The 54,370-nt window shown below is 58.9% G+C and carries 60 protein-coding genes (1 of these 60 running past the window's edge); 27 read left to right on the top strand and 33 right to left on the bottom strand.

Features of this window, described 5'->3' with window-relative positions:
* Positions 1-27: 27 nt before the first annotated feature.
* The gene (locus ACR0C3_RS12135; RefSeq protein WP_425085163.1) at positions 28-213 is read right to left on the bottom strand and encodes a hypothetical protein; all 186 of its coding nucleotides are present in this window, start codon (positions 211-213) and stop codon (positions 28-30) included.
* Between the two features lie 229 nt (positions 214-442).
* Between ACR0C3_RS12135 and ACR0C3_RS12130 the strand changes: the two genes are divergently transcribed.
* Positions 443-685 (top strand): CDGSH iron-sulfur domain-containing protein, encoded by a 243-nt coding sequence (locus ACR0C3_RS12130; protein WP_480537777.1) that lies wholly within the window; start codon positions 443-445, stop codon positions 683-685.
* 23 nt (positions 686-708) lie between these two features.
* Here ACR0C3_RS12130 and ACR0C3_RS12125 read toward each other — a convergent pair whose 3' ends face one another.
* From ACR0C3_RS12125 to ACR0C3_RS12110, 4 genes are all read right to left on the bottom strand, one after another.
* Positions 709-978, bottom strand: coding sequence for a DUF6455 family protein (locus ACR0C3_RS12125; RefSeq protein WP_480758649.1), 270 nt, complete (start codon positions 976-978; stop codon positions 709-711).
* 14 nt (positions 979-992) lie between these two features.
* Positions 993-1,244 (bottom strand): DUF6455 family protein, encoded by a 252-nt coding sequence (locus ACR0C3_RS12120; protein WP_170468242.1) that lies wholly within the window; start codon positions 1,242-1,244, stop codon positions 993-995.
* 68 nt (positions 1,245-1,312) lie between these two features.
* The gene (locus tag ACR0C3_RS12115) at positions 1,313-1,681 is read right to left on the bottom strand and encodes a YigZ family protein (protein ID WP_480758648.1); all 369 of its coding nucleotides are present in this window, start codon (positions 1,679-1,681) and stop codon (positions 1,313-1,315) included.
* Complete coding sequence (locus tag ACR0C3_RS12110) at positions 1,678-2,379, bottom strand: M48 family metallopeptidase (protein ID WP_480758646.1); 702 nt, start codon at positions 2,377-2,379, stop codon at positions 1,678-1,680. Before ACR0C3_RS12110 ends, ACR0C3_RS12115 begins: the two co-directional genes overlap by 4 nt.
* A gap of 120 nt (positions 2,380-2,499) precedes the next feature.
* Between ACR0C3_RS12110 and ACR0C3_RS12105 the strand changes: the two genes are divergently transcribed.
* The 3 genes from ACR0C3_RS12105 to ACR0C3_RS12095 all read left to right on the top strand — a co-directional run bounded on the left by ACR0C3_RS12105 (position 2,500) and on the right by ACR0C3_RS12095 (position 4,194).
* A complete protein-coding gene (locus tag ACR0C3_RS12105; protein ID WP_170460576.1) occupies positions 2,500-2,739 on the top strand; it encodes a hypothetical protein in 240 nt (79 codons plus the stop codon).
* A gap of 187 nt (positions 2,740-2,926) precedes the next feature.
* Positions 2,927-3,505 (top strand): nitroreductase family protein, encoded by a 579-nt coding sequence (locus ACR0C3_RS12100; protein ID WP_480758645.1) that lies wholly within the window; start codon positions 2,927-2,929, stop codon positions 3,503-3,505.
* On the top strand, positions 3,502-4,194 hold the full coding sequence (locus ACR0C3_RS12095; protein WP_480758644.1) for an EI24 domain-containing protein: 693 nt from the start codon (positions 3,502-3,504) through the stop codon (positions 4,192-4,194). The genes ACR0C3_RS12100 and ACR0C3_RS12095 overlap by 4 nt, the downstream gene beginning before the upstream one ends.
* A gap of 2 nt (positions 4,195-4,196) precedes the next feature.
* On the opposite strand, the gene ACR0C3_RS12090 is transcribed toward ACR0C3_RS12095, so the two are convergent.
* Both ACR0C3_RS12090 and mce read right to left on the bottom strand, forming a co-directional pair.
* Entirely contained in the window at positions 4,197-4,469 is a 273-nt protein-coding gene (locus ACR0C3_RS12090; RefSeq protein WP_170374730.1) for a DUF1467 family protein, read from the bottom strand.
* Between the two features lie 21 nt (positions 4,470-4,490).
* Positions 4,491-4,895 carry a methylmalonyl-CoA epimerase gene (gene mce / locus ACR0C3_RS12085; protein WP_170555832.1) on the bottom strand — a complete coding sequence of 135 codons (405 nt, stop codon included), beginning with the start codon at positions 4,893-4,895 and terminating at the stop codon, positions 4,491-4,493.
* Positions 4,896-5,030: 135 nt separating this feature from the next.
* Between mce and ACR0C3_RS12080 the strand changes: the two genes are divergently transcribed.
* A complete protein-coding gene (locus ACR0C3_RS12080) occupies positions 5,031-5,747 on the top strand; it encodes a response regulator (protein ID WP_480758642.1) in 717 nt (238 codons plus the stop codon).
* Between the two features lie 425 nt (positions 5,748-6,172).
* Here ACR0C3_RS12080 and aspS read toward each other — a convergent pair whose 3' ends face one another.
* From aspS to ACR0C3_RS12060, 4 genes are all read right to left on the bottom strand, one after another.
* A complete protein-coding gene (gene aspS / locus ACR0C3_RS12075; protein WP_480758641.1) occupies positions 6,173-7,948 on the bottom strand; it encodes an aspartate--tRNA ligase in 1,776 nt (591 codons plus the stop codon).
* A gap of 77 nt (positions 7,949-8,025) precedes the next feature.
* Complete coding sequence (locus ACR0C3_RS12070) at positions 8,026-8,697, bottom strand: CPBP family intramembrane glutamic endopeptidase (RefSeq protein ID WP_480758640.1); 672 nt, start codon at positions 8,695-8,697, stop codon at positions 8,026-8,028.
* A complete protein-coding gene (locus tag ACR0C3_RS12065; RefSeq protein ID WP_480758639.1) occupies positions 8,694-9,338 on the bottom strand; it encodes an aminotransferase class IV family protein in 645 nt (214 codons plus the stop codon). Before ACR0C3_RS12065 ends, ACR0C3_RS12070 begins: the two co-directional genes overlap by 4 nt.
* Positions 9,293-10,420, bottom strand: a complete 1,128-nt coding sequence (locus ACR0C3_RS12060) for an aminodeoxychorismate synthase component I (RefSeq protein ID WP_480758779.1) — start codon at positions 10,418-10,420, stop codon at positions 9,293-9,295. Before ACR0C3_RS12060 ends, ACR0C3_RS12065 begins: the two co-directional genes overlap by 46 nt.
* A 177-nt stretch (positions 10,421-10,597) precedes the next feature.
* On the opposite strand from ACR0C3_RS12060, the gene carB reads away from it, so the two are divergent.
* Positions 10,598-13,942 carry a carbamoyl-phosphate synthase large subunit gene (carB, locus tag ACR0C3_RS12055; RefSeq protein ID WP_480758638.1) on the top strand — a complete coding sequence of 1,115 codons (3,345 nt, stop codon included), beginning with the start codon at positions 10,598-10,600 and terminating at the stop codon, positions 13,940-13,942.
* Positions 13,943-13,997: 55 nt separating this feature from the next.
* On the opposite strand, the gene ACR0C3_RS12050 is transcribed toward carB, so the two are convergent.
* Genes ACR0C3_RS12050 through ACR0C3_RS12040 form a run of 3 tightly spaced genes read right to left on the bottom strand, consistent with a single transcriptional unit; the run spans position 13,998 to position 18,552 of the window.
* Positions 13,998-17,039: an efflux RND transporter permease subunit gene (locus ACR0C3_RS12050; RefSeq protein WP_480758637.1), complete on the bottom strand. Its 3,042-nt coding sequence runs from the start codon at positions 17,037-17,039 to the stop codon at positions 13,998-14,000.
* Between the two features lie 11 nt (positions 17,040-17,050).
* Positions 17,051-18,088 (bottom strand): efflux RND transporter periplasmic adaptor subunit, encoded by a 1,038-nt coding sequence (locus ACR0C3_RS12045; protein WP_480758635.1) that lies wholly within the window; start codon positions 18,086-18,088, stop codon positions 17,051-17,053.
* Entirely contained in the window at positions 18,085-18,552 is a 468-nt protein-coding gene (locus ACR0C3_RS12040) for a MarR family winged helix-turn-helix transcriptional regulator (RefSeq protein ID WP_170637450.1), read from the bottom strand. Before ACR0C3_RS12040 ends, ACR0C3_RS12045 begins: the two co-directional genes overlap by 4 nt.
* A gap of 168 nt (positions 18,553-18,720) precedes the next feature.
* Between ACR0C3_RS12040 and ACR0C3_RS12035 the strand changes: the two genes are divergently transcribed.
* Positions 18,721-19,845 carry a beta-ketoacyl-ACP synthase III gene (locus ACR0C3_RS12035; protein WP_480758634.1) on the top strand — a complete coding sequence of 375 codons (1,125 nt, stop codon included), beginning with the start codon at positions 18,721-18,723 and terminating at the stop codon, positions 19,843-19,845.
* 15 nt (positions 19,846-19,860) lie between these two features.
* Here ACR0C3_RS12035 and ACR0C3_RS12030 read toward each other — a convergent pair whose 3' ends face one another.
* Complete coding sequence (locus tag ACR0C3_RS12030) at positions 19,861-21,645, bottom strand: hypothetical protein (protein ID WP_480758633.1); 1,785 nt, start codon at positions 21,643-21,645, stop codon at positions 19,861-19,863.
* A 72-nt stretch (positions 21,646-21,717) separates the two neighbouring features.
* Positions 21,718-22,179, bottom strand: coding sequence for a hypothetical protein (locus ACR0C3_RS12025; protein ID WP_170374695.1), 462 nt, complete (start codon positions 22,177-22,179; stop codon positions 21,718-21,720).
* Between the two features lie 358 nt (positions 22,180-22,537).
* Here ACR0C3_RS12025 and ACR0C3_RS12020 point away from each other — a divergent pair, with 358 nt between their 5' ends.
* On the top strand, positions 22,538-23,116 hold the full coding sequence (locus ACR0C3_RS12020; protein ID WP_170468275.1) for a thymidine kinase: 579 nt from the start codon (positions 22,538-22,540) through the stop codon (positions 23,114-23,116).
* On the opposite strand, the gene ACR0C3_RS12015 is transcribed toward ACR0C3_RS12020, so the two are convergent.
* The 5 genes from ACR0C3_RS12015 to ACR0C3_RS11995 all read right to left on the bottom strand — a co-directional run bounded on the left by ACR0C3_RS12015 (position 23,113) and on the right by ACR0C3_RS11995 (position 26,307).
* Positions 23,113-24,063: a 2-hydroxyacid dehydrogenase gene (locus ACR0C3_RS12015; protein ID WP_480758631.1), complete on the bottom strand. Its 951-nt coding sequence runs from the start codon at positions 24,061-24,063 to the stop codon at positions 23,113-23,115. The two genes, ACR0C3_RS12020 and ACR0C3_RS12015, sit on opposite strands and share 4 nt — an antisense overlap.
* Positions 24,063-24,401: a tRNA-binding protein gene (locus ACR0C3_RS12010; RefSeq protein WP_480758630.1), complete on the bottom strand. Its 339-nt coding sequence runs from the start codon at positions 24,399-24,401 to the stop codon at positions 24,063-24,065. The genes ACR0C3_RS12015 and ACR0C3_RS12010 overlap by 1 nt, the downstream gene beginning before the upstream one ends.
* A complete protein-coding gene (proC, locus tag ACR0C3_RS12005; protein ID WP_170460524.1) occupies positions 24,394-25,209 on the bottom strand; it encodes a pyrroline-5-carboxylate reductase in 816 nt (271 codons plus the stop codon). Before proC ends, ACR0C3_RS12010 begins: the two co-directional genes overlap by 8 nt.
* A 38-nt stretch (positions 25,210-25,247) precedes the next feature.
* A complete protein-coding gene (locus ACR0C3_RS12000; RefSeq protein WP_170468281.1) occupies positions 25,248-25,748 on the bottom strand; it encodes a type III secretion system chaperone family protein in 501 nt (166 codons plus the stop codon).
* 310 nt (positions 25,749-26,058) lie between these two features.
* Entirely contained in the window at positions 26,059-26,307 is a 249-nt protein-coding gene (locus ACR0C3_RS11995; protein WP_050604795.1) for an accessory factor UbiK family protein, read from the bottom strand.
* 97 nt (positions 26,308-26,404) lie between these two features.
* Between ACR0C3_RS11995 and lgt the strand changes: the two genes are divergently transcribed.
* The 5 genes from lgt (at position 26,405) to ACR0C3_RS11970 (ending at position 30,621) form a co-directional block, all read left to right on the top strand.
* The gene (gene lgt / locus ACR0C3_RS11990) at positions 26,405-27,292 is read left to right on the top strand and encodes a prolipoprotein diacylglyceryl transferase (RefSeq protein ID WP_480758629.1); all 888 of its coding nucleotides are present in this window, start codon (positions 26,405-26,407) and stop codon (positions 27,290-27,292) included.
* Positions 27,289-28,356, top strand: coding sequence for a class I SAM-dependent methyltransferase (locus ACR0C3_RS11985; RefSeq protein ID WP_480758778.1), 1,068 nt, complete (start codon positions 27,289-27,291; stop codon positions 28,354-28,356). The genes lgt and ACR0C3_RS11985 overlap by 4 nt, the downstream gene beginning before the upstream one ends.
* Positions 28,353-29,111: a peptidoglycan editing factor PgeF gene (pgeF, locus tag ACR0C3_RS11980; protein WP_480758627.1), complete on the top strand. Its 759-nt coding sequence runs from the start codon at positions 28,353-28,355 to the stop codon at positions 29,109-29,111. The genes ACR0C3_RS11985 and pgeF overlap by 4 nt, the downstream gene beginning before the upstream one ends.
* Positions 29,112-29,384: 273 nt before the next feature.
* Positions 29,385-29,513 (top strand): hypothetical protein, encoded by a 129-nt coding sequence (locus tag ACR0C3_RS11975; RefSeq protein ID WP_256439789.1) that lies wholly within the window; start codon positions 29,385-29,387, stop codon positions 29,511-29,513.
* Between the two features lie 325 nt (positions 29,514-29,838).
* Complete coding sequence (locus ACR0C3_RS11970; protein ID WP_170468290.1) at positions 29,839-30,621, top strand: Hint domain-containing protein; 783 nt, start codon at positions 29,839-29,841, stop codon at positions 30,619-30,621.
* Between the two features lie 117 nt (positions 30,622-30,738).
* Here the strand turns inward: ACR0C3_RS11970 and ACR0C3_RS11965 are convergent, their stop codons facing one another.
* Entirely contained in the window at positions 30,739-31,239 is a 501-nt protein-coding gene (locus tag ACR0C3_RS11965) for an Lrp/AsnC family transcriptional regulator (RefSeq protein ID WP_170718841.1), read from the bottom strand.
* A 225-nt stretch (positions 31,240-31,464) separates the two neighbouring features.
* Here ACR0C3_RS11965 and trxB point away from each other — a divergent pair, with 225 nt between their 5' ends.
* From trxB to ACR0C3_RS11945, 4 genes are all read left to right on the top strand, one after another.
* On the top strand, positions 31,465-32,406 hold the full coding sequence (gene trxB / locus ACR0C3_RS11960; protein WP_480758626.1) for a thioredoxin-disulfide reductase: 942 nt from the start codon (positions 31,465-31,467) through the stop codon (positions 32,404-32,406).
* A 79-nt stretch (positions 32,407-32,485) separates the two neighbouring features.
* A complete protein-coding gene (locus ACR0C3_RS11955; protein WP_480758624.1) occupies positions 32,486-34,156 on the top strand; it encodes an adenylate/guanylate cyclase domain-containing protein in 1,671 nt (556 codons plus the stop codon).
* Between the two features lie 226 nt (positions 34,157-34,382).
* Positions 34,383-36,101 (top strand): bifunctional sulfate adenylyltransferase/adenylylsulfate kinase, encoded by a 1,719-nt coding sequence (locus tag ACR0C3_RS11950; protein WP_480537737.1) that lies wholly within the window; start codon positions 34,383-34,385, stop codon positions 36,099-36,101.
* A 137-nt stretch (positions 36,102-36,238) separates the two neighbouring features.
* Positions 36,239-37,078 (top strand): hypothetical protein, encoded by an 840-nt coding sequence (locus ACR0C3_RS11945; protein WP_480758622.1) that lies wholly within the window; start codon positions 36,239-36,241, stop codon positions 37,076-37,078.
* Here ACR0C3_RS11945 and ACR0C3_RS11940 read toward each other — a convergent pair.
* The 4 genes from ACR0C3_RS11940 to ACR0C3_RS11925 all read right to left on the bottom strand — a co-directional run bounded on the left by ACR0C3_RS11940 (position 37,075) and on the right by ACR0C3_RS11925 (position 39,584).
* Positions 37,075-37,947, bottom strand: a complete 873-nt coding sequence (locus tag ACR0C3_RS11940) for a hypothetical protein (protein WP_480758621.1) — start codon at positions 37,945-37,947, stop codon at positions 37,075-37,077. The genes ACR0C3_RS11945 and ACR0C3_RS11940 overlap by 4 nt on opposite strands.
* Positions 37,944-38,831: a PhzF family phenazine biosynthesis protein gene (locus ACR0C3_RS11935; RefSeq protein ID WP_480758619.1), complete on the bottom strand. Its 888-nt coding sequence runs from the start codon at positions 38,829-38,831 to the stop codon at positions 37,944-37,946. The genes ACR0C3_RS11940 and ACR0C3_RS11935 overlap by 4 nt, the downstream gene beginning before the upstream one ends.
* A 109-nt stretch (positions 38,832-38,940) precedes the next feature.
* Entirely contained in the window at positions 38,941-39,165 is a 225-nt protein-coding gene (locus ACR0C3_RS11930; protein WP_170374662.1) for a DUF1150 family protein, read from the bottom strand.
* Positions 39,166-39,170: 5 nt separating this feature from the next.
* The gene (locus tag ACR0C3_RS11925; protein ID WP_170374660.1) at positions 39,171-39,584 is read right to left on the bottom strand and encodes an Hsp20 family protein; all 414 of its coding nucleotides are present in this window, start codon (positions 39,582-39,584) and stop codon (positions 39,171-39,173) included.
* Between the two features lie 163 nt (positions 39,585-39,747).
* On the opposite strand from ACR0C3_RS11925, the gene ACR0C3_RS11920 reads away from it, so the two are divergent.
* From ACR0C3_RS11920 to ACR0C3_RS11910, 3 genes are all read left to right on the top strand, one after another.
* Positions 39,748-39,972, top strand: a complete 225-nt coding sequence (locus ACR0C3_RS11920; protein ID WP_037308505.1) for a YdcH family protein — start codon at positions 39,748-39,750, stop codon at positions 39,970-39,972.
* A gap of 65 nt (positions 39,973-40,037) precedes the next feature.
* The gene (purE, locus tag ACR0C3_RS11915; RefSeq protein WP_170664738.1) at positions 40,038-40,526 is read left to right on the top strand and encodes a 5-(carboxyamino)imidazole ribonucleotide mutase; all 489 of its coding nucleotides are present in this window, start codon (positions 40,038-40,040) and stop codon (positions 40,524-40,526) included.
* Complete coding sequence (locus ACR0C3_RS11910; protein ID WP_480758617.1) at positions 40,519-41,586, top strand: 5-(carboxyamino)imidazole ribonucleotide synthase; 1,068 nt, start codon at positions 40,519-40,521, stop codon at positions 41,584-41,586. Before purE ends, ACR0C3_RS11910 begins: the two co-directional genes overlap by 8 nt.
* Positions 41,587-41,652: 66 nt before the next feature.
* On the opposite strand, the gene ACR0C3_RS11905 is transcribed toward ACR0C3_RS11910, so the two are convergent.
* The 6 genes from ACR0C3_RS11905 to ACR0C3_RS11880 all read right to left on the bottom strand — a co-directional run bounded on the left by ACR0C3_RS11905 (position 41,653) and on the right by ACR0C3_RS11880 (position 47,451).
* A complete protein-coding gene (locus ACR0C3_RS11905; protein ID WP_480758615.1) occupies positions 41,653-42,804 on the bottom strand; it encodes an alpha-D-ribose 1-methylphosphonate 5-triphosphate diphosphatase in 1,152 nt (383 codons plus the stop codon).
* Positions 42,801-43,574 carry an alpha/beta fold hydrolase gene (locus tag ACR0C3_RS11900; RefSeq protein ID WP_480758614.1) on the bottom strand — a complete coding sequence of 258 codons (774 nt, stop codon included), beginning with the start codon at positions 43,572-43,574 and terminating at the stop codon, positions 42,801-42,803. Before ACR0C3_RS11900 ends, ACR0C3_RS11905 begins: the two co-directional genes overlap by 4 nt.
* Positions 43,575-43,618: 44 nt before the next feature.
* Positions 43,619-44,455 (bottom strand): DMT family transporter, encoded by an 837-nt coding sequence (locus ACR0C3_RS11895; RefSeq protein ID WP_480758613.1) that lies wholly within the window; start codon positions 44,453-44,455, stop codon positions 43,619-43,621.
* Between the two features lie 179 nt (positions 44,456-44,634).
* The gene (gene groL, locus ACR0C3_RS11890; RefSeq protein ID WP_170374649.1) at positions 44,635-46,278 is read right to left on the bottom strand and encodes a chaperonin GroEL; all 1,644 of its coding nucleotides are present in this window, start codon (positions 46,276-46,278) and stop codon (positions 44,635-44,637) included.
* A 56-nt stretch (positions 46,279-46,334) separates the two neighbouring features.
* On the bottom strand, positions 46,335-46,622 hold the full coding sequence (gene groES, locus ACR0C3_RS11885; RefSeq protein WP_170352338.1) for a co-chaperone GroES: 288 nt from the start codon (positions 46,620-46,622) through the stop codon (positions 46,335-46,337).
* 154 nt (positions 46,623-46,776) lie between these two features.
* On the bottom strand, positions 46,777-47,451 hold the full coding sequence (locus tag ACR0C3_RS11880) for a DUF2161 domain-containing phosphodiesterase (RefSeq protein WP_480758611.1): 675 nt from the start codon (positions 47,449-47,451) through the stop codon (positions 46,777-46,779).
* Between the two features lie 122 nt (positions 47,452-47,573).
* Here ACR0C3_RS11880 and ACR0C3_RS11875 point away from each other — a divergent pair, with 122 nt between their 5' ends.
* The 7 genes from ACR0C3_RS11875 to ACR0C3_RS11845 all read left to right on the top strand — a co-directional run bounded on the left by ACR0C3_RS11875 (position 47,574) and on the right by ACR0C3_RS11845 (position 53,839).
* On the top strand, positions 47,574-48,545 hold the full coding sequence (locus ACR0C3_RS11875) for a TraB/GumN family protein (RefSeq protein ID WP_480758609.1): 972 nt from the start codon (positions 47,574-47,576) through the stop codon (positions 48,543-48,545).
* A 105-nt stretch (positions 48,546-48,650) separates the two neighbouring features.
* The gene (locus ACR0C3_RS11870; RefSeq protein WP_480758607.1) at positions 48,651-49,571 is read left to right on the top strand and encodes a manganese-dependent inorganic pyrophosphatase; all 921 of its coding nucleotides are present in this window, start codon (positions 48,651-48,653) and stop codon (positions 49,569-49,571) included.
* 229 nt (positions 49,572-49,800) lie between these two features.
* Positions 49,801-50,676, top strand: coding sequence for a TIGR01459 family HAD-type hydrolase (locus ACR0C3_RS11865; RefSeq protein ID WP_480758606.1), 876 nt, complete (start codon positions 49,801-49,803; stop codon positions 50,674-50,676).
* Positions 50,677-50,777: 101 nt separating this feature from the next.
* Entirely contained in the window at positions 50,778-51,221 is a 444-nt protein-coding gene (locus tag ACR0C3_RS11860; protein ID WP_074736482.1) for a MaoC family dehydratase, read from the top strand.
* 181 nt (positions 51,222-51,402) lie between these two features.
* On the top strand, positions 51,403-52,335 hold the full coding sequence (locus ACR0C3_RS11855; protein ID WP_480758604.1) for a bifunctional riboflavin kinase/FAD synthetase: 933 nt from the start codon (positions 51,403-51,405) through the stop codon (positions 52,333-52,335).
* Positions 52,332-52,805, top strand: a complete 474-nt coding sequence (locus ACR0C3_RS11850; RefSeq protein ID WP_170637497.1) for a YcgN family cysteine cluster protein — start codon at positions 52,332-52,334, stop codon at positions 52,803-52,805. The genes ACR0C3_RS11855 and ACR0C3_RS11850 overlap by 4 nt, the downstream gene beginning before the upstream one ends.
* The gene (locus ACR0C3_RS11845) at positions 52,805-53,839 is read left to right on the top strand and encodes a threonine aldolase family protein (RefSeq protein WP_480758603.1); all 1,035 of its coding nucleotides are present in this window, start codon (positions 52,805-52,807) and stop codon (positions 53,837-53,839) included. The genes ACR0C3_RS11850 and ACR0C3_RS11845 overlap by 1 nt, the downstream gene beginning before the upstream one ends.
* Before the next feature lie 2 nt (positions 53,840-53,841).
* Here ACR0C3_RS11845 and ACR0C3_RS11840 read toward each other — a convergent pair whose 3' ends face one another.
* A protein-coding gene (locus ACR0C3_RS11840; protein ID WP_480758601.1) for a DsbA family protein crosses the window boundary here: on the bottom strand, positions 53,842-54,370 show its 3' portion. Its footprint extends 74 nt past the window's final position; only the last 529 of its 603 coding nucleotides appear in the window; its start codon lies beyond the right edge, outside the window; it ends in the stop codon at positions 53,842-53,844.

Here is a 54,370-nt window from a genome sequence, read left to right as displayed (position 1 = left end):
CCCGCATTGGGGCCGCCTGCAAAACCTTTATTGTATCGGGTCACAGACAGTCTGGCCTGCTTCGGTTGTTGCCAGCTGATACCCGCCCGGGCAGCTTGGTGTGCCAGCTTTATCATAGCTCGGCTGAACGTATACTGGGGTCGGTTCTTCCTGCTGCGCACAAGCAGTCAGGATCAGAGCAAACGCACCAACGGCGGCAAACTTCAGTTTCATGTCCATCATTCCTTTATTACTTTGCTGATATTGCCCAATTTTCGGGGCCACGACCAGAATACGGGCTGACAAGCAATCTGGCAACAGAATCAATCACAAAACCGTGAAACGCAGCGATTCCATGCCAGCATGACCGGCAATTTGCGACTTACTCGCCAAGACAGGCTACCTTTTTCGAAACATAACCCTAGACTTTTTTCAGACATCAGCCAAAGGACGGAGTAGCCAAATGTCTCAATCGCCGACCATCGCCCAAGACTCGCCCATTCCCGTCGAGGTCGAAGAAGGTAAAAGCTATTTCTGGTGCTCCTGCGGCCAGTCGAAGCGGCAACCTTTCTGCGATGGCTCCCACAAAGGCAGCAGTTTCGAGCCGGTCAAATACACCGCCGAGGCCAGCAAAAAGGTGTTCTTCTGCGGGTGTAAACATACGTCCAAGCAACCCCTGTGCGACGGATCGCATTCAAAGCTCTGAAAGGCAGTTCAACTTCTGAGACTTCAGGCCTGTTCGGTTTGCGCGGCCTTGAGTGCGGCAAATTTCGCCCGATTCGGACAGGTCGGCGGCGGGTCTGCGCCCGCGGCTTGCCGATCCATCCATTCGGGGCAATCCTGCGCAGATGCGCACCCCCGACAGAACTGGATCATCTCAGCCCATTCCTCTTGGCTGAGCTTGCCGGACCGATGCGCCTGAACAAGGTCTGCGCCGGTTGTCTGCCCCATGCGCAGGACCAGACGAAAATGGGTCATGATGTTTCCCAGATGCGGCATCCTACTAACCCGCGCTAAGGCATCAGTTTATGCAGTAAGTCTTTGTTGCGGCAGTATTCAGGGGTCCGGCTTAGAGACGACGCTTGAGCCAGCAGCGTTTGGCAATTGTCGGGATTGGGGCAATCGGTGCAGCGCAGTACCGCCTCTGAGAGCTGGTCCAGAGACACATCGCCCCGGATGGTGGCTTCCTCCAGATCGACATCCAGCATGTTTGCCATGTCGTCCACCAAACCGGCATGCAATCGCAGTGATTTCAGGCTGGGCATGTTGCGTCCTTTCCCTGTCGCGCTGTCAAACAGGGTAGCAAGCATGGGCCAAAGGACTTTGATTCAGGTCAAATTGGGGCGCTGATCCGGTCCAGATAGGCGCGCGTGGCGTCCTGGACGCGACGAAAGCGGTCTCCGCCCAGTTTCTTGCCGCCATACCAGCGGGTGACGATGATCACGTGATTGCGCAGCTCTTCACGCTCCAACATGCGTAGGATCACCATGCCAGCGCCGCTTTCGCCATCATCGGCCTTTAGCCCGCCAGTCGGCAAAACCGCCGCCCATGTATTATGCGTGGCCTTGGCATAGCTTTTGTCCGAACGCAGCGCGTCCAGCACCGCGTCAATCTCGGCCCGCGATTCGACATGCGCGCCCGACACCGCGTATTTCGAGCCCCGATCCGTCAAGACGACCCCCATCCGAAACACGTCCGTCATTGGGTCAATCCAAGCTGCCGGGCCGTTTCCTGAACGATCTGCACGCGCTGCGCGTTGGGCGGATGTGTGCTGAGGAACTTGTCAGCAGGATCCGGAATGCGGTCGAAGTACTTGGCACCGACCAAGGGGTTATATCCGGCATTATAGGTAATGATGGTACCCAGTTGATCGGCCTCAAGCTCGAAGGTCTGGACATAGGCCTGTACTCCCACTTTAGCACCCAGTTTCTGCGCCTCTTCAATCTCGGCATCGCTGCCGCCGCGAAGCCGCGCCAAGTCTCCGAATTTCGCGGCACTGGCGCTGGCGTTTTCGCTTTGACGGGCGATATGACTCAGAACGTGATGCGCCGCCTCATGGCCCATGACAAAGGCCAGCTCATCCGCGTTCTGGGCCGACTGGATCATCGAGCGGGTGAAAATGATCACCGGCTGCTTTTTGTCGTCCAGTGTCTGAAACGCATTGGCCGGAGCCTTTGGGTTTAGGTCCACCAGAATCCGAAAGTCGCAGTTCTGACCCCTAGAGGCACGAAGACATTGCGCGCGTGCTTCGTCACCGATTGCCCGGCTCACCTCGCGGAAGGTCTCAACCGTGACGGGCGCGTCCGAGGCCTCCCACTCGGCGACGGACTGCTCACGCAGGGTTTCCGCGCTGCATGCCGCCAGAAACAGTGCAATCACCAGAAGAATAAGTCGACGCATCAGGTTTCCTTCAAGCGGTCAGGCCTTAAGGGGAACATAGCGCGCGCATGACGGCACGACCATACCCGGATCGCGCCCAAACGACTTGCATTGCGAGGCGGTCGCGCGCACTCTGAACTCATGTTTTCGATTGAGCATGAATTCGACTCGACGGTGATTACTCTGGTTGATGAAGGCGACAAGCCTTTGAACGAAGACGTCGTCATAAACAGCTTCGCGGAATGCGTGACGCTGGAGCAATTTGATCCCCGCACCGGTGAGGTCCAGAAAATAACGCTGTCGCCTGAACAGGTGCGTGATCTGGCAGCCGCGCTGGACCTGCCCGAAGGCGTCTATCAGATTCGCGAAACGCAGGATTAAGGCTCCTAGATCACGCGCATGGACGGCGACACGCCGATGCCTTAGATATCCCAAATGTAGCCATTCAAAGCCCTTTTCCGTAGGCCCCACCGTCCGGCCAGAAAAGACCCAGCGAACTTGTCCTGCCCCTTGAAACCCAAGCCGTGGCAACCAAAATACAAACCGCTGATGTAAAGGAAGTTAACATATGTCCCTGAAAAACCCCGCCGCGCTGGAATTTCTGCAGGTGCGCCGCTCTCGCCCTGCAAAAACGCTGATCGCCCCGGCTCCGACGCGGGATGAGCTGTTGCCGCTGTTGATCGCAGCCGCGCGCAGCCCTGATCATGGCAAGCTTGAGCCTTGGCGGTTCATCGTGCTGGAAAAAGGCGCCATGGCGCGCCTGGCCAGCCTGACCGAGGACTGCGGCACCGCTTTGGGCAAAAGCCCCGAAGACATCGCAAAGGCGCGCAGCCAGTTCGATTTGGGACATCTGGCCGTGGCCGTGATTGAGGTTCAGAAGCCGTCCGAGAAAATCCCCGCTATCGAACAGACCTATTCGGCCGGCGCGGTCTGTCTGGCGCTGTTGAACGCGGCATTGGCCGCAGGATGGGGCGCCAACTGGTTGTCCGGCTGGCAGACCCATGACCGCACCTTCTGCCAAAAGGCATTTGGGCTGGCCGACAATGAAAGCGTCGCAGGCCTGATTCACATCGCCACCGAAGGCAGCGCCCCGCCCGAGCGCCCTCGGCCCGATGTTGCCGCCCTGACGGAATGGGTCGCGGAATGATCATCCTCAACGCGTTTTTTGCAGCGCTGGGTCAGATCGGCGACCCAAAATTCCGCTCTGTCCTGTTTCGAGGCATCGGCCTGACCATCCTGTTGCTGATCCTCGCCTGCGCGGGCGCGATCTGGTTCATCAATTCGCTATCCGGTAACGAGATTTCACTGCCTTTCGTCGGCACGGTTTCGTGGCTAAACGACGTGCTGAACTACTCAGGCATTTTTCTGGTGCTGGTGTTGCCGGTGTTTCTGATGGTGCCGGTCGCCTCGGCCATCACCTCAATCTTTCTCGAAGACGTGGCCCAGGCCGTTGAGGACAAGCACTATCCAACCCTGCCCAAGGCTCCAAAGATACCGATATCCGAGGCCGTCATGGATGGGTTGGGCTTTTTGAGCGTTCTGATCGTGGCCAATATTCTGGCCCTGATCCTCTACACGATCTTCCCACCCTTCGCGCCCTTCATTTTCTGGGCGATGAACGGATTTCTGCTGGGTCGAGAGTACTTTACGCTGGCTGCCATGCGCCGCTTGGGCCGTGACGGGGCACGCAAGCTACGCGCCAAACACGTCACCACAATCTGGGCTGCAGGAACGCTTATGGCGATCCCGCTTTCCGTTCCTTTGGTGAACCTGGTGATCCCGATCCTCGGGGCGGCCACGTTCACCCATATCTATCACAAACTGTCGAGCACCTGAGGTCAGCGCGGCTCCAGCTGGTTCAACCAGTCGAAGTCGCGCACCGAAATCGCACCCGACAGGATGATCCCGGCGATGATCGCCCATAGAACGATCGAAATGCCGGTGGTGATCCACATCTTCTTTTTCATGTGATGCTCTTCCGGCGCACCCGCATGGGTGCCCGGAACGATATCCCCCAGATCGCCCTGCGTCTTGATACGAATAGGCAGAACGATCAGCAGCGTCATGAACCAGATGACAGCAAACAGAACCAAAGCGGCAGTGATAGTCATGTCAGGCCCTCCGGGCTGGCGTTACACCTGTTCCAACTCGACAAGGCAACCGTTGAAATCTTTGGGGTGAAGGAACAGCACCGGTTTGCCATGGGCACCGATCTTGGGCTCGCCGGAGCCTAGCACACGCGCGCCGGTTTCCTTCAGGTGGTCACGCGCGGCGATGATATCGTCGACCTCATAGCAGACATGATGGATACCTCCGGCGGGGTTCTTTTCCAGAAACCCGTTGATCGGGCTGTCCTCGCCCAAGGGGTACAAAAGTTCAATCTTCGTATTGGGCAGTTCGATAAAGACAACCGTCACACCATGATCGGGTTCATCCTGAGGCGCTCCCACCTTGGCCCCCAGCGCATTGCGGTATTGATCCGATGCGGCCTCAAGGTCCGGAACGGCGATGGCAACGTGGTTCAGGCGTCCAATCATGATAGTCTCCTCTGTCCTGCGTTGCTTGGGTTATGGGGGCTGCCCGGTCAAAGAACAAGTGCGCCAAATTGCCCGTTAACCCTGTGTTAGCCAGAAGTTCCTAGCGTGAGGCATCTGCTGGATAGGAGAGCTGCCATGAACGATTCGGGACCATTGACCACCATTGCCACACCCACCGCGACCCGGCCGTTGCGGGGACAGACCATTCTGGTTGTCGAAGACAGCCGATATTCCTGCGACGTGATCCGCCTGATGTGCCTGCATAGCGGCGCGCGGATCCGGCGTGCAGATTGCCTGAAATCGGCGCGACGTCACTTGCAGATCTATCGTCCCTCGATCATCGTCGTGGATATGGGGCTGCCGGATGGCTCGGGCGCCAATCTGATTGCCGAACTGACGCAGGCCACCCCTCGGATCGGGGTCATCCTTGGCATGTCCGGCGATGACTGCACCCGCGAACAGGCGATGCAGGCTGGTGCAGATGGTTTTTTGGACAAGCCAATCAAATCCATGGCCTTCTTTCAAAGAACCATTCTCGAGCTTCTGCCCGAAGACCGCCGCCCCTCCGAATTGCACGCGGTCCGAGATGAGCAGATCCATCCCGACCACCTCGCTTATCAGGACGATATGGCCCATATCGCCGATGTGCTGGCCGGACCGAATGACCATCGCACTCTGGATTATGCAGCCCAGTTTCTCGGCAGCGTCGCGCGTGAGGCCAATGATCTGGTACTAATCAAGGCGGCAAAGGACCTTGCCGCATCCCGATCCGAAGGCACGCCGATCACCGCCCGCGCCGCGCAAGTTGCCGGGATCGTTCAAGACAGATTGCAGCAGAAAGAGGCTATCTGAATTGATCACCGCCTATTTCATCACCGCATCCTTGTTGTGTTTGTGGATATACCGACAGGCCCGCAGCTCGGCTCGGGCCATCCGGGCGAAACGGGTCGGGGTGGCCAATCCTCTGGACTAAAGCGTTTCGGGTTTCACCTGAATCATCAAATGAAACGAATGTCCCGAGAACGCTGAAAGCGTGGCAGGGTATTCGTGTCACAGGTTTAACCCGAAGCGATCTATGTCAGGTTTGCTTGAAGCACTGAGCGGCACCACCGTCCCGAGAATGTCACAGGCATATCCAGGGATTGAGGTGACGAGACAGAACCGAAACAAAAACGCATTCTTGCCCCCAATGATCGGCGCGATCAGGTGATACGCAGCAACTGCTTTGTTTCACCCCCTCAAACGCAAACCGCCCGCTTGAAGCGGGCGGTTGTTGTTTAGTCCTGAGGGATGATGCGAAGCCCCAGTTCCATCAACTGATCCGAACTCGGATCGGACGGCGCATCCATCATCAGATCTTCGGCGCGCTGGTTCATCGGGAACATCATGACCTCGCGGATGTTAGCTTCGTCCGCCAGCAGCATCACGATCCGGTCGATGCCCGCAGCACAGCCACCGTGCGGCGGCGCGCCATAGTGGAACGCGTTGAACAGGGCCCCAAAGCGGGATTTGACCTCATCCGCGCCATAGCCTGCCAGTTCAAAGGCTTTCAGCATGATTTCCGGCTTGTGGTTCCGGATCGCGCCCGAGACTAGCTCATACCCGTTACAAGCCAGATCGTACTGATAGCCGCGCACGTCCAGAGGATTGCCGTTCAGCGCTTCCATACCGCCCTGCGGCATTGAGAACGGGTTGTGTTCAAAGTCGATCGCACCGGTTTCCTCGTCCTGCTCGTAAATCGGGAAATCCACGATCCAAGCAAAAGCAAAACGATCTTTCTCGGTCAGGCCAAGCTCATCACCGATCACATCACGAGCCTTCCCGGCAACCTTTTCAAAGGCCTTCGGCTTGCCCCCCAGGAAGAACGCCGCATCGCCTACGCCCAGACCCAGCTGCTGACGGATCGCCTCGGTCCGCTCGGGACCGATATTCTTGGCCAACGGGCCAGCGGCCTCCATCCCTTCGCCCTGATCGCGCCAGAAGATGTAGCCCATCCCCGGCAGCCCCTCTTTCTGGGCAAACGCGTTCATACGGTCACAGAACTTGCGGCTACCACCAGTCGGAGCGGGGATGGCTCGGATTTCGGTCCCTTCCTGCTCCAGCAGCTTTGCGAAAATCGCAAAGCCAGACCCGCGGAAATGGTCGGAGACCACTTGCATTTTAATAGGGTTCCGCAGGTCGGGCTTGTCGCTGCCATACCAAAGCGCCGCATCCTTATAGGAAATCTGCGGCCAGTCCTGATCCACCTTGCGGCCGCCACCGAACTCTCCGAACACACCGGTCAGAACGGGCTGGATCGTGTCGAACACGTCCTGCTGTTCGACAAAGGACATCTCAAGATCAAGCTGGTAGAAATCGGTCGGCGAGCGATCCGCACGCGGGTCTTCGTCGCGGAAGCACGGCGCGATCTGGAAATACTTGTCGAAGCCCGACACCATGATCAGCTGTTTGAACTGCTGCGGGGCCTGCGGCAGCGCGTAGAATTTGCCCGGGTGCAGACGCGAGGGCACAAGGAAGTCGCGCGCGCCTTCGGGCGACGAGGCGGTGATGATCGGTGTCTGGTACTCGCGGAAGCCCTGATCCCACATGCGGCGACGCATCGAGGCCACAACGTCCGAGCGCAGGGTCATGTTCTGCTGCATCGCCTCACGGCGTAGGTCGAGGTAGCGATGGCGCAGGCGGGTTTCCTCGGGGTATTCCTGATCGCCGAACACCATCAGCGGCAGTTCGTCGGCGGCACCCAGAACCTCAAGCTCACGCACGTAAACTTCGATCTCGCCAGTCGGCAGTTTCGGGTTCACCAGATCGGCGTCACGCGCTTTGACAGTGCCGTCGATGCGGATACACCACTCCGAGCGCACTTTCTCAAGTTCGGCAAAAGCCGCGCTGTCACCGTCGCACAGCACCTGGGTCACACCGAAATGGTCGCGCAGGTCGATAAATAGCACGCCACCGTGATCTCGGACCCGATGCACCCAACCGGACAGGCGGACGGTTTCACCGACATTGGCGGCAGTCAGAGCGGCGCAGGTGTGGCTGCGATAGGCGTGCATGGAATATCCCTTCGGGCGCAGAATTCGTCGCGCCGATACACCCTGTCAGGCTTGGAAAGTCAAGGCGGGTCGCGCCGTCAAAACGGCCTTTGAACGTTGCCGGAATAGAAATACACGCCCAGACCCACGGCAAAGATGATATTCCCCGCAATCGCGTGCAGCAGCACCGCGTAGAAGAAGGACCCTCGTTTGCGATAGGCCCAGCTAAACAGCAGGCCGCCAACAAAAGTCATGACGGCGACAATCCAGCTCCAGTACATCAAATGGGCGAAGGAAAAGATGGCCGCGTTCAGGAGGTCGGCCTTGCGGCCGTCAGGCAGGATCCCATGGTAGCGGCGGTAAAACAGCGGGCGGAACAACAGCTCTTGCGGCAGCGCAGACAAGAGCGGATAGCCGATCCAGATAAAGGCCAGCATCTCGGGCTGGTGTACCAAAAGGAAAAAGGCGGCATCCGGGCGGGTTAGGTAGATCAGCGCCGTGCAGAACAGTGCTGTAACGGCCGTGAAAGCGGCCAGTTCGCGGACCGACCAGTTTGCCCAATTGTAGCGAAGTTCGGCCCATTGGAAGCCCGGTGTGGCATGCAAGAGAACAATGCCCAGCCCAGTGAATGCGAACAAGGCCGGGAACATCCAGTTGGACGGAAACAGGACTGCTATCAGCAGAGGGACCGCAACAAAGAACGCGCCGAATTCAAGCCGCAGACGCCCAATCGCCACCGGGCGGTGGTCCAACGCGCTGTCGTTGCTCATAGCGCCACCAGCTTTGCGGAGATCAAGCCGCGCAGAGAGTTACCCATATAGATCGCCTTGGCGGACTTCAGATCATAAATGGTTAGAACGGCCTCGGTCCACCCCTCCTCCAACAGCTGCTCGCGCAGAATGCCCGGCAAAAGACCGCAGGACACAGGAGGAGTAAGCCTTCGCCCGTCCGGCATTTCAACGAACAGATTGGTGATGGTTCCTTCGCACAGTTCCTCCCCCTCGTTGAGGAACAGCTCCTCATCAATGCCGTCCGGCAGGGAGGCTCGGGCAGTATCATAGACCACGCGGCGCGTGGTTTTGTGCTGCAACCATATGTCGTCTGAGTTCAGCCGGGTCTGAGAAATCCCCAACCGCCAGATCTCAGGATTGCCAGCTAACGCGGCCGTGGTCAGGTCAAAGCCTCCGTGGACATCCATGGTCAACCGACACCGCAAGGGGGCATCGCTGGTAACGCCGGAAAATATCGCAAGCGCCGCATTGCGGTCGAAGGACAGCGCCAAAGCCTTTGCCGTGCGCGCCATACGGTTCAGATGCCTGTCACGCCGCAAAAAACCCTGATCGGGGTGATAGCCAAGGGTTTCGATCAGGCGGAAATCAGGCTCAACTGGTGGGCGAAGCGGGCTTTCCATAAGGCTTCCTCGTATTCAGATGGGGCTGTGCTGTCCCAAACCACGCCGCCGCCGACATTCAGGGTGGCGTTTCCATCGTCCATCATCAGTGTGCGGATGGCGACGTTGAATTCCGATCGGCCATCCGGCGCGGCCCAGCCGATGGTTCCGCAATAGATATCACGCGCCCAGGGCTCCAGTTCGGACAGGATCTCCATCGCACGGATCTTGGGCGCGCCGGTGATGGAACCACAAGGGAACAGTGCCGTCATGATGTCGGACAACCCGGCCCCGACTTGCAGCTGCGCCCCCACCAGAGAGACCATCTGATGCACCGTGGCATAGGTTTCGACCTTGAACAGCTCGGGCACATGAACAGAACCGGGAAGTGCCACGCGGCTGATATCATTGCGCAGCAGGTCAACGATCATCAGGTTCTCGGCTCGGTTCTTCTCATCCCAGGACAGGAAGTTGCGACGGCGGGCGTCCTCGGCCATGTCCTCGCAACGCGGTTGGGTGCCCTTCATAGGCCGCGTTTCGATTCGACCGGTTTCATCCGTGCGGAAGAAAAGCTCGGGCGAGCGACTAAGAAGGTCCGGCAGACCGTCCTGTTGAACCAGCGCTCCATGGCCGACCGGCTGGCCGGATGTCAGCGCCGCGTAGAGCGCCGCACTATCCCCATCGACCGTTAGATCAATCGGGAAGGTCAGGTTCGCCTGATAGATATCCCCTGCCCCGATGGCGTCATGCACCACCTGAAAGGCCTGACTGTAGCGGGTCTCATCCCAACGCGGCTGAAACGCGGATACGCCGCCTTCGGCTTTGGGCAACACGCTTTGGTCCGGTTCGTCATAGACGCCGAAACACAGCAGCGGCAGTTTCCGTTCACGCGGCAACAAACCAAACAGCCGAGGTTCCAGCACATAGCCCAGCTCATAGCTGGCATAACCGGCCAGCCAACTACCCGCCGCGCGCGCGTCATCGAGGGCCGCCAACGCCTGTGGCACCTCGTCCGCGGCATCCGCCCGGATGATGTGGGATGGCCGGTCGAACCGGGTTCCCGGACCGGCAGGTCCCTGATCAAAACGAATACGCAAGTGCATCCTCATAAGCCGTGATGCGCGATATAGAGAATACTCTGCCAAGGGAAAGGGGGGAAAGCGGCAATTTCACCTCTGTTCCCGATACCTCTTGCACCTTTTCGCGCGGTCCCTATAACGCAGGACAATTTGGGCGCTGGGGCGGTGCCCTGACTCGCTGACAATCGAAGGAACAAGGCCATGCCGAGAAGAACCGACATCCAGTCGATCATGATCATTGGGGCGGGTCCCATTGTTATCGGACAAGCCTGCGAGTTTGACTATTCCGGTGCTCAGGCCTGTAAGGCGCTGCGCGAGGAAGGGTATCGGGTCATTCTGGTGAACTCGAACCCGGCGACGATCATGACCGATCCGGGTCTGGCCGACGCGACGTATATTGAGCCGATCACTCCCGAAGTGGTCGCCAAGATCATCGAGAAAGAGCGCCCCGATGCCCTGCTACCCACCATGGGTGGCCAAACGGGCCTGAACACCTCGCTCGCGCTTGAAGAGATGGGCGTGCTGGACAAGTTCGGCGTCGAGATGATCGGCGCCAAGCGCGACGCCATCGAAATGGCCGAAGACCGAGCCTTGTTCCGCGAGGCGATGGACCGGCTGGGTCTTGAGAACCCCAAGGCCACCATTGTGACCGCCCCCAAGCGTGAAGACGGCTCAACCGATCTGGATGCCGGCGTGCAGATGGCACTGGATGAGCTGGAAGAGATCGGTCTGCCCGCCATCATCCGCCCTGCATTTACCTTGGGCGGCACAGGCGGCGGCGTGGCTTATAACCGTGAGGATTATATCCATTTTTGCCGTTCGGGCATGGATGCCTCACCTGTGAACCAGATCCTCGTCGACGAAAGCCTGCTGGGCTGGAAAGAATACGAGATGGAGGTGGTGCGTGACACCGCCGACAATGCCATCATCGTCTGCTCGATTGAAAACGTCGATCCGATGGGCGTACACACCGGTGACTCGATCACCGTGGCCCCTGCCCTGACGCTGACCGACAAAGAATATCAGATCATGCGCAACGGCTCGATCGCTGTTCTGCGCGAGATCGGGGTTGAGACCGGTGGCTCGAACGTACAGTGGGCGATCAACCCTGAAGATGGCCGTATGGTTGTGATCGAGATGAACCCACGGGTATCGCGATCCTCCGCTCTGGCCTCCAAAGCGACCGGTTTCCCGATTGCCAAGATCGCCGCCAAGCTAGCCGTCGGCTACACGCTGGACGAGCTGGACAACGACATTACCAAGGTCACGCCCGCTTCGTTCGAGCCGACCATTGACTATGTCGTCACCAAGATCCCAAAATTCGCGTTCGAGAAATTCCCTGGATCCGAACCCTATCTGACCACCGCGATGAAGTCGGTGGGTGAGGCCATGTCCATTGGCCGCACGATCCACGAATCGATGCAAAAGGCTCTGGCCTCGATGGAATCGGGCCTGACCGGCTTTGATGAGATCGAAATCCCCGGCCTGAATGTCGGTGTCTGGGAAGAAGCGGACGACAAAGCTGCCGTGATCAAAGCAATCAGCCAGCAGACCCCCGACCGTTTGCGTACCATCGCTCAGGCCATGCGTCACGGTCTGTCCGATGATGAGATTTTCGGCGTTACCAAATTCGACCCTTGGTTCCTGGCCCGCATCCGCGAGATCATCGAGGCCGAGCGCCAGGTCCGCAAAGACGGCCTGCCGGTCACCGAAGACGGCATCCGCAAGCTAAAAATGCTGGGCTTCACCGACGCACGTCTGGGCAACCTGACTGGCCGTGACGAAGACAACGTCCGCCGCGCCCGCCGCAATCTGGGCGTAAAGGCCGTGTTCAAACGCATTGACACCTGCGCCGCCGAATTCGAAGCGCAGACACCTTATATGTACTCGACCTACGAAGCTCCGATGATGGGTGAGGTCGAATGCGAGGCACGTCCAAGCGACCGCAAAAAGGTCGTCATCCTCGGCGGCGGTCCGAACCGGATCGGTCAGGGCATCGAGTTCGACTATTGCTGCTGTCACGCCTGCTTCGCGCTAACCGACGCGGGGTATGAGACCATCATGGTCAACTGCAACCCCGAGACGGTCTCGACGGACTATGACACCTCGGACCGTTTGTACTTCGAGCCGCTGACTTTTGAGCACGTCATGGAAATCCTGACGAAAGAGCAGGAAAACGGCACGCTGCACGGCGTCATCGTCCAGTTCGGCGGCCAGACTCCATTGAAACTGGCCAACGCGCTTGAGGCCGAAGGCATTCCGATCCTCGGCACCACGCCCGACGCGATTGACCTGGCCGAAGACCGTGAACGCTTTCAGGCGCTGGTCAACGAGCTGGGCCTGAAGCAGCCGAAAAACGGCATCGCTTCGACCGATGAACAGGCGCTTGAGATCGCCGAAGAGATCGGCTTCCCGCTGGTGATCCGCCCTTCTTACGTTCTGGGCGGTCGTGCGATGGAGATCGTGCGCGATATGGATCAGCTGCGGCGCTACATCAACGAGGCTGTTGTGGTCTCGGGCGACAGCCCGGTTCTGCTGGACAGCTATCTGGCCGGTGCGGTTGAGCTGGACGTGGACGCTCTGTGCGATGGCACCGACGTTCACGTTGCAGGCATTATGCAGCATATCGAAGAGGCAGGCGTTCACTCGGGCGACTCGGCCTGCTCACTGCCGCCCTATTCACTGTCGAAAGAGATCATCGAGCAGATCAAGGAACAGGCGTTCAAACTGGCCAAAGCGTTGAACGTGGTCGGCCTGATGAACGTTCAGTTCGCGATCAAGGATGGTGAGATCTACCTGATCGAAGTAAACCCGCGCGCCTCGCGTACCGTCCCCTTCGTCGCCAAAGCCACCGACAGCGCGATTGCGTCCATCGCAGCGCGGGTCATGGCGGGTGAGAAACTGGCGGACTTCCCGAAACGCCCGCCCTACAAGACAGTCGACGACAGCAAGATCGCCGACCAGATGACACTGGCCGACCCGGACATGCCGTGGTTCTCGGTCAAAGAGGCCGTGCTGCCCTTCGCACGCTTCCCTGGCGTCGACACCATTCTGGGCCCGGAAATGCGTTCGACTGGTGAGGTCATGGGCTGGGATCGCGACTTCCCGCGCGCATTCCTGAAGGCACAGATAGGCGCTGGCATGGTGCTGCCCTCATCCGGCCGCGCATTCATCTCGATCAAGGATGCCGACAAAGGGCCGGATATGTTGGAGGCCGCGCGCGTTCTGGTCGATCAGGGCTTTGAACTGGTCGCCACACGCGGCACGCAAACCTGGTTGGACAAGCAGGGCGTACCTTGCGAAGTGGTCAACAAGGTCTATGAAGGACGCCCCGATGTGACTGACCTGATGAAAGACGGCGGTGTTCAGCTGGTGATGAACTCGACCGAAGGCGCACAGGCGGTGGAAGACAGCCGGTCGATCCGCTCAATCGCTCTGTATGACAAAATCCCCTATTTCACCACCGCCGCCGCCAGCTACGCAGCAGCGTTGGCTATCAAGGCGCAGGCCGAAGGTGACGTCGAGGTGAAATCGTTGCAGGGTTGACCTGCAGCACCAAGGAAAAAGCAAAACCCCCGGTCGTTGACCGGGGGTTTTTCATTTAAGTAGCAACCGCTTGCCGTTTCTCATCTCGCTGGAAGAACAGCAGGTAGAAGACCGGGGCCGCGACCATGGTCAGGACCGTGGCAAAAGCCAATCCGCCCATGATGGTGACCGCCATCGAGACAAAGAAAGCGTCGGTCAGCAGCGGGGCCATCCCAAGGATCGTTGTAATCGCAGCCAGCATGACCGGCCGCAGACGCGATACGGAGGCTTCGATGATCGACTCCTGCAGGGGTTTGCCCGTTGCTCGGACCAGATCAATCTCTTCGACCAGAACGATGCCATTCTTGATCAGCATGCCCGACAGGCTGAGCAGACCCAGAAGCGCCGTAAAGGTGAACGGCAGCCCGGTGCCTAGCAAACCGATCACCACACCGTTCACAGACATGGGAACCAAAAGCCAGATGATGACCGGCTGGCGGATCGCATTGAACAAAAGGACCGAGATCAGCACCATGATCAACAGGCTCAGCGGCAATTGCCTGCCGAGGCTCTCTTGCGCATCGCCCGAGTCCTCGAATTCGCCGCCCCATTCCATGCGATAGCCGGGTGGCAGGTCCATCTCTTCAATCGTTGCGCGCAGCTCGGAATGCACCTGAGCTGCGGTCACATCTGGCGGGATATCCGCGCCAACGGTGATGGTAAGCACCCGGTTGCGCCGGTGGACCTCGGTGTTGAGCAACTGGTATTCGAACCCATCCACCATCTGTTCGATTGGCACGAATTGGCCTGACTGATCGGAATACACGACCTGATCGACAATCGAATAGTCACCCTCGGCCGGGCGGCGCAGAATGATTGGGATCAGGCGGTCGCGCTCGCGCAGGACGCCTCCGGTGATGCCATCGGTCGAGAATTGCAGCGTGGCCGCAATATCTTCGCGAGAAACACCAGCTGTCTGCGCGCGTTCGGTTGCGTAGATCGGTTGAACCGCCAGTTCTTTTTCGCGCCAGTCATGGTGGATGTTCAGCGCGTTCGGCGTAGCAGCCGCCATGCGTTGAACCGCTTCGTCCGCCAACTGCCGCAGCACGGCTGGGTCGCTACCCGAAAAGCGGGCTTGTATCGGGGTGCCTCCACCCGGACCAAAGACCAGACGTTTGGTGCGAAACTCGCTTTCAGGGAACTGAGCCACCCCAAAGGCCTCAAGCTCGGCCTGCAGCACTGGGATATCCTCGAGCGTTTCCGTCCGAATGATCATGTGACCGTAGCTTGGGTTCGGGTCCTCCGCGCTGTAGGTCAGCATGAAGCGGGTTGCGCCCTGCCCGACAAATGTGGTGACGGACACCACATCGTCACGTTCGGCCAGCCAATCCTCGACCACGGCCATATCAGCGGAGGTACGTGAGATTGGGGTACCCTGAGGTAGTTTGTAGTGGACAAAGAACAACGGCGTATTCGAGTCCGGAAAGAATTGCTGCTTCATCAGGCCGAAGCCCGCATAACAGGCCACTGTCACAGCGATCAGTCCGGCCACGACGAGCCAGCGGAACCGCAACGCCCAGCGCAGGATCGCGCCGTAAACGCGGAACAGAAGGCTGCCATAGGCGTCAACTTCACCCTCTTTGCCCTGCTTGAAGAAATAGTGCGCCAACATCGGGGTTACGGTGATTGCCAGAACCCAGCTGAGCAGCAACGATATCCCAATAACCGCAAAGAGCGAGAACAGGAACTCTCCGGTCGCGTCGGGGCTGAGACCGATGCCCGCAAAGGCCATGATGCCGATGACCGTCGCGCCCAGCAGCGGGATCTGCGTTTTCGACGCCACTTCATCCGCCGCATCGCGCGAGGACTTGCCGCGCAGCATCGCGATCTGCATGCCCTCGGCCACCACAATGGCATTGTCCACCAGCATCCCCATCGCAATGATCAGGGCACCCAGCGAGATGCGCTCCATCTCAATCGAGAACAGCGCCATGAAAAGCAGTGTCCCGACCACGGTCAGCAGCAATGTCGTCCCGACCACAATGGCAGCGCGCCATCCCATAAAGAGGCCCAGAACCGCGACTACAATGATCACCGACATGGCGAGGTTCACAAGAAAGTCGTTCGAGGCTTGCTCGACCACCACGTGTTGCTGGTAGATGGGCAGAATTTCCACGCCAAACGGGATTTGCGTATCCAGTTCCGCGAATTTTGCATCCGCGCGCTTGCCAACTTCGACGATGTTCTCGGCGGCCAAGCCGGCAATGCCCAGCGTAAAGGCCTCGGTCCCATCGAAGCGGATCATGATATCCGGGTCGGTCTGACGGGCACGGTAGACGTTGGACATGTCAAACAGGTTGATCACCTGCCCTTGTGAGCCGACCGACAATCCGGCGATGGCCGATACACTATCCGACCCTTCGGCTGTCAAAATGGTGGTGCGGTCGTTCTCGGACCGAACCGAGCCGGAGGAGTTGACCGAATCCGCGTTGGCAATTGCCTCGTTGATGGCTTGGATGGGGACATTCTGGTTCACCGAGATGGACAGATCCGGTTCGATGAAGATCGCCTCTTGCGGTAAACCCTGAACTTCGACATCGGCAACGCCGTCGACCGTTAACAGCTCACGCCGCAGAAACGTCGCCAATTCGTGCTTTTCGGCGTCCGAGAACCCCTCGGCCGTGACGGCGTAGAATAAGCCGAACACGTCGCCGAAACCGTCATTGACGAAGGGCTGGTTTACACCGGATGGCAGGCCCCGCGCCGCATCGCGCACTTTGGCGCGCAGGCGGGTCCAGATGGCGGGCAATTCGCTGCCGTCATAGGTGGATTTGATCTCAACCTCTATCAGGGACTGGCCCGGCTGGTTCAACGAGGTGATCGTATCCACTTCACCCATTTGCTGGATCGCCGATTCCAGAGGTTCAGAGACTTCCAGCGCCACCTGCTCGGCCGTGGCGCCGGGGTATTGCGTTACGATGACCGCGTTTTTGATTGTAAAAGCCGGGTCCTCTAGGCGCCCCAGGGAAAGGAAGCCCCAAATACCGCCAAACAAGGCGATCAGGATGATCAGCCACGTGTATAGCGGTCGGTCGATCGATGCGCGTGCAATTCTCATCAGCCCGCCCCTTAGTTCGAGAAGCCGGTGAAACGGCGCACGCTCTGGCCGTCCGTCAACGCCGAACCGCCCGCGACAACAACCTCATCGCCGTCTGACAAGCCAGTCAGAACACGGACTTCACCGGTCTGCGTTGGTTCGATGGTTACGGGTGCAAGGCGTACCGTGCCCTCGTCTGCGCCAGCCGGAGAAAAGACCATCACGCCCAGCGCGCTATCCGCGCCAGCGACGATGGCTGATGCCGGTAGAACGATTCCCGTGCGGCCATCTCTGACATGCACGTTCACCGACACGGACGAACCGGGCAGAATCTGCAGCCCCTCAGGCGGGGTCAGACCGAACTGAATACGGAATGTCTGTCCAACACTCGAAGTCTCGGCGTCGAACTCACGGATTTCCAGCGGGAAGACTTCATCGCTTACGGGGAATTTGGCCGTGATCGTGATGTCATCCTGCTGACCCGAGCGTTGGAACAGGATCTCGGGGACGTCCACCTCGATCCGCAGTTCCGACATATCGTGAATACGCACGATCGGCGTCCCCGCCGACACGGTGGTAAAGGCCTCAACTGCGCGGCTTGACACGAGCGCGTCGAACGGGGCTGTCAGTGTCGCGTGTTCCAGCTCGTATTCGGCGTCGCGCAGGGCGATTGCGGCCAGTTGCGCTTCGGTTTCGGAATCATCGACCGCCACTTGGCTGGCGGTCGTGCCGCGCAGCCGCGACAGGCGCGCGACGGTGCGGTCGGCCTGTTCTTTCTGCAGGCGGGCGCGATCCAGCCTGAGTTCAAATGGCTCCTGATCCAGACGGGCAATCAGACCGTCCTTTGGGATGACGAACCCCTCGGTGACGGGCATCTCGACAATCTGCCCCGGAACCTGAAAGGCCAAATCAACGGTCTGACGCGCAGCGACGCGGCCGAAAAACTGTCGAGTGAAACCCGGAGCCGTTTCCTGCACCTGGATTAGCTTGACCGGTTTCGCGGTCTCTTGCGCGACAAGCGGCGTCGCCAAAACGGCCAACAGAAGGCCCAGAGAAGTCAGCTGTTTCATTTCTTCAATCCCTCGGGAATTCCCGTTTTCAGTACGTTGTCACGAATCTTGCTCGCCATACGGGCGAACTCGGCTGTTTCTTCTGCATTCAGGCCAGAGGCCTTGTGAAACAGATCACCGGCTGCTGACACCAACATATCTCGCGCGCTCTCGCCTTGTTCGGTCAGCACCAGCAGCCAAGCACGGCGATCGTTGGGATCGCGCTGGCGCGCCAGATAGCCAGCTTCTTCCAGAGCATCCGCAGTGGCCGTAATGGTGGATGGCACGCTGAGCATATCGGCCGCCAGAACACCCATTCTCTTGGGTTCATCCAGCTTGATTAGCATATGGCATTCCGGGTGGCTCAGGTCAGTTTCGATGGTGTCGAAGGTCTCTTCGAGTTTCCAATAGAGAGCATAGACGCCCATGATGGCCTGAATTTCAGGGCTCAGGCGGCCAAGCCTGTCGCTGATACTGTCTGACATTGAAGAGACTCCGAGACGTCGTTGTGGGTCATATACTTCAAATTATGAACTATTCAATAACTGAAGTGGAGAATCATCCTCGGGCCTAGCTTCCCTCGGGTAACCAAGACTTGATCAAATGCCCCTGTGACTGCATTTTGAGCAAATCCAAAACGTTCAGGACTTGCCATGTATATCCCTGCAATCACCGGTACAGGCGTTTTCACGCCGGAAAACGTCATCACCAATGCCGAGCTGGTGCAAGCCTTCAACGCCTATGCCGACAAGGTGAATGCAGAGAACGCCCAGGCAATCGAGGCCGGGCAGATGGAGCCGATGCAGCATTCCTCCGAGGAGTTCATCGTCAAGGCGTCCGGCATTGAAAACCGCTACGTGATGGATAAATCCGGCGTGTTGGACCCCGACACAATGCACCCCGCTTTACGCCAGCGCAGTGATGACGAGCCGGGGATCATGACCGAAATGGCGGTTGATGCCTGCAACAAAGCGCTGGCGCAGGCTGGTCGGACAGCGGCAGATGTCGATCTGGTGATCTGCGCGGCCTCGAACCACGAACGGGCCTACCCAGCCATTGCCATCGAGATACAGCAGGCTCTGGGCATCAATGGCTTTGGGTTTGACATGAATGTCGCGTGTTCCTCGGCAACGTTTGGCATTCAGGCGGCGGCGGATATGGTGCGGTCGGGTTCGGTTCGGTCCGCATTGGTTGTGAACCCCGAAATCTGCTCGGGCCATCTGGAATGGCGCGACCGGGATTGCCATTTCATCTTCGGCGATGTGGCCACGGCCACCCTGATCGAACGCATCGAAGACGCGCAAGGCCCGCATTTTGAGGTCCTGTCGACCCGCTGCGCCACCAGTTTCTCGAACAATATCCGCAACAATAACGGCTTTCTGCGCCGCTCACGCCCTGATGGGATGATCGACCGGCGCGACATGCAGTTCATGCAGAACGGGCGCAAGGTCTTCAAGGAAGTCCTGCCCATGGTCAGCCAGCATATCAGCGACCACATGGAGGCCGAGGGCATCGGCAGCGACGACCTGACACGCCTGTGGCTGCATCAGGCCAACAAAACCATGAACGATTTCATCGGAAAGAAGGTCCTTGGACGTGTGCCCGAGGCGGGCGAGCAACCCAACATCCTGCAGGACTATGCAAACACGTCCTCAGCCGGGTCGATTATCGCCTTCTCCAAATTCTCGGACGATCTTGAAGACGGGGATATCGGGCTAATCTGCTCGTTCGGGGCGGGGTATTCGGTGGGGTCCGTAATTGTGAAACGGAAATCCTGATCCAAGCGGACTAAGCTATCGCATTACCTGGAACACGCGGAAGGCTTCGTGTTCCGGCCGCCGAAGTTCGTGAACATTGTTCGGCAAACGCCCGGCTAGGAATGCCGAAGGCAACCCCTCGCCTTCCGAAACGGAATTCCAGTAGGCCGCGCGAGACGCGTGCTTGCAGATTAACACGTAGTCCACACCCAGGTCGGCAAGGCGCTGGCCCGTCTCAGCCGGGTCAGACCGGAAAAGATCAATCTGTGCCCGATTTCCCGCCTCATTGCGGTGATAATTACCGCCAAGCACCGAATGATGCGTGAACCGCAGGATGTTTGCGGCAAAGTTAAAGCCGGTCACAATCAACCCCGAAGGCAGATCATTTAGCGGGTCGTATGCCTCTTGGGTATTGCAAGACTTCGGGAACAATTGCGGCCCAGCCGCGCTGTTGTCGGCGGTGGGTTGCCTAAGAGAAACATAGAACCGTTCAATGGTCGTTCCGGTCTTGGGCAGCATGAAGATGAAAAACACCATCATCAGGACCCCCCAGAAGCGACTCCTCTGCGCTTTATACTTCAGGAACATGGCGCCAAGCACCTGCGCCTGAACCACTATGAGTGAAATGGCTAGAAACGCGCTCATCCGGGATTGGTACAAAAAGAGCGTTAGACTGGCGCTCATAAGGAAAACCAACAGAAGATAGTCAATCCGCGTGTCACGGGCGCGCGACAAATAAAGCCCGGCAAGAATCGTAAAAACGGATACCCCAAACAAAGCGATCTTTTGCCCCGTATGGCGCGACAAGGTCGCAAAAGGCGCTTGCGCCTCGGTGATCTGGCTCAGCCAGAATTCTTGCATGGGTTGCGACATCTGACTGATGGGGTTTTGCAGGCAGTAAGGGGCAAACACATATGCGAAACCCAGAGCCAGAACTCCAAGAGACAGGAATGAGACCGCGCGCGCCCATGGCGACCATGCCGACGCAACTGCCCCGAGTCCCAACAGCCCAAATCCTGCAAGCCCGGCAGGCAAAGCGACGCTCAGCGTCAGAGCATCACATCCGGGAAAGAAGAAGCTGTCGGCTGAGGTGGATGCAACGCTCACCGCTAAAAGCATGACTGCAAGCGCAGCTCCAAAGGCCATCAGGCGCGTACGAGCCTGTTCGCCTAACAATACCCAGTCAATGGCGAAGAAAGCCCCAATAAGTCCAAGATGCATCAGCGATTCAGTTCCAATGGACATCGAAACCGCGAGAAAGATGCCAAGCCAGACGCTTGCTCTTAATCGGGTTTTCCGCTCCACAAAGAACATTACTGAAAAGACGTACAGCATGATCTGCAAGCCGTGATGATCGAACGAGAAATAGGTGTATTTCTTTGTGCCTTCCAAAGCCAAAGCGCCAAAGATCAGCGCCGAGATTGCCCCTGGACGCCCACCCAACGCTCCCGCTGTCACGACAAGGGCCCATAGGGTCGCCATTACCAGAATAGACGGCCATACAATAGCTGTGACGTGAAGCGCAGCAGGCTCGGACAAGACAAGACTGAACAACAAGTAGAGCGCTGCGATCGGCGCATCAACCAGCCTCGACCAGTGCATAAGCGTACCGTCGTTGAGACCCAGCCTGTGCTGATACAGGTCTAGCCACCCCTGCCCGTTCAGCAGGTCGCTCACCACCACCCAGCGCAGCACGTCATCTGATCGGCCCTCATAGAGGCCTAGCGCCGTCAACACTGACAGAATGACACAGACCGCGACAAGAAGGCGCCAGACAATCCCGTCGTCCTGAACCCTATAGGGTCGTGGGAAACCGTTCATGAAAGACTGCTCTGCGCTGTTTCGCCAAAAAATCCAGCTTCGCTTCTGTCACAGGCTTGCGGCAAAAACGTGTCAGCTAACGCTTTCTTCTTCGAGATGCAGTTTCATCTCAATCAGGACCTGCTGCAAAAGGCTGGTTTCCTTCAGCAGGCGCTTGGCTTCGTTGACGGTGATGATCCCGTCTTCGATGGCCGCCTGATACTCGGTCATCAGCATGGCGAAACGCTGGCTCAGGGCGATGACATCCGCGTTCACGCCACCTGTACGCGGAGAATCCGTGTTACGGTCCCCATAGGACAGGGTGATGTTCTTCAGGTCCGCCAACGCCGAAGTGACATGCGGATAGTTGGCCGCGTTCTCTAGCCGCGCCACTGCGTCGACGGGCATGAACCGATCCGCGTGCTCCGAGTTATCCGAATAGTAGCGGCCCAGCGTTGCCTTGGATTTGCCCGTGATCTCGCACGCGGCTTCGATCCCGACATCTTTCACCAAGGCTTCGGTGTGTTTCTTAAGATAGGCCCCGATATCTGCCATAGTTCTACCTTTGCTACCTGCACGCGCCGCCCCTTCTTTACGTTTTGGGGGAAAGCATAGGGAAATTTCCCATAACCGAGTCATAATTGAAATGCCATAAATTGACTATCCCTCAGATATGCGAGGGTTTTGTGAGTGAGTGGCGGCCGTTCAGTGCCGGTAATGAGTAATCGTGAGGCAATATTGTTCAGCCTCACTCCGTTTTGGTCACATGTTGACCGACGGCGTCGCTGTTGCATGCGCAAGGTTCCATCCCCAAAGAGCATCTGCTCGGCCTCTGCAATGGTAACGGCGACGTCGCTTCCCCCTGAAAGATTGATGGCTTGTTCGATTGGCGTCGGCGCTTTAGACCCGCCGCATGGCAAAACTGTATTTCAACTACTCGACGATGAATGCGGGCAAATCGACCGTATTGCTGCAGGCCTCGCACAATTACCGTGAGCGCGGCATGAAGACCTATCTGATGACCGCCGCCGTGGACGGGCGCGCCGGTGTGGGGCGGATCGCCTCACGTATCGGGATTTCCGAAGAGGCTGACACCTTCCGCCCGGACGATGACGTTTTTGCCATGATCGAAACGCGCCAGAAGGCCGACCCGATCGCCTGTGTTTTTGTGGACGAAGCCCAGTTTCTATCCGAGGATCAGGTCTGGCAACTGGCCCGTGCCGTGGATGACCTGAAGCTCCCAGTGCTGGCTTATGGCTTAAGGGTAGATTTCCAGGGCAAACTCTTCCCAGGCTCAGCCGCCCTGCTGGCCTTGGCCGATGAGATGCGCGAGGTCCGCACCATCTGCGAATGCGGACGCAAAGCCACGATGGTGATTCGGCAGGACGAGAAGGGCCGTGCCATCACAGAGGGTGCTCAGGTGCAGATCGGCGGGAACGAGACCTATGTCTCGCTCTGCCGCAAACACTGGCGCGAAGCGGTCGGCGACTAGACCGGATTCGGCAAGTCGCGCCCTGCGACGAAGGCGGTCACATTGTCCAGAGCCATATGCCCCATTCCGGTCCGAACCTCTTCTGTGGCGGTGCCCAGATGCGGCAGCAGGGTGACGTTCTGCATCTCGCGCAATGCCTGCGGCACAGCCGGCTCGAACTCGTATACATCCAGCCCAGCCCCTGCGATCTGGCCTGCTTGCAGCGCGCTGATCAGAGCGGTCTCATCCACCACTTCACCCCGCGCGATATTCACCAGAATGGCCGAGGGGTTCATGGCCTCGAGCACTGGGGCATTGATCAGATGGCGCGTCTCAGCCCCGCCCGGAACGGCCAGAACCAAGAAATCGACCGAGGCCGCAAGTGCCGAGAGATCGGGGATGTACTCGGCCTCAAACTCCAACTGCTTGGCACTGCGGGATTGATAAGCGACCTGCATGCCAAACCCGAAGTGACAGCGCCGCGCGATGGCCTGACCGATGCGGCCCATGCCGACGATGCCGACTCGCTTGCCGGTGACATGATGCCCCAGCATTTGCGTGGGATGCCAACCCTGCCAGTTTTCAGCCCGCACCAGACGTTCCCCCTCACCCGCGCGCCGCGCGGTCGAGAGGAGCAAGGTCATGGCGATATCGGCGGTCGCATCTGTGACCGCGCCGGGCGTGTTGGTGACCGCGATGCCTAAGGCGCGCGCGGCCTCGACATTGATGTGATTGTAGCCGACCCCAAAATTGGCCAATAGCTTGCAACGCGGATTGGGTACTTTGGCGAAGATATCAGCCGAGAACAGGTCGCCCAGAGTGGGCACAATCACGTTATAGTCCTGCAACGCACCCACCATCTCTTCCTCGGAAAGCGGAGTGGTTGCGGGGCGAATCTCAACGTCAAACTCGGCGGCTGCCCGCTCTTCGACCGCCGGCGTCATCGGGCGTGTGATCCAGAGTTTCATCAGTGCATCCTTCCGCCAACGGGGACTTTGCCATCCGGGCCGATCAACACGATCTCACCGTTTTCATCCGGCAGGCCAAGGACCAGAACCTCGGACATGAACTTTCCGATCTGGCGTGGCGGGAAATTCACAACGGCCATCACCTGTTTGCCGATCAGAGTAGACGGATCGTAATGCGCGGTGATCTGGGCCGAGGTTTTGCGCACACCAATTTCATCGCCAAAATCGATCCACATCTTGATCGCGGGCTTGCGGGCTTCGGGATAGGGTTCGGCGCGGATGACCTCACCGACGCGGATGTCGACTTTCAGGAAGTCGTCGAAGGAAATCTCACTCACGGCCCAACTCCTTGGAACGGTCGGTCGCGGCCTTGACGGCCCGGTGCAGCAGATTTGGGAAACCCTCTGCTTCGTGCATCAGAACCTCCAGCGCGGCCTGTGTCGTGCCATTGGGCGAGGTCACGTTGACCCGCAGCTGCGAGGGGTCTTCCTCGGCGGCCATGGCCAAGGCACCGGCGCCGGCTACCGTGGATTTCGCCAGCTTCATGGCCAGCTCATGCGGCAGACCCTGCGCCTGCCCTGCGGCGGCCAGTGTTTCGATCAAGTGGAATACATAGGCCGGGCCAGAACCGCTAACCCCGGTGACCGCATCTATCTGAGCCTCGTCCGACAGACGCACGGTCTCGCCTATCGCCGACAGCAAGTTTTCCGCGAGGTCCAAATCGTCACCGGACACATGTGCGTTGCCGATCATTGCCGTGATACCCTGACGGATCGCCGCCGGTGTGTTCGGCATTGCCCTTACAATCGGGGTGCCTTCGCCAAGCACGTCCTCAAATGTTGCGATCGAGGTGCCCGCCGCAACGGAAACGAACAGGCTGCCACCGCCTCCGAGGGCCTGGATAGCAGGCAGCGCCTCACCCATCATTTGCGGTTTGACGGCCACCAGCACGACTGCGGGGGATTCAGGCAGTGGCGTGTTGATGTTGACGCCCTGCGCTTTCAGCCAGTCCGAGGGGTAAGGATCAATCACCCAAACGGAAGCGGCGGGCAGGCCGTGGTCCAGCCAACCCGCCAACATCGCGGACCCCATCTTTCCGCATCCCAATAACACAAGGCCCTGCTCGGCCACGCGCGACATGTCCATCTGTGCCCCTCCCCTATTCAACGGTTCAGGGCAAAGGTTTACGCTCGGCCGTAGGCCTCTGCAATGGCGACTTGCATCGCTTCTTCCGGATCGCGATTGCCCCAGGTGACCAGCTGAATCGCCGGGTAGTAGCGCTCGGCGCTCAACACCGCGGCGTTGATCATCGTGTCGATCTGATCAGGGCTTGCAGTCTGACCGCCCGCCAGGACCAGGCCGTAGCGATAGACCATAAGCTTCTGGTTCGCCCAGTATGTGAAAGCGCCCGCCCAGCACTGATCATTCATCTTGTTGAGCAGCTCATACAGCTCACTCTCACGCTCCGCCGGAGGCTCCATCTCGAATGAGCAAACCATGCGCAGCGTTTCGTCATAGTTGGACCATGCCAACGTGATCGAATAGGTCCGCCACTGCCCTTCGACAGCCATGGCAATCTGATCGTCGCCAATGCGGTCAAAATCCCAGTCGTGATGTTCGGCCAGATGTTCAACAATATCGATTGGATGAAGGTCTTCTTCGAGAAACTGCTCGGAAAGGGCCATAATGCCACCTCACTACTCTCTAGCATTTCGGGGCTGGCAGCGCCCCAGCGCTAGTTGCCTGCTCTACAAGCCGGGCTTCCCCCGTAGGCCTGTACCAAATATGGTGCGCCGCAAGAGGGTGTCTGGCAACCCCATTTCTTGGGGATAACAGCAATAAGTTGTGGACAGTCGGCAACGACGATCAAAATATTGGCGACTTGTGCAGCTTTGTCTTGATTAATTTCTGCAAGGCGGCATGATACACAACACCGCACAATCCGTCATTGGATTGCGCGGCGCTAAACTTGTCTTCAAAATCTGGGTACGGGCGTTATTTGTCCAGTTTCGCCTCAAGCGCGGCGATGCGCGCCTCAAGCGCGGCGTTCTCTTCGCGGGCCTTTTGGGCCATGGCGCGCACGGCGTCGAATTCTTCACGCGTGACGAAATCGCGGTCGGCCAGCCAACGGTCGATCATCGACTTCATCGCATTCTCGGCCTCTTCGCGTGCGCCCTGCGCCACACCCATGGCGTTGGTCATCAGCTGGGAAACGTCGTCGAGGATCTTGTTGCGGGTTTGCATGGCTTTTCTCCGAAATCGCGGTTGTATCCTATATGGGGAAGGATTGGCGCAGGCTCAAGGTTGACTTGCCCTGCAAACCCCGGGCAATGAGACGCACATGCAGGCTGTTCTGAATTTCCCCGATCTGTCGCCCGAGCTGTTCTCGATCCCACTGTTCGGGATGGAGTTCGCGCTCAGGTGGTACGCGCTAGCTTATATTGTCGGCATCCTGATCGCCTGGCGTCTGGCCGTGATGGCCCTGCGGCGTCCGGTTCTGTGGCGCTATGAGACACCGCCCATGAAACCCGAGCAGTTGGACGACCTGCTGACCTGGACCATTATTGGCGTCATTCTGGGCGGCCGGCTGGGTTTTGTGCTGTTTTATCAACCGGCCTACTACCTGTCGCATCCGGCCGATATCCTGAAGGTCTGGCAAGGGGGGATGGCCTTTCACGGCGGGCTGCTTGGGGTGATCGTCGCCTCATACCTCTATGGTCGCCGTCACAACATTCCGACCCTGTCGCTAGGGGATTTGGTAGCCTATACCGTCCCGCCCGGCCTGTTGCTGGGACGGCTTGCCAATTTCATCAACGCCGAGCTTTGGGGCCGACCAAGCGAGCTGCCATGGGCCGTGATCTTTCCCGGCTTCGCAGCGCAGGACTGCCCGGGTGTCGTGGCCGGTATGTGCGCCCGTCACCCCTCGCAGCTATACGAAGCCGCGCTTGAGGGTGTCCTATTGGGCGCTGTCCTTCTGTGGTTGGCATATCGGCGCGGCGCGTTCCGAAAACCCGGCCTTATCATGGGCGTTTTCCTCGCAGGCTACGGGGCATCCCGCTTCGTGGTCGAGTTCGTCCGTCAGCCCGACGCGCAGTTCATCTCGCCCGGCAACCCGCTTGGGCTGGCGTGGCATATCGGCGGCTACGGCCTGACAATGGGGCAAATCCTGTCTCTGCCGATGATCGCTCTTGGGCTATGGTTCGCCCTGCGCGCCCGGCGAACGGCATGAGCCTGCACGAACTTCTGATCGCCCGAATCCGGCAAGACGGCCCGATGACGCTGGCCAATTACATGACCGAATGCCTGCTACACCCAACTTTGGGCTATTACTCAACGCGCGATCCGTTCGGCGCGCAGGGGGACTTCACGACTGCACCGGAAATCAGTCAGATGTTCGGCGAGTTGATCGGGCTATCACTGGCGCAAAGCTGGAAGGACCAGGGGCAGCCATCAACGTTTGCACTGGCCGAACTTGGACCGGGTCGCGGTACGCTGATGGCGGATATCCTACGGGCAACCCGCTCGCTTCCCGGTTTTCATGCGGCGACCAAGGTTGTTCTACTGGAAGCCTCCGAGACGCTCCGAGACGTGCAAAAGGCAACCCTGAAAGATCACAATCCGCAGTGGATCAGCGATGTGGCGGAGCTGCCGGACTTGCCGATGTTTCTGGTGGCGAATGAGTTCTTTGACGCGCTCCCCATCCGCCAATTCCTGCGCGACGGCCCTGCTTGGCGCGAACGATTGATCGGAGAGGCCGATGGCGCGCTGAGTTTTGGCCTTGGCCCGGCCGGACCACAAGCGGCGCTACAGGACCGGCTGTCTGATACGCGAGACGGGGATCTCGTCGAACTCTGCGCGCCTGCCATTCCGATTCTAACCATCATCGCCAGCCGAATCGCGCAGAACGGAGGGGCCGCTCTGATTGTGGACTATGGTGACTGGCGCTCGCTTGGCGATACGCTTCAGGCCCTAAAGGCGCATGAGCGTGTGGACCCTCTGCAAACCCCCGGTCAGGCAGACCTGACCGCGCATGTGGATTTTGAGCCCCTGGCGCTGGCAGCAAAGGCGGCAGGCTGTGCTCATACCCGCCTGACACCACAGGGTATTTTTCTGGAACGTCTGGGAATCACCGCCCGTGCACAGGCTCTGGCCAAGGGTATAGGCGGCTCCAAGCTTGATGAACTGGTGGTCGCACATCGCCGGTTGACGCATCCAGATGAAATGGGAAATCTGTTCAAAGTGCTGGGCCTCTACCCGCCCCAAGCTGCGCCTCCACCGGGACTGGAACCATGACTTTGGAAATTCTCACGTCGGATATGCTGGCCCCCGTAAAACACGGCTTTTTCAGCCGTAGAGGCGGCGCATCCTCGGGTGTCTTTGCGGGATTGAACTGCGGTTTTGGATCATCCGATCAGACCGAGATCGTCGCCCTGAATCGCCGACGGGTTGCTGACGCGATGGATGTCACCCCCGAAGCGCTGGTTGGTATTCATCAGGTTCATTCGCCCGATGTGCTGACGGTGGATGCGCCCCTTACGGGTGACAAACCCAAGGCGGATGCGCTCGTGACCGCCACGCCCGGGTTGGCTCTGACAATTCTGACCGCGGACTGCCAGCCTGTGCTTTTCTGCGACCCTGACGCGAAAGTGATCGGCGCCGCCCATGCTGGCTGGCGCGGAGCTTTGGACGGTGTCTTAGAGGCCACATTGGACGCGATGGAGGCATTGGGCGCCACGCGAGAAAACACACGTGCCGTGATCGGCCCATCCATTTCGCAGGCTGCCTATGAGGTCGGCCCCGAGTTTCTGGATGCGTTCATGGCAGAGTCTCCAGAAAACAGCCGATTCTTCGCCAATGGCACCGACGACCGGATGCAATTTGATTTGCCAGCCTTTGGTCTGCATAAACTTCGTCAAGCGGGTGTCGGGCAGGCAGAATGGACCCGGCATTGCACTTATTCCGATCCGGATCGCTTTTATTCATACCGCCGGACAACACACGCCAAAGAGGCGGATTACGGGCGGTTGATTTCGGCGATCAGATTGTAGATTAGGCCCCAATTAAGGCAAAACCGCCACCTTTCCGCCACATTTATTGTGTTTATCTGACTCAGAATCGTAGTGAATTTTGTGCCAGTACTCAGAAGGTTATCTGTCTTTGCCGACAAATGAATGCTGGCACCTCAAACAGAGGAACCGCCAACCTTTATTTTTTGTCCGTTTTTGATCCCGGTTAAGCCTTATCCCTGCCGCAAACACGCGGCACGTTAAGTCTACACACACGGAATGAGGCTCAGACCTCCGATCGAGCAGGACTAGAAAATGAAACAGAAATCTCGCTTTCTCAGCGCGGTCATCCAGGCCGCACAGGACCCGAAACTGGACATGCCGTGGAAGCGAGTTTCAAGCCATTCTGTCAGGGTTGCACGCCGTCTCGCGACGCGACGCTGAAACAGAAAGCCAACGGAACCAAGCTGCCGGTTCCATTTGGTCAACGCGCACCGGGTAGTGCTCCGGTCCGGTGTGCGGGGGATGTAAAGAAAACTGCATCCTGAGTTCGGAGCGTGTTTGTGGGCATTTTCGCCCGCGCTGTACGAGTTTGTCTGGGGGGTCAATGGATTGACCAATGGAATGCGAAATTTCTTCGCTGTGCGCTGCGGCCATCGCCGGTGCCCAAGGGTTATCCATTTATTTCAAGACAAAGAACCGAACCGACAGATGGGCCTGCATGGGGGTATGCCCCGTCTGATCCGGTTCTAAAAGGAACGGAATATTTATGACTATTCCAAAATCACTGGCCATTGCTGCCAGAAATGCTGTCGAAACCTCGGCATTGCTCCGCGACACTCCGCGGCCGACTACAAAACAGAAAGCCCAGCTGCGCCGTTACGAAGTGAGCGCCCTGCTCAAAAACGGAGACATCGCGCAAACCCGGCATATCGCACCGGCTCTGCCAATGTTCGAGGACGCCTTTTGCGCCTTCTCACGGGGGTCGCTTGTGGAAACCGAACAGGGGCCCATGGCAATTGAGGATCTGCTGCCCGGCGACACGGTACTGACGCAGGACGGGACCTCTGAGACCGTTTTGTGGAAGGGCTCGGTGACGCTGATACCGGGCCGCGAGGACTCCCGCGGGCGCACCCGTCCGTTGACCCGCATCATGGCTGATACATTTGGCATGCAAAAACCGATGTCCGGTGTGATCGCAGGACCAGCCGCGCGCCTGCTTGGCACGCCAGCCCATTTGCGGCGCCTGCATGGCGGGTCACCGATTCTGACGCCTGTCGCCGAATTTCAGGACGGTATGGGTGTTGTGGAAACAATGCCTCCCACTCCGGTAGAATTGTTTCACATTTGCCTGAAAAAACACTCCGTCATCCGTGTAGACGGCCTGCCCTTTGAAACCTATCATCCAGGTGCTAATGCGGTTCGCATGATCAGCCATTCGTTACGGTCGATCTATCTGAACCTGTTCGCGCATATCGAATCGTTGAACGATTTTGGCCCGTTGCTTATGCCGCGCGCCGGAGACGGAGAGATCGACGCGATATCGGCGTGAAGTGTTAACGAGTACTGCAGAGTGGGGGCTTTATGCAGATTTTGATAGGATGGGCATTGACCCTGGCGGTGGTGGCTATGCTGCCACCCTGCCCAACAGAAACACGACGGATGTGGTTTACGCCGAGCGGTTCATTCGGTCTTCCAATACATCGAACGGGACGCCTGGCTCGTCTTTTGCGCCGCGGATAACAAGCGATGTCTTGACGCTGGCCACGTTTGGCGTGGTCAGCAATTCTCCGGTCAGGAACTGCTGAAAACTGCTGAGGTCGGGCGCGACGCATTTCAGGATGAAGTCAACCTCGCCGTTCAGCATATGGCACTCACGGACTAGCGGCCATTTTCCGCATTGCGCCTCGAACGCGCTGAGTTCTGATTCCGCCTGGCTGTCTAATCCAACCATCGCAAAGACCTGAACCTCGAAACCAAGTTCGCGGGCGTTCACTTCAGCGTGGTAGCCGGTGATATAACCCGATTCCTCCAACGTACGGACGCGGCGCAGGCACGGAGGGGCCGAGATACCGACCCTTTTGGCCAGTTCCACATTGGTCATGCGACCGTCCGCCTGCAATTCCGCCAGAATCTTGCGATCAATTTCATCCAGCCGGGTCGTGACCATAAAACGCTCCTGATTTTTCGGTTCTTATATCAGCACCTAGCCCACGCGCAATAATGTTTCGTAGCTGCGCAATTTTCTTTGTTTTCAGATCGCTCATTTGCGCAGGGCCATACCGTCGAGGCATATCAGCTTCCCTTAATGAAGGGGCTTTAAGCCCTGCCCGCCCATCGCTATATCCTTGCGACGGGCAAAAGGCCCAATTCAGGCAGTTCGAGCGGGGGTACCATGGCCGACACACGACACACCAAGGTTCTGATCATCGGGTCGGGACCCGCAGGCTATACAGCCGGGGTTTATGCAAGCCGCGCGATGCTGGAACCCATTCTGGTGCAAGGGATCGAGCCCGGCGGCCAGCTGACGACCACCACCGAGGTCGAAAACTGGCCCGGCGATACCGAGGTACAAGGCCCCGATCTAATGGTCCGCATGCAGGACCACGCCAAGGCGATGGGCTGTGAGGTCATCGGCGACATCATCAACGATCTGGATGTCTCGAAACGTCCCTTCACCGCAAAAGGGGATAGCGGCACGGTTTATACTGCCGATGCGGTCATTCTGGCGACCGGTGCGCGGGCCAAATGGCTTGGCCTGCCGTCGGAAGAGAAATTCAAAGGCTTCGGCGTCTCGGCCTGCGCGACCTGCGACGGGTTCTTCTATCGTGGGCAAGAGATCGTTGTGATCGGTGGTGGCAACACCGCCGTGGAAGAGGCTTTGTTCCTCACCAATTTCGCCAGCAAGGTGACCCTGATCCACCGCCGCGACGAGTTGCGGGCGGAAAAGATCCTGCAGGATCGCCTGATGAAGAATGAAAAGATCGAACCGCTCTGGTTCCATGAACTGGACGAGGTCATGGGGACCGACGCGCCCTTGGGCGTCGAAGGCGTGCGCGTCAAAAACGTGAAAACGGGCGAGATCTCTGAGATCCCGTGCAAGGGCGTTTTTGTCGCCATCGGCCATGCCCCGGCCAACGAATTGGTCAAGGACACGCTGGAAACCCATATGGGCGGCTATGTCGTCACCAAACCGGGATCGACAGAGACCTCGGTTCCGGGCGTTTTCGCAGCCGGTGACCTGACAGATCACATCTACCGTCAGGCTGTTACCAGCGCAGGCATGGGCTGCATGGCCGCCCTGGATGCCGAACGCTTTCTGGCCGAACAAGACTGAGGGGCCACAGGGTCAGGCCAGACCGGCTTGACCCTATCCCCGCGCGGCCTCACACTGGTGCAAAACATGAGGGTCGCGCGTGGTCACAACGGACAACGCTCTTTGGCGTGGCGGGTGGTCAACCCGGCTTAGGATCGGCAGCGGGCTGGTCCTTTTTGTCTTTGCCTTCTTCCACTTTCTGAACATCGGCTTGGGCCTGTTTCACACCGACTATCTGCATGGCATGCAAGACGGTCGAAAGGCCGTCACCCGCCACGACGCCATGAGCGCGCTTCTCTACCTTGCGCTGATCGTGCACTCGGGCCTTGCGCTAACGTCGATCATACAGCGACGGACCCTGCGCATGCCGTTCAGCTCGGCCCTGCAAATCGTGCTGGGGCTGCTGATCCCGATCCAGCTGATCGTCCACATTATTCACACGCGATACGCGCATGAGATATACGACGTGAATGACGAAATGGGCTATATCATCATTCTGATGTGGCCAAGCTCTGCGATTTGGATGCAAAGCCTGCTGTTGCTGATCGTGTGGGTACATGGCTGCATCGGGTTGCACATGTGGCTGCGGTTGACCCGGTGGTGGGGCAGGACCCTGCCCTACCTGATCGGTATTGCAGTCTTTGTCCCCTGTTTCGCCCTGGCCGGTGTGCTGACCGAAGGGCGCCGGATCTGGGCCGATTTTGCCGATGACTTCCTGCGCGAACAGTATATCGAACACTATAACTGGCCCTCGGCCGAGGCCTTTGAGGCCATGTTCCGCGTCGAAGACAACGCAATGATGGGGTTTTGGGCCGCGCTCGGTGCAACGGCGGCCTTCTATCTTGGCCGCAAGCTGTGGCGTCGTCGGCACTCTGTTCAGGTGACCTACGCCCGAGGCCCCGAGGTTTTTGCCGAGAAGGGCATGACGCTGCTTGAGATGTCTCAGGCCAACGGAATTCCGCATGCCGCCCTATGTGGCGGCAAGGGCCGCTGCACCACCTGCCGCGTGATCGTCGAAGATGGCGGAGATCACCTGCCCCCGCCCAGCGAGATCGAAGCCCGCAGCCTGGCCGCCGTTGGGGCCTCGGCCCAGACCCGTCTGGCCTGTCAGATGCGCCCGACCGAGCCGGTAAAGGTCTTTCGTGTTTTTCGCCCCGACGGCAAGCACGACCGGGCTCATGCAAGTCAGGGGCAGGAACGTCAGTTGGCCGTGCTGTTTCTGGACATGCGCGGCTTTACCGCCCGCACAGCAGGGCAACTGCCCTATGATATCGTCTTCCTTCTGAACAGGTTCTTTGATGCGATTGTGCCTTCGATCACCTCTCAGGGCGGGGTCGTCGACAAATACATGGGGGATGGGCTGCTGGCGGTTTTTGACAAACCCGACCCCCGGCAATCCGCCCGCGCCGGTCTGAAAGCCGCGATTGAGATCAGCCATGCGCTGGAACAGTTCAACCGACAGCTATCATCCGAAGATAGCCCGCATATCCGCATCGGCATGGGGCTGCATCTGGGCGATCTGGTGCTTGGGGAAATTGGCGCGGCCGGCCATGCCGCGCAAACCATCATCGGGGACGCCGTGAATGTCGCCAGCCGTCTTGAGGCCGAAACAAAGCCGCTGGGGGTTGAGCTTCTGGTGTCGGCCGAGCTGCTACAGGCCGCCGAGATGGACATCTCGGACGACCGCATCCAAAACTTCAAGCTGCGCGGCGTGTCCGAGCCCGTTCCAGCCCTGCCGGTGCCCCGCGCCTCGGAACTTGAAAAAGCCTGAGACAACAGGAACGCGCATACTTACTGTGGCACATTTGCGCTAGATTACCGGAACTTTGATCGCCCGTTTTCCGCCGAATTGGAAAATTCTTCCAATTACAAGAAAAACCGCTCATATCCTCCTTAGTTTTATCTGACCCTGTGGACTCTGACTCAGTGGCGGGGCACATGCCGTTTCAAATGCCAAGATCACACTGGCGCATCATCACATCGACAAGAGAATTCCGATGACAATGTTAAGCAATCTCGCCCCCATTCCCGAACTCTACGTCTCTTATGACTCGGCCCAGAAGCTAAAGGTTGAGGCTGCGGATCTGACCAGCCATGACCTGTCTCCGCGCCAGATCTGCGATCTGGAACTGCTGATGAATGGCGGCTTCAACCCTCTGAAAGGGTTCCTGTCCGAGGCCGACTACGACAACGTGGTCGAGAACATGCGCCTGGCCGACGGCACGCTGTGGCCGATGCCGATTACACTGGATGTCAGCGAAGAATTCGCCGAAAGCATCGAGCTGGGCCAAGACATAGCCCTGCGCGACCAAGAGGGCGTGATCCTCGGCACCATGACCGTTACCGACCGCTGGACCCCTGACAAATCGCGCGAGGCCGAGAAGGTCTTTGGCGCGGATGACGATGCGCACCCGGCCGTAAACTACCTGCATAACGTGGCAGGCAAAGTCTATCTAGGCGGTCCCGTTGTCGGCATTCAGCAGCCCGTTCACTATGATTTCCGTGGCCGCAGGGATACTCCGAACGAGCTGCGCGCCTATTTCCGCAAACTGGGCTGGCGCCGCATCGTTGCGTTCCAAACTCGCAACCCGCTGCACCGAGCCCACCAGGAGCTGACCTTCCGCGCTGCGAAAGAGGCGCAGGCCAACCTGTTGATCCACCCGGTTGTCGGCATGACCAAGCCGGGCGACGTGGACCACTTCACCCGCGTGCGCTGCTATGAGGCGGTGCTGGACAAGTACCCGGCCTCAACCACCTCGATGTCGCTGATTAACCTGGCGATGCGCATGGCTGGCCCACGCGAGGCCGTCTGGCACGGCCTGATCCGCGCCAACCACGGCTGCACCCATTTCATCGTTGGCCGCGACCATGCCGGCCCCGGCAAAAACAGCCAAGGTGAAGACTTCTACGGCCCTTATGACGCGCAGGATCTGTTCCGCAAATACCAGGATGAAATCGGCGTTGAGATGGTCGACTTCAAGCACATGGTCTATGTGCAGGAACGCGCCCAGTACGAGCCGAATGACGAGATCCTCGACAAGGACAACGTCACGATCCTGAACATCTCGGGCACCGAACTGCGCCGCCGTTTGGCCGAAGGTCTGGAAATCCCCGAATGGTTTAGCTTCCCCGAGGTTGTGGCCGAGTTGCGCAAGACCAAGCCACCGCGTAGCCAACAGGGCTTTACCGTTTTCTTCACCGGCTTCTCAGGATCTGGCAAATCCACCATCGCCAACGCGCTTATGGTCAAGCTGATGGAGATGGGCGGCCGCCCCGTGACGCTGCTGGATGGTGACATTGTGCGTAAGAACCTGTCGTCCGAGCTTGGCTTCTCGAAGGAACACCGCGATCTGAACATCCGCCGCATTGGCTATGTCGCCTCCGAGATCACCAAGAACGGCGGAATCGCCATCTGTGCGCCGATTGCTCCTTATGCGACCACTCGTCGGGCCGTGCGCGAAGAGATCGAACAGTTCGGTGCCTTCTGTGAGGTTCACGTGGCCACCAGCATCGAGGAATGCGAACGCCGCGACCGGAAGGGCCTGTATAAGCTGGCGCGCGAAGGCAAGATCAAAGAGTTCACCGGCATCTCAGACCCTTACGACGTGCCCCAGAACCCTGAACTGAGCGTCGAGACCGAGAATGTCGAGGTCGACAACTGCGCGCATCAGGTTCTGCTGAAGCTCGAGAGCATGGGCCTGATCGCTGCGAACTAAGCGGTTGAGCCAAACCAGATTGGAAACGGCCTCCGGTCACCGGGGGCCGTTTTTCGTGCGAACCAACGACCGAGATTGACAAAGATGCGTGGCCTTGATGCAGTCAGCCCAGTCAAGTTCGGTACGGCCCATCCACGATGCGCTCCCTTCCTCACATCGCCAGCTTCTGGTTTGGCTCCGATCTCAGCTGGCTCGAGGCGCTGTGCATTCAATCCTATCTGGACCGTGGTCATTCCTTCACCCTCTATGCGGCCCACGACATCGCGAACATCCCAAATGGCGTCGACCTGCGGCATGCGTCCGAGATACTGTGGCCCGCCCCTTTTGATCTACGGCCCGAAGATCGGCTGGGCGTTGCGGTGTTTTCGGACATTTTCAGGCTGAGGTTGCTGGAACGCACAGATTTCATCTGGGTGGATCTGGATGCGCTCTGTCTGAAGCCTTTTGATTTTGCGTCCCCTTTTGTCTTCGCCCCCTCTCAATCCGGCAAGTTTCCCAATGGGGTGCTCCGTCTGCCGCAAGAGTCCCAAACGCTTGCGCAGATGCTGGCCTTTGTCTCCTCGGCCAACCCGACCCAACCCTGGCGCGGGGCCAAGCTGCGCAGGCGCAATGAGCAGCGTATCGCGGAAGGCGAGACCTGGGGTATCGAGGCGCTGCCATGGGGATGCTCCGGCCCCAAGGCGCTGGGGCATTTTCTGTGCGAGACCGGAGAGGACATCCACGCCCTGCCTGCTGATACGTTCTACCCGCTGGCGAATGAGGCGCTTTGGAAGCTGCACGACCCGCGGATTCCGCTAAATGCAATAAAACGGGACAGGGTGCATTCCGTGCATGTCTTTGGGCATCAGAAGAAATTCATGGCGCAACAGACTGCGGGCCTGCCTGTGCGGGGCTCGTTGCTCAGCACGCTGTGTGAGCGGCACGGGATTGACCCACAGGACAACCCGATCACACCGATGGCTTGGATGGGGTTTTAGCCAGACGCGCCCGATAGCTCATGCCGCAACGCGCGCACGGCGCGTTCTTCAAACTGACCGTAGTCTGCGGCTACGTCCTGAATCGACTTCAGGTGCGGCAGGCGCTGGGCATAGTCTTCCTCGGATGCAGACTGTATCGCTTGCTGTATATCTGCCTGTGTCTCACACAGGATCATCCCCGAAGTTTCCATGAAATCCCCGATGTTTGGGCAGCCCCAGTAAATCGGAACGGTCGCGCACAGGATCGAGTCGATGAGTTTCTCTGAAAAGTAGTTCCGCTCCCGCACGTTCTCGATTACGACCGAATAGCGGTAAGGGGCCAGACCATCCGATTTCTGGTCGAATGGCGTGTACCCCCGCCCCATGATGTCCACATCGGCCCCGGTTTCTCGGATCCAATCTATGACGTCATGGCGTAGCTGATGGCCCACTAGGTCTCGCTTGGCCGAGGCGATCAGCGAGCAGGATTTAACCTTCTCAGCCTGTAGCTCCTGCCAGTCTGGCACCATCGTCACGCCATAGGGCAGAAACACAGCATTGGGCAGGTTTTCCAGTAGAACGTCGTGAAAGGTGAACACCCGAAAGAACCGCCGCCACGTCAGGCGCAGCTGTCGGTCATGCTTGGCGTGGATGGCTGAAGGCTCACCCATCATCAGCGAAATCCGCGCCTTCGTGCCACGCCGCAACCGCCAGTGCACCGTCGAATTGGGATACATGATCAGATGATCCGTCGGCGCGAGGTCACCGACTGTTTTGCCCAGCAAACGATCCGGGCAGCCCTCGTGCCAGATCAGCTCGGACAGAGGCACCTCGGCCAGTTTCGGGCCCAGACGGTGGCCGTAGGGTAAAACAGCAATCGCTTCGGTCATTGATCCGCCTCAGGCAAGTCGACCTGTCCGCGCATCAGAACATAGCCTTGCCCCGCCACCTTGATCCCGGTCATGGCATCGCTCGGACCGACACGCGTCACCGTTGCTTGCCCCGGACGCCCCATGTCGTGACCCTGTTCAGCGATGAATTGGTCTTTCTCCATAAGCCCGTATTTCCAAAGATAGGCCGCCATCGCGCCCGTCGCAGACCCAGTAAATGGGTCCTCGGGCGGGCTGGGCGGGGCCAGCAGCAGGCGCGAGAACGTATCCCCCTGTGTCGTCGCTCCCTGCAAGGTGACCAAAAACGGCTCTGCCATATCTGAACCAGAAAATCCCGCTGCTGCTGCCACCTCGCGCAAAGGACCGTCGGACAGCCGCGCCGCGCGCACGGCGTCGTGATCCCGCAGCACCGTGATACAGAATGGCAACCCGGTAGAGACAAATCTCGGAGGAGAAATAATCGCGTCCTCGGGCAACGAAATCGCACTGGCGACCAGATCAGCAGGTACGTAGGCCCCAAATTCCGGCGCAACCTGCGTCATCTCAATCTCATCACCGTTCAGACGAATGGCGACAAGGCCCGCCTCGGTTTCCAAAGTCAGAGAGTCACCCTCAACCAGACCGCGCGACCGAAGCGCTGCGACCGTTGCGATGGTCGGATGACCGGCAAAGGGGATTTCACGGCTGGCCAGAAAATACCGCACCCGGATATCGGCGACATCCGACGGGCCGGTAAAAGTACACTCGACCAGAGAGGTTTCGCGCACAAAGGCCATGCAGACCTCATCCGACAGATGGGCCGCGCCCTGGACTACGGCGCAGCCATTGCCACCAAAGGCTTTGTCGGTAAAGGCATCCACCCAGTCAAAATCGAACCAGCTCATCCAGCGTTTCCTTACATGAACATGTCATCCCGGATGCGATCCGGAGCTTGTGCATGTTTCGCTGGTGTCGGGCGGAATGTCACGCGCAAACGCGTGTGGCTGGGGCCGTTCAGTGAACGGCCACCGGCGAGAGATCATGCTCGCGGGCCAGCACAAAGGCCAGCTTGCGGTCGGCGACAAGCGCCAGTTGCTGCCCGTCTGAGTCATGAACGGCGTATAGCTGATCCAGATCGCCCGCCTGATCGCGTAGATCGCTGGGCAGATCGGCAACCTCAACCGTTTTGACATACACGATACGGTCGCCTTCGGTGTTGATTTCAATCGGTGTGTTCATTGCTCTTACCCCTTCCGTATGTTGATTGTCTGCACCACGGTTTCCGGCACGGCGCGGGTCAGATCCACATGCAGCAGACCGTTCTCCATAATCGCCTCGCCCACCTCGACACCGTCGGCCAGCACGAACATGCGCTGGAATTGACGCGCCGCGATGCCGCGATGCAGGAAGATGCGCCCCTCGCTGTCGTCGCGCTGACGGCCCCGGATCACCAGTTGGCGGTCCTCGATGGTGATCGACAGATCCTCTTCCGCGAACCCGGCCACCGCCAGAGTGATGCGGTAGGAATAGTCCGAGGTTTGTTCGATGTTGTAGGGCGGATATCCTTCGTTGCCAGCCTTTGCAGACCGTTCCAGAAGGCGTTCCAATTGCTCAAACCCCAACAAATGCGGGTATGAGCCCAAGGTAAGTTTTGACACGTGTTCTCGTCCTTTTATGTCAAAGCGACGTTCTGGGCGGCCCCGTTCTGGCAACCGCACAAGATAGAATATGGGAAGAAACCCGGATGTCCACAAGGTCTGGCGCGATAACGTCTTGCACACTATCTTGTTGGGGACGCACCACAACAAGCCCGAGTCGCCAATGAACGCGCCCACTGACCTTTCCATGAAAACCGACGAAGTTCTGCGGGTTGAGTTGGAGGTTTTTCGCCGTCAGCACCGTGATCTTGATGAGGCGATCGAGGCGTTGCAGGCCACCGGTACATCGGATCAATTGACGATCAAACGGTTGAAAAAGCAGAAACTGCGGCTAAAAGACATCATCCGTCTGATCGAGGATCGCCTGACCCCCGACATCATCGCCTGACGCATTGCCACGCATGCGGATTTGGCTATAGTGCGCGCTCTTTCGAACGGCAGGGACGCAAGCGGATGAGCGATGTGAAAGTGGGGATCATCATGGGCAGCCAATCGGATTGGCCTACGATGAAAGAAGCCGCCAATATCTTGGATGAATTGGGCATCGCGTATGAGAAACGCATCGTTTCGGCCCACCGCACCCCGGATCGTCTTTGGGACTACGGCAAGACCGCCGCGTCGCGCGGTTTGCATGTGATCATCGCAGGCGCTGGCGGGGCTGCACATTTGCCCGGCATGATGGCGTCGAAAACTCGCGTGCCCGTTATTGGTGTTCCGGTTCAGACGCGGGCTTTGTCGGGTGTCGACTCGCTGTATTCGATCGTTCAGATGCCGAAAGGATTTCCTGTGGCGACCATGGCAATCGGCTCGGCCGGTGGGGCCAATGCCGGCCTGATGGCGGCCGGTATTCTGGCCTTGCAGGACGGCGCTTTGGCCGAACGGCTGGACGCGTGGCGTGAGGCTCTGTCCGCCTCGATCCCGGAGGAGCCAGTTGATGAGTGACGCTCTGCAACCCGGTGCCCGGATTGGAATCCTGGGCGGAGGCCAATTGGGTCGGATGCTGTCGGTCGCTGCCTCGCGCTTGGGGTTTGTGACCCATATCTTTGAGCCGGGCGCGAACCCACCCGCCGCTCAAGTCGCCGACCGCGTGACAACCGCGCCCTATGACGACGCCGACGTGCTGCGCGCCTTCGCCGACTCGGTCGATGTCATCACCTACGAGTTCGAGAACATCCCGACCGAGGCGCTGGACCTGCTGGAAGCCCACCGCCCAATCCGTCCGGGGCGTGAGGCGCTGCGGGTCAGTCAGGACCGGTTGACCGAGAAGAATTTCCTGCAAGGTCTGGGCCTCAACACAGCACCTTTTGCGGACGTCACCGATCTGGCGAGCCTGAATACGGCCATTGAGGAAATCGGCACACCCGCGATCCTGAAAACCCGCCGGTTCGGCTATGACGGCAAAGGTCAAGCCCGCCTGCGCGCGCCTGAGGACGCAGAGACTGCTCTGGCTGATATGGCGGGCGCGCCTGCGATCCTTGAGGGGTTTGTGGAGTTTTCGCACGAAGTCTCGATCATCGCGGCCCGCGGGCTTGATGGTCAGGTCGCCTGCTTTGACCCCGGTGAGAATGTCCACCGCGACGGTATCCTGCACACAACAACGGTCCCTGCGCGCCTGCGCCCGGCGCAGCGCACGGATGCAGTTCTGCTCGCGGCCAACATCCTGAATGCTTTGGACTATGTGGGCGTGATGGGGGTTGAGTTGTTCGTCACACCCTCGGGCCTGATCGTGAACGAAATTGCACCTCGGGTGCATAACTCGGGCCACTGGACGCAGAATGGCTGCGCCGTCGACCAGTTCGAGCAGCATATCCGTGCCGTGGTCGGGTGGCCTTTGGGAGACGGGCAGCGGCATTCGGACGTGGTCATGGAGAACCTGATCGGCGACGATATGGACCGCGTGCCGGAACTGGCGCAGGAGCGGGACGTCGCCTTGCACCTGTATGGCAAGGCCGAGGTCAAGCCGGGCCGGAAGATGGGTCACTTCAACCGCATCGCTCGCTGACGGAATTCGCGCATTCTGCGCGATGCCTCCGGCGGAGGTATTTTTGAACAGAAGAAGATGGGGCGGTCAGGCGAAAAATCTGGCCGCGATGTCACCGGACATGTGGCTGACACGCCCGCCAGAAAAGGTGGCAGCGATGCGGTGGGTTTTTGCGTCCAGAATGACGATATCGGCGCGTTGACCCGGTACCAGCGTGCCGCGATCTTTCAGGTCGAGAACCTGCGCGGGGCCGGACGAGACCAGCGCCCAGGCCGTAGCAAAATCCAGCAACCCGCTTTTTGCCAACATCAACGAGGCGCGGCGCGGGCTGGGGTAGTGGTAGTCCGAGGCCAGAGCGTCACACAACCCCATAGCGATCAGATCCAGTGCGCTGGCGTTGCCTTTATGGGAGCCTCCGCGCACAACGTTGGGTGAGCCGAGGATGATGTGATCTCCGGCAGCGCGAGCGGCTTCGGCTGCGGCGAGGGTTTCCGGGAATTCAGCGATCGAAACACCGCGTGTACGCCATCCTGCGCGGGTTTCGGGCGTGGCATCATCATGGCTGCCCAAGCGCACGCCTCTTTGGACCAACTCAGCGCAAAGCGCGTCAAGTGCGGCAGGGACTTCATCGCTGCGGGCATGCATGGATAGCAGCATCTCAAAATGCACATCGGGGTTGCGCCCCGCTTTCAAGGCCTGCCCGGTCAGGCGCGGTGGTTTGCGCCCTTCGGCCAGGCGATCGTGCGGCAGGTGATCATTGAAGACAACATAAGGCACCTGCCAATCCGCGATCTTTTGGGCCAGCCCTTCATAGTCGTCCAGCATATGCGTCTCGAACCGCAACTGCGGGATCAGATCGGTGACGGTGCTGTCCTTGACCTCGGTAATCGCCTTGAACACCTGCGAGGCGAAATCCGGCCCGCGCACCCCGCCCTCCCAGCTGTAGAACTGGGCCAGAACGCCGGTGGTGATGCCGTTGGCGGCAAGCTCGGCCTCGACCGACAGGATGCCTTCGTTCATCTGTTTCATGGCACCGCGGCGCGGGGCGATGTGGCGCTCGAACCCATCCCCATGCAGGTCGATGATGCCGGGTAGAACCAGATAACCAGACAGATCAACCTGTCGCCCGGTCCGGTCGCCCTGCACCTCCCCTTCGGCAATTGACAAATCGGCACGCGACAACCCGGCCTCCGGCAGCAGAACCTCTGCTCCGGTCAACGTCAGTTCCAATGCGGTCATTCCGTGCGCTCCGAGTCCGGCTCCGAGCAATCCTGCCCGATACAGATCTCGTCAATTGCGTCCATCACCCCGTCAAGCCAAGTAATTTGCGGGTCGAACTTTCCGAATTCGATAAAGTGCAGTGCCTGGGCCATCACGCGGGGATTGTTCATCATAAAAGTATGCGTCACAGGCAGAACGATATGATCCGTCATTCCTTCGACCCGGGTCGTCCGGATCGACACTTTGCCATCGTCAGGCCCGTCTATCATCGACGAAAAGACCGGATTCAGAGAGTTTTCACCCGCGATCACCCCAAGCTCAAACTCAACCGGGGGCAATTGGCGCGGGATTCCCTCGGGGCCCGTGCCCAACTGAAGCCCTGCCGGACCATTGAGGTAGCCGAACACCTCCCATGCACCCAATTCATCTACCAACTGGCTGCCCTGATTGGGCGGCCCAAGCATAACAACGCGACCCAAATTCTCCGGTTCATGATCCTGCAGCCAGTAGCGCAACAGGATGCCGCCCATGGAATGCGCCACGACATTTGCGGTGTCGTCCCCGCATTCGGCGAACGCATCGGGCAGAGTTTGCTCGGCCAGTTGCGGAATGCCCAAATCGGTCGACGGATAACCTGGGCGAATGACCGTGTAGCCATGCACCTCGAACAATTGCTCCATCACCGAAAAGGACGCCTCGGTCCGAGCCAGCCCATGCAGCAGGATCACGCATTTCGCCTGGGCCGCAGCCGGGAGAAGGAAAAGAAATATGGCAAGCAGAAATCTCATACCCGCCAGATAAGGCCTATTTTGGTCCGGGGAAAGATGTGACCTCAGGTTCTGCGCTGTACCGCCAGCGCGATCCCGCCCAAAACCAGCGCCGCGCCGATGATCAAGCGCATGCTTACTGCCTCGCCCAACAATAGAATACCAGCAAGAATTGCAATGACAGGGACGCTCAGTTGCACGACTGCCGCGACCGAGGGGGCAAGCTGCGGCAACACGCGATACCACAGCGCATAGCCGAGGCCCGAGGTCACGCCCCCGGACAGAGCCGCCAGAAAATAGCCAAATCCGGTCATCTGCCAAGTACCACCTGTCACCAGCAAGGCCATAGCCGTAACGGGCAAGGCGACAACGAAATTGGCCGCCGTGCCCTCCAACGCGTTCGGTTCGGACCGTCCGACCAAGGAATAAGCAGCCCAACCAACCCCCGCCGCAACCATCAGAGCAGCCCCTAAGGCTTCCACCTGAACGGTCTCCGATGGCCAAAGCACGTAGGCCAACCCGCCCAGCGCAACCACTGCGCCTGCCAATTGGCGCACCGTCGGGGCCGCTCCGGTCATAGCACCGACTGCGAACATGGTGATCTGAACGACACCGAACAGGATCAACGCACCCAACCCGGCGTCCAACGTCAGGTATGCCACAGAAAAGCCAATCATATAGAGAGACAGTGAACCCGCCCCGATGATCCGACGTGGTGAGAGAAGCGGCAGAACCCCGCTTTTCAAAAGAACCAACACGGCCAGAACCACCGCCCCCGCAAGAACACGGAAAACGGCGAACCCCGCAGGATCACTCGCCCCGCTCTCAATCGCCAGCCTGTTCAGAATCGAATTGGCCGCAAAGGCGCACATGGTGAAGGAGGTCAGAAGAAACAGTCTCATGAAACCCGCATAGCGCGTTGGCCACACTTTGCACACTCACTTTCCGGCTACGTGCAACGTCCAGCCTTCTTCTGTTCATAAATACCTCCGCCGGAGGCATGACCGCGCAGCGGGCATTCCAAACGCAAACGGGGCCGCCCAAAGGCGACCCCGCTCGTAAGCACTATGGCCTAAGCAGCTTACATCATGCCGCCCATGCCGCCCATGTCGGGCATGCCGCCAGCAGGTGCCGCGCCTTCTTTGGCGGGCTTGTCAGCAACCATTGCTTCGGTGGTGACCAGAAGACCAGCAACCGACGCCGCATCTTCCAGCGCGGTACGGACAACTTTGGCTGGGTCGATCACGCCGAACGAGAACATGTCGCCATATTCTTCGGTCTGTGCGTTGAAGCCGAACGATACATCGCCGGATTCGCGGACTTTGCCCGCAACGACCGCACCGTCAACACCTGCGTTCTCAGCGATCTGGCGCAGCGGCGCTTCGATCGCTTTGCGAACGATGTTGATACCGGCGTTCTGGTCAGCGTTTGCACCTTCCAGAGTTTCCAGTGCTTTACCGGCCTGAACCAGAGCAACACCACCGCCAACAACAACGCCTTCCTGAACGGCAGCGCGTGTTGCGTTCAGAGCATCGTCCACACGGTCCTTACGCTCTTTCACTTCAACTTCAGTCATGCCGCCGACGCGGATAACAGCAACACCGCCTGCCAGTTTGGCAACGCGCTCTTGCAGCTTCTCACGGTCGTAGTCCGACGAGGTTTCTTCGATCTGAGTGCGGATCTGAGCAACACGTGCTTCGATCTCGGCTTTCTCGCCTGCACCGTCAACGATGGTGGTTTCGTCTTTGGTGATCTCGATCTTCTTGGCGGTGCCCAGCATGTCCATGGTAACGGACTCGAGCTTCATGCCCAGATCTTCGCTGATGACCTGACCACCGGTCAGGATCGCGATGTCCTGCAGCATGGCTTTGCGGCGATCGCCGAAGCCCGGTGCTTTGACAGCAGCAATTTTCAGGCCGCCGCGCAGTTTGTTGACAACCAGAGTCGCCAGCGCTTCACCTTCAACATCCTCAGCAATGATCAGCAGCGGCTTTTGCGACTGGATCACCTGCTCGAGTAGAGGAACCATCGGCTGCAGCGAGGACAGTTTCTTTTCGTGTAGCAGGATCATGCAGTCGTCGAGTTCTGCGATCATCTTGTCTGCGTTGGTGACGAAGTAAGGCGACAGGTAGCCACGGTCGAACTGCATACCTTCGACAACATCAGTCTCGGTTTCCAGACCTTTGTTTTCTTCGACGGTGATGACGCCTTCGTTGCCAACCTTCTGCATCGCGTCTGCGATCTGCTGGCCGATTTCAGCTTCGCCGTTGGCCGAGATGGTGCCAACCTGAGCAACTTCTGCCGAGTCTTTGACTTCACGCGACGCGTCTTTGATGCCTGCAACAACTTTGGCAGTCGCCAGGTCGATGCCGCGCTTCAGGTCCATCGGGTTCAGGCCAGCAGCAACCTGCTTCAGACCTTCGCGAACGATGGCCTGGGCCAGAACGGTTGCGGTTGTGGTGCCGTCGCCGGCTTCGTCATTGGTGCGGCTGGCGACTTCTTTCACCATCTGCGCGCCCATGTTTTCGAACTTGTCTTCCAGCTCGATTTCCTTGGCAACCGAAACACCGTCTTTGGTGATGCGCGGCGCGCCGAAGGATTTGTCCAGAACCACGTTGCGGCCCTTGGGGCCCAGGGTCACTTTAACAGCATCAGCCAGGATGTTCACACCTGCCAGCATGCGGTTACGGGCATCGGTGTCGAATTTGACGTCCTTTGCAGCCATGTCGTTTCTCCTTGAGAAATAAGTTGTAAATGAAGATCAGAGTGAAGCGCGGCGGCTTACTCGATGATCCCCATGATGTCGCTTTCTTTCATCATCAGCAGCTCTTCGCCGTCGACCTGAACCTCGGTGCCCGACCATTTGCCGAACAGGATCTTGTCGCCAGCTTTGACCGCCATTGCGATCAGCTCGCCGCTGTCCTTGCGTGCGCCTTCGCCAGTTGCGACGACTTCGCCTTCGCTGGGCTTTTCTTTTGCGCTATCAGGAATGATCAGGCCGCCTGCGGTTTTCTCTTCGCTTTCTGTACGGCGAACCAGCACACGGTCATGAAGCGGTTTCAATGCCATCTTTGCAGCTCCTTGGGCTCAAAGTTTATCTATCCTCCCCTCGCCGACTGGCGAGGCGTTAGCACTCAAGGGTAGAGAGTGATAACGACGCATAGCTAGGGGGTGCAAATCCCCGAGTCAACAAGCTGTGATGGATTTTTTTCGACCCTGACCTTCAATCAGGCTGATCCCAACTATAGGCCCAGTGTTTAAGGCCCTCCTGCCCCGCATCCGTCAGGGCATAAACACCTTTTTCGACCTTGTCGAACCAGCCGTAGTGATTGGTGCGCATCAACCGCGTGGCCTCGGCCACGCCCGTCGACTTCGCGACCTCGGCCCCTTTGCAGGCGCCATGTTCGGCAAGATGGGCCGCGCATTTCAAAGCATCCTGACGATAGGCGGTAACAATGCCGTGCCGCGTTGCGCCGCCAGAGTTCGGGTCGCCTTGCAGCCGATTAAACTCGCGCTGCATACGGCCCGCTTTGGCCTTGTTCTTGCGCGGGGCATAGGGGCCGGGATCGCACTGCACCTCGACCGCTCCGTCCGCACGCACGGTGATCAGGCCCAAGCCCAACCTGCGGCAGAGCGCCAGATTATCCCGCAACGCTCGACGCGCAGTGCGTCCGGTTGGCTTGCCGACCCCCAGATAGACCTGATCCGTGATCCTGAGCCGCGCGACGGCCTGATGGAACAAAGCCAGCGAAAAGCGCAGTTTCAGCTCGACAATCACCGGCTCGGACCCGTCGCGCACGGCCATGATGTCGGCTGCGCCAACCTCACCTTTTACGGTATAGCCCTGCCTCTCGAACAATGCCTTGATGGGGGGATAAAGATCCTGCTCGCGTTCCATGGCCCAATGCTATGCGTTTCGTGTCGAAATACCAGATGGGTCGCCTTGAATATGCTGCATTTGGATGCCTAAATCTTATGTCGTCTGTTTGACCAACCGAGGAAGGACCGCCTATGCGCCTGATGGCCCTTTTTGGACTATTGCTTCTGCCTATGACGGCACATGCCGCCTGCGATGGTCACGACCTGCGACCTCTGATGTCGGAAGAGGATCAGGCCGCCCTGCAACAATCCCTTGCCTCGGTCCCTTACCCCGAGGGCAATCACTGGATCGCCTCCAAGGGCGACACGACCCTGCACCTTATCGGAACTCTGCACACGAACGATGCACGGATGGGTCCGGTCGTCGAACGGCTGACACCCATCGTAGCCCAAGCAGACGCGATCTATTTCGAGGTCACCGAAGCCAAAATGGAAGCGTTCGAGCAAGGCCTGACCAATGACCTGAGCCCCGTGATGATCACCGAAGGCCCCACACTGATCGACCTGATGAGCGCCGAGGACTGGGCGGCCCTTTCGACTTCTTTGGCCGAGCGCGGCATTCCCAGCTGGATGGCGGCCAAAATGCGGCCCTGGTTTCTGAGCATGATGCTGGGCATCCCGCCCTGCCTGATGCAGAACCCGGATGCGAACCATGGCATGGATGCCCGCCTGACAGATGTGGCCGAGGCGCACGGGATTCCCCAACACTCGCTGGAGCGGATCGAAGACCTGATGGCGATGTTCGACACGCTTTCACTGGAACAACAGGTCGACTCGCTGGTCCGCTTGTCCGGAGCGATGCAGGCCGATGCAAACCACCTTGCCACCATGGCCAATGCGTATCTCGAGGAAAAACATGCGCAGATCCTGCAATTGGCCCGGATTCAGGGGTTCGAGGCCTCGGGCCTGTCGCAAGAGGATTACGACGCCGAATGGGCGCAGTTCGAACAGCAATTGTTGGTGGATCGCAATAACAGTTGGATGGGCCACATCCTGCGTATTCAGGATCAGACGGCAGTCATCGCGGTAGGCGCCGGACATCTCAGCCAGACGTACGGCTTGCTCTCGCTTCTGGAAAAGGAAGGCTACACGCTGACGCGCGCGCCGTTCTGATTTCTCGGCATGTCAGACCAACAGTCGCAGTGGCCCGCAAGCGGGTGACAAGCCATGTCATGCGCCCTATAACGCGCGCAAATTTCCAATCCGCAGGACGCTGACATGACAACCCTAGTATTTGGTCACAAATCCCCCGACACCGATTCCACCGGCTCTCCGATCCTGTGGTCGTGGTATCTCAACGAGGTCAAAGGCGAGCAGGCTGAACCCGTGCTGCTGGGCGAGCCCAATACCGAAGCCGCCTTCATGCTGCAGCGCTGGGACCTGCCCAAGCCGCGCATCATCGAAGACGTTGAAGCGGACGCACCGGTTGTTATCGTCGACACCAATAACCCGGCCGAGCTGCCCGCCAGCGTCAACAGCGCTGATATCCGCGCCATCATCGACCACCACAAGCTGGTCGGCGGTCTGGAAACCAAAGGCCCAATCAATATCACTGTGCGCCCTCTGGCCTGCACAGCGACCATCATGGTTGACCTGATGGGTGACGACGCCGCCAAGATGCCCGAGGCCATCAAAGGCGCGGCGTTGACCTGCATCCTGTCCGACACGCTCGAATTCCGCTCGCCCACCACCACCGCGCATGACCGCGAAGTGGCCGAGAAACTGGCCGCAGAACTGGGTCTGGATGTCTCGGCCTATGCGGCGGACATGTTCGCGGCAAAATCGGATGTGTCCTCGTTCTCGGATGCCGAACTGATCCGCATGGATAGCAAGGAATACGAAGTTGACGGCACCAAGTTCCGTGTCTCGGTTCTGGAAACCACTGCTCCGGGCGTTGTTCTGGACCGCAAGGGCAGCTTGGCCGCGTCGATGGTTGACGTAGCAAAAGAAGACGGCGTCGATCAGGTGCTGCTGTTCGTCGTCGACATCCTGAACGAAGAAGCCACCCTGCTGGTCCCAAATGAATTGGTCAAAACCGTTGCCGAGAAAAGCTTCGGTGCATCGGTCGACGGCGACGCTGTGGTCCTGCCCGGCATCATGAGCCGGAAAAAGCAGATCATTCCGAACCTCAAGGTCTGAGACCTTACTCTAAGGCGCCTCAAGCGGGCGCCTTTTTCTTTGTGCGAGGCTCTGCCTCGCGCTCCGGGATACTTTTAGCCAGATGAAGTGCGGATCCCCTGCTTCTTCTGTTTCAAAATACCTCGGGGGAGTCGCGGCTTGCCGCGGCGGGGGCAGCGCCCCCTCTGGCAAAACCTGCCAAGCTCTGCCATAGGCTTGGCTGTCCGCAGACCATGCCAAAGGGAATCCCATGACCCAGATCATCTCCGCCCTCCACGAGATCTCCGACCGTTACAAAGTACTTTTTGTCGATCTTTGGGGCTGTGTTCACAATGGGATCACTGCGTATCCAGAAGCGGTTGCCGCGCTGCAGACCTACCGCTCGAAAGGCGGTTTCGTTGTTCTGGTGACAAACTCTCCGAAGCCGCGCGCGGGCGTCGCCGCGCAGCTTTCGCAGTTCAACGTCCCCGCTGACGCCTATGACACCATCGCAACAAGCGGCGACTCTGCACGTTCAGCCATGTTCCGCGGAACAGTAGGCGAAAAGGTTTACTTCATGGGCGAATGGGAACGCGATGCGGGGTTTTTTGAGCCGCTGAAGCTGTTGGACCATCCTGTTCATATCGAGCGCGTCCCTCTGGATCAGGCCGAGGGGATCGTATGCTGCGGGCCTTTTGACACAATGGCGGATCCCGACGTAAATCGCCCGGACTTCCTCTATGCCAAGCAAAAAGGCATGAAGCTGCTATGTGCGAACCCTGACATAGTGGTCGATCGAGGCGAAGTACGGGAATGGTGCGCGGGCGCTTTGGCGAAGCTCTATACCGAGATGGGTGGCGAGAGCCTGTATTTCGGCAAACCCCATCCTCCGATCTATGATCTGGCGCGTCGGCGCGTGCAGGAAATGGATGTTGACGTCTCGGACAGCGACATACTGGCTATCGGTGACGGCCCGCATACCGACATTCTGGGCGGCATGGGAGAGGGAATCGATACGCTCTTTATCTCAGGCGGGTTGGCGGCAGCCGAGACGAAAACGTCGCACCATCCCCACGCGGAATCCCTAAGCGACTATATAGAAAGAGAAAAGATCTATCCCACCTATACAATCGGGCGTTTGCGTTAGTTATTTTTCACTTGATTTTCTGCAGTTGCGAAGTAATAAAGTTGCCAACGGATGGCCGATGGTAGACTTTTATTACTCGGCAAATTTCAAGTGAGGGCACCATGTTGGACAATCTTCCCCGCGGAACGATCTGTATTGAAGACATCGAGATGGGCATGTCTCGCCACCTGCGCAAAGTGGTGACGGATGAAGATATCGAGATGTTCGCGCAGGTCTCGACCGACAGGAACCCTGTGCATCTGGACGATGACTACGCCCGCGATACGATCTTCGAAGGTCGCATTGCGCATGGGATGCTGACGGCCGGTTTGATCTCAGCCGTGATTGGCGAGCAATTGCCCGGTCATGGGACGGTCTACATGGGTCAGTCGCTGAAGTTTTTGGCCCCGGTGCGTCCCGGCGACATGGTCTATGCCGAGGTCAAGGTGATCGACATTGATTTTGCCAAACGCCGCGTGAAGCTGGACTGTCACTGCGCAGTCGATGGCAAAAAGGTTCTGGTCGGTGAAGCCATGGTCCTTGCCCCATCACGTAAGTTCGACTGAGCGAGTAGACACGCAACCTTGCCGAAGAGGGGCTCAATCTCTGCGGCAATGACCGGCGCGCTGTATCCGTCATCGCTGAACCGAATGCCGCATTGCCCCTCACCATCGGAACGGGCTGAATTGTACCAAATTCTCAAAGGTCACGCTTGAACATACTGTTGATGAACAGTACCCAAAGCGCATGCAGATCATCCGGGACTTCCAGTATATCGAGCCAGAAGATCGCGGCGCCAGCGTGGCGATCGGGAACTTTGATGGCGTCCATGTCGGGCATCAGTCGGTTATCGAACTGGCGCGCAATGCGGCTCCGAATGCGCCTCTGGGCGTGCTGACCTTTGAACCGCATCCGCGTGAGTATTTTGCACCCGATGCGCCTCCGTTTCGCTTGATGCGCGGGAACGCGCGGGCGCACCGGCTTGAGAAGCTGGGTGTGCAAAAGCTGTACGAACTGCCCTTCAATGCCGCTTTGGCCGGGCTGACCCCCGAGGAATTCGCGAGCAATGTGATCTGCGACGGTCTGGGCTTGTCTCATATCGTTGTGGGTGCGGATTTCTGCTTTGGCAAAGGGCGGGTTGGAACGGCGCAGGACATGGTCCGCTTTGGCGAGCAAATGGGGTTCGGCGTGACCATCGCCCCTTTGATGGAGCGTTCCGAAAACGTCGTCTCTTCGACCGCGGTCCGAACCGCGCTCAGCGAAGGCCGCCCCGGCGATGCGGCGACCATGCTGGGCCATTGGCACCGCATCGAAGGCGAGGTCATCGGGGGCGAGCAGCGCGGACGCGAGCTGGGCTTTCCCACCGCAAACATGTCGATCGAGGGCCTGCACCCGCCAAAATTCGGTGTTTATGCCGTACTGGTGGACGTTCTGGACGGCCCCAACAAGGGCTCCTACCAAGGCGCAGCGTCGATTGGCGTGCGGCCCATGTTCAATGGTGAGGTCCCCAATATCGAGACCTTCCTGTTTGATTTCTCCGGCGATCTTTACGGTGCAACTCTCTCGGTCGGGTTGGTCGAGTTCCTGCGGCCTGAATTGAAGTTCGATGGTCTGGACGGGCTGATCGCCCAGATGGATGCCGATTGCGCGAAGTCGCGCGAGATTCTGGCGGCTCGATGAGCGTGGATCCGATCAACCGCGCGGACCTGCCCCCGCGCTTTTGGGAGCGCAAACCACTGCGCAAGATGAACCAGCGCGAGTGGGAAGCGCTCTGTGATGGGTGCGGCAAGTGTTGCCTGAACAAGCTGGAAGACGAAGACACGGGCGAGGTCGCGCTGACCTGCGTCGCCTGCCGCCTTTTGGACGATGAAAGCTGCCGCTGCACCCAGTATGACATCCGGCACCAGTTCGTGCCCGAATGCATTGTCATGACGCCGGACAACATCGACTCGCACGCCTACTGGCTGCCCCAAACCTGCGCCTATCGCCTGCTGTGGGAGGGCAAGCCTCTCTATGATTGGCACCCATTGCTGTCTGGCACAGCCGATAGTGTGCATGCCGTCGGCGTCTCGGTTCAGGGGCGTACCGTGTCCGAGTTCGAGACTCCCATGGAAGAGTGGGAAGACTATATCATTGAGGAGCCGACCTGATGTATTTTGCCTCTGACAATTCCGGGCCTGTCCATCCGCAGGTACTGGCAAAACTGGCCGAGGCCAATCAGGGCTATCAGATGGCCTATGGGGCTGACACGCTGATGAATGAGGTCCGAGACCGCCTTCGCAGCATTTTCGAAGCCCCCGGCGCGGCGGTCTATCTGGTGGCGACCGGAACGGCAGCGAATTCACTGGCGCTGGCCACCCTCTCCAACCCGTGGGAGACGATCTTCTGCTCTCCGGTCGCGCATATCCACGAGGATGAATGCAATGCGCCGGAATTCTACAGTGGCGCCAAGCTGACCCTAGTGCCGGGCACTGACAAGATGACCCCCGAGGCCTTGCGCCGGACTATTTCCGTAGAAGAAACGCGTGGTGTGCATGGACCGCAACGAGGACCAGTTTCCATCACACAAGTGACCGAGCGAGGGTCGGTTTATTCTCTGGAAGAATTGCAAGCCCTGTGTGCGGTTGCGAAGGAGTATGACCTGCCGGTGCATCTGGATGGCGCGCGGTTCACCAACGCTCTGGTCGCTCTGGGGTGTTCACCGGCCGACATGACGTGGAAGGCTGGCGTGGACGCGGTCAGCTTTGGCGGGACCAAGAACGGGTTGATGGGCGTCGAGGCGGTGATCTTCTTCGACGAATCCAAAGCATGGGAATTCGAGCTGCGCCGCAAACGCGGGGCGCATTTGTTCTCGAAACACCGGTATCTGTCAGCCCAGATGGCAGCCTATCTGGAAGACGATCTTTGGCTGACATCAGCTCGCCAGGCGAATGCAAACTGTGCTCGTCTGGCCGAGGGTTTACGCACCAAAGGAGCCGATTTCCTGCATGAGCCACAGGCCAACATGATCTTCGCCTCCTTCCCGCGTGCCAAGCACCGCCAGCTTCACGCGGCGGGCGCGGTCTATCACCTGTGGGGAGCGCAGTTGGAAGGCGAAGATGAGGCAGAGCCTCTGCCCTGCCGTCTGGTTTGCGACTGGTCGATCAACCACGAACAGATCGACCAGTTCCTATCCCATCTGTAGGCTCAGCCTTTAAACTCGGCCAAGTGTTGGTCGAGGTCGTCCAGACTGTCCTGCCCCCAGAACCGCTGACCATCTGGTGTGATGTAGAAGGGCGCGCCGAAAGCCCCGCTCTCCACGGCCTCTTCCAGATTGGCTGCATAGGTCTCAGCCCCCACCAACAGGCCGCTATCGGCCAGAACGGCATCGAACCCGGCTTGCGTCAGGCAGTCACGGATAACGTCGTCCTGCGCGACGTCTTTCTCTTCGGCCCAACAGGCTCGCAGCAGGGATTGGCATAGTTTACCCACATCCCCCGATCCATCTTTGGCCGCCGCAATCACAGCGTAAGAGGACGGAGCCATATTGGTCGGCCAATGCGCCGGCTTCAGGTTGAACGGTACGCCAAGCTTTTTCGCGACCCGCACCAGATTCTGCGCGCGGTATTCAATGCGGGAAATATGCCGGTCTTTTGGTGGCGTGCCGCCCGTGCGCCCGAACAGCGCCATGATGTCCAGCGGCTTGTAGTTGATCGTCGCACCATGCTTGGCTGCG

It is taken from the genome of Ruegeria sp. CK3 (genome assembly GCF_056536565.1).
Note: the sequence above shows the minus strand (reverse complement) of the source record. Positions and strands in the feature narration are given on the sequence as shown.

Bases quoted from the DNA above. Each gene is read 5' to 3' on its own strand.
- ACR0C3_RS12100 (WP_480758645.1), top strand. From the start codon at position 2,927: ATGTCCCTGAAAAACCCCGCCGCGCTGGAATTTCTGCAGGTGCGCCGC.
- ACR0C3_RS12105 (WP_170460576.1), top strand. From the start codon at position 2,500: ATGTTTTCGATTGAGCATGAATTCGACTCGACGGTGATTACTCTGGTT.
- pgeF (WP_480758627.1), top strand. From the start codon at position 28,353: ATGACTTTGGAAATTCTCACGTCGGATATGCTGGCCCCCGTAAAACAC.
- ACR0C3_RS11930 (WP_170374662.1), bottom strand. From the start codon at position 39,165: ATGAACACACCGATTGAAATCAACACCGAAGGCGACCGTATCGTGTAT.
- ACR0C3_RS12045 (WP_480758635.1), bottom strand. From the start codon at position 18,088: ATGAAACAGCTGACTTCTCTGGGCCTTCTGTTGGCCGTTTTGGCGACG.
- ACR0C3_RS11985 (WP_480758778.1), top strand. From the start codon at position 27,289: ATGAGCCTGCACGAACTTCTGATCGCCCGAATCCGGCAAGACGGCCCG.
- ACR0C3_RS12125 (WP_480758649.1), bottom strand. From the start codon at position 978: ATGCCGCATCTGGGAAACATCATGACCCATTTTCGTCTGGTCCTGCGC.
- ACR0C3_RS11970 (WP_170468290.1), top strand. From the start codon at position 29,839: ATGACTATTCCAAAATCACTGGCCATTGCTGCCAGAAATGCTGTCGAA.
- ACR0C3_RS11995 (WP_050604795.1), bottom strand. From the start codon at position 26,307: ATGCAAACCCGCAACAAGATCCTCGACGACGTTTCCCAGCTGATGACC.
- ACR0C3_RS11950 (WP_480537737.1), top strand. From the start codon at position 34,383: ATGACAATGTTAAGCAATCTCGCCCCCATTCCCGAACTCTACGTCTCT.
- ACR0C3_RS12025 (WP_170374695.1), bottom strand. From the start codon at position 22,179: ATGGCAGATATCGGGGCCTATCTTAAGAAACACACCGAAGCCTTGGTG.
- ACR0C3_RS12115 (WP_480758648.1), bottom strand. From the start codon at position 1,681: ATGACGGACGTGTTTCGGATGGGGGTCGTCTTGACGGATCGGGGCTCG.
- ACR0C3_RS11905 (WP_480758615.1), bottom strand. From the start codon at position 42,804: ATGACCGCATTGGAACTGACGTTGACCGGAGCAGAGGTTCTGCTGCCG.
- purE (WP_170664738.1), top strand. From the start codon at position 40,038: ATGAGCGATGTGAAAGTGGGGATCATCATGGGCAGCCAATCGGATTGG.
- ACR0C3_RS12110 (WP_480758646.1), bottom strand. From the start codon at position 2,379: ATGCGTCGACTTATTCTTCTGGTGATTGCACTGTTTCTGGCGGCATGC.
- ACR0C3_RS11875 (WP_480758609.1), top strand. From the start codon at position 47,574: ATGGCCCTTTTTGGACTATTGCTTCTGCCTATGACGGCACATGCCGCC.
- ACR0C3_RS11975 (WP_256439789.1), top strand. From the start codon at position 29,385: ATGAAACAGAAATCTCGCTTTCTCAGCGCGGTCATCCAGGCCGCACAG.
- ACR0C3_RS12095 (WP_480758644.1), top strand. From the start codon at position 3,502: ATGATCATCCTCAACGCGTTTTTTGCAGCGCTGGGTCAGATCGGCGAC.
- ACR0C3_RS12060 (WP_480758779.1), bottom strand. From the start codon at position 10,420: ATGCACTTGCGTATTCGTTTTGATCAGGGACCTGCCGGTCCGGGAACC.
- ACR0C3_RS12040 (WP_170637450.1), bottom strand. From the start codon at position 18,552: ATGTCAGACAGTATCAGCGACAGGCTTGGCCGCCTGAGCCCTGAAATT.
- ACR0C3_RS11845 (WP_480758603.1), top strand. From the start codon at position 52,805: ATGTATTTTGCCTCTGACAATTCCGGGCCTGTCCATCCGCAGGTACTG.
- mce (WP_170555832.1), bottom strand. From the start codon at position 4,895: ATGATTGGACGCCTGAACCACGTTGCCATCGCCGTTCCGGACCTTGAG.
- ACR0C3_RS12020 (WP_170468275.1), top strand. From the start codon at position 22,538: ATGGCAAAACTGTATTTCAACTACTCGACGATGAATGCGGGCAAATCG.
- ACR0C3_RS12065 (WP_480758639.1), bottom strand. From the start codon at position 9,338: ATGGAAAGCCCGCTTCGCCCACCAGTTGAGCCTGATTTCCGCCTGATC.
- ACR0C3_RS11910 (WP_480758617.1), top strand. From the start codon at position 40,519: ATGAGTGACGCTCTGCAACCCGGTGCCCGGATTGGAATCCTGGGCGGA.
- ACR0C3_RS11865 (WP_480758606.1), top strand. From the start codon at position 49,801: ATGACCCAGATCATCTCCGCCCTCCACGAGATCTCCGACCGTTACAAA.
- ACR0C3_RS11935 (WP_480758619.1), bottom strand. From the start codon at position 38,831: ATGAGCTGGTTCGATTTTGACTGGGTGGATGCCTTTACCGACAAAGCC.
- ACR0C3_RS11945 (WP_480758622.1), top strand. From the start codon at position 36,239: ATGCGCTCCCTTCCTCACATCGCCAGCTTCTGGTTTGGCTCCGATCTC.
- ACR0C3_RS12090 (WP_170374730.1), bottom strand. From the start codon at position 4,469: ATGACTATCACTGCCGCTTTGGTTCTGTTTGCTGTCATCTGGTTCATG.
- ACR0C3_RS12050 (WP_480758637.1), bottom strand. From the start codon at position 17,039: ATGAGAATTGCACGCGCATCGATCGACCGACCGCTATACACGTGGCTG.
- lgt (WP_480758629.1), top strand. From the start codon at position 26,405: ATGCAGGCTGTTCTGAATTTCCCCGATCTGTCGCCCGAGCTGTTCTCG.
- ACR0C3_RS11880 (WP_480758611.1), bottom strand. From the start codon at position 47,451: ATGGAACGCGAGCAGGATCTTTATCCCCCCATCAAGGCATTGTTCGAG.
- ACR0C3_RS11850 (WP_170637497.1), top strand. From the start codon at position 52,332: ATGAGCGTGGATCCGATCAACCGCGCGGACCTGCCCCCGCGCTTTTGG.
- ACR0C3_RS11900 (WP_480758614.1), bottom strand. From the start codon at position 43,574: ATGAGATTTCTGCTTGCCATATTTCTTTTCCTTCTCCCGGCTGCGGCC.
- ACR0C3_RS11920 (WP_037308505.1), top strand. From the start codon at position 39,748: ATGAACGCGCCCACTGACCTTTCCATGAAAACCGACGAAGTTCTGCGG.
- ACR0C3_RS11860 (WP_074736482.1), top strand. From the start codon at position 50,778: ATGTTGGACAATCTTCCCCGCGGAACGATCTGTATTGAAGACATCGAG.
- ACR0C3_RS11870 (WP_480758607.1), top strand. From the start codon at position 48,651: ATGACAACCCTAGTATTTGGTCACAAATCCCCCGACACCGATTCCACC.
- carB (WP_480758638.1), top strand. From the start codon at position 10,598: ATGCCGAGAAGAACCGACATCCAGTCGATCATGATCATTGGGGCGGGT.
- ACR0C3_RS12135 (WP_425085163.1), bottom strand. From the start codon at position 213: ATGAAACTGAAGTTTGCCGCCGTTGGTGCGTTTGCTCTGATCCTGACT.
- aspS (WP_480758641.1), bottom strand. From the start codon at position 7,948: ATGCACGCCTATCGCAGCCACACCTGCGCCGCTCTGACTGCCGCCAAT.
- groL (WP_170374649.1), bottom strand. From the start codon at position 46,278: ATGGCTGCAAAGGACGTCAAATTCGACACCGATGCCCGTAACCGCATG.
- ACR0C3_RS12000 (WP_170468281.1), bottom strand. From the start codon at position 25,748: ATGGCCCTTTCCGAGCAGTTTCTCGAAGAAGACCTTCATCCAATCGAT.
- ACR0C3_RS12035 (WP_480758634.1), top strand. From the start codon at position 18,721: ATGTATATCCCTGCAATCACCGGTACAGGCGTTTTCACGCCGGAAAAC.
- ACR0C3_RS11940 (WP_480758621.1), bottom strand. From the start codon at position 37,947: ATGACCGAAGCGATTGCTGTTTTACCCTACGGCCACCGTCTGGGCCCG.
- ACR0C3_RS11965 (WP_170718841.1), bottom strand. From the start codon at position 31,239: ATGGTCACGACCCGGCTGGATGAAATTGATCGCAAGATTCTGGCGGAA.
- ACR0C3_RS12130 (WP_480537777.1), top strand. From the start codon at position 443: ATGTCTCAATCGCCGACCATCGCCCAAGACTCGCCCATTCCCGTCGAG.
- ACR0C3_RS11855 (WP_480758604.1), top strand. From the start codon at position 51,403: ATGCAGATCATCCGGGACTTCCAGTATATCGAGCCAGAAGATCGCGGC.
- ACR0C3_RS12080 (WP_480758642.1), top strand. From the start codon at position 5,031: ATGAACGATTCGGGACCATTGACCACCATTGCCACACCCACCGCGACC.
- trxB (WP_480758626.1), top strand. From the start codon at position 31,465: ATGGCCGACACACGACACACCAAGGTTCTGATCATCGGGTCGGGACCC.
- ACR0C3_RS12120 (WP_170468242.1), bottom strand. From the start codon at position 1,244: ATGCCCAGCCTGAAATCACTGCGATTGCATGCCGGTTTGGTGGACGAC.
- proC (WP_170460524.1), bottom strand. From the start codon at position 25,209: ATGGACATGTCGCGCGTGGCCGAGCAGGGCCTTGTGTTATTGGGATGC.
- ACR0C3_RS11895 (WP_480758613.1), bottom strand. From the start codon at position 44,455: ATGAGACTGTTTCTTCTGACCTCCTTCACCATGTGCGCCTTTGCGGCC.
- ACR0C3_RS12030 (WP_480758633.1), bottom strand. From the start codon at position 21,645: ATGAACGGTTTCCCACGACCCTATAGGGTTCAGGACGACGGGATTGTC.
- ACR0C3_RS12070 (WP_480758640.1), bottom strand. From the start codon at position 8,697: ATGAGCAACGACAGCGCGTTGGACCACCGCCCGGTGGCGATTGGGCGT.
- groES (WP_170352338.1), bottom strand. From the start codon at position 46,622: ATGGCATTGAAACCGCTTCATGACCGTGTGCTGGTTCGCCGTACAGAA.
- ACR0C3_RS12015 (WP_480758631.1), bottom strand. From the start codon at position 24,063: ATGAAACTCTGGATCACACGCCCGATGACGCCGGCGGTCGAAGAGCGG.